The sequence below is a fragment of the Cobetia sp. BL01 genome, assembly GCF_056493605.1.
This window is the reverse complement of record NZ_JBVBEE010000012.1, coordinates 1-56,465: the sequence shown is the minus strand read 5'-3', so window position 1 is coordinate 56,465 and position 56,465 is coordinate 1. Positions and strand designations below refer to the sequence as shown.

General features: G+C 61.7%; 50 protein-coding genes and 1 pseudogene (1 of these 51 running past the window's edge). 30 read left to right on the top strand and 21 right to left on the bottom strand.

Annotation, left to right across the window (positions count from 1 at the left end; all coding sequences use genetic code 11):
* Together ACZYGA_RS16035 and ACZYGA_RS16030 are read right to left on the bottom strand one after the other, a co-directional pair.
* Positions 1-517, bottom strand: the beginning of a protein-coding gene (locus ACZYGA_RS16035; protein WP_479399639.1) for a Y-family DNA polymerase. 821 nt of this gene lie to the left of the window's left edge; 517 of the gene's 1,338 nt are visible here — the first part of the coding sequence; it begins with the start codon at positions 515-517; its stop codon lies beyond the left edge, outside the window.
* 8 nt (positions 518-525) lie between these two features.
* On the bottom strand, positions 526-987 hold the full coding sequence (locus tag ACZYGA_RS16030; protein ID WP_479399599.1) for a LexA family protein: 462 nt from the start codon (positions 985-987) through the stop codon (positions 526-528).
* Positions 988-1,190: 203 nt separating this feature from the next.
* On the opposite strand from ACZYGA_RS16030, the gene ACZYGA_RS16025 reads away from it, so the two are divergent.
* Positions 1,191-2,105 (top strand): LysR family transcriptional regulator, encoded by a 915-nt coding sequence (locus tag ACZYGA_RS16025; protein ID WP_479399597.1) that lies wholly within the window; start codon positions 1,191-1,193, stop codon positions 2,103-2,105.
* Positions 2,106-2,126: 21 nt separating this feature from the next.
* Here the strand turns inward: ACZYGA_RS16025 and ACZYGA_RS16020 are convergent, their stop codons facing one another.
* The 7 genes from ACZYGA_RS16020 to ACZYGA_RS15990 form a co-directional block, all read right to left on the bottom strand.
* Complete coding sequence (locus tag ACZYGA_RS16020) at positions 2,127-2,876, bottom strand: 2OG-Fe(II) oxygenase family protein (protein WP_404982780.1); 750 nt, start codon at positions 2,874-2,876, stop codon at positions 2,127-2,129.
* Between the two features lie 110 nt (positions 2,877-2,986).
* Positions 2,987-3,307 carry a DMT family transporter gene (locus tag ACZYGA_RS16015; protein WP_136939268.1) on the bottom strand — a complete coding sequence of 107 codons (321 nt, stop codon included), beginning with the start codon at positions 3,305-3,307 and terminating at the stop codon, positions 2,987-2,989.
* Between the two features lie 14 nt (positions 3,308-3,321).
* A complete protein-coding gene (locus ACZYGA_RS16010) occupies positions 3,322-3,690 on the bottom strand; it encodes a DMT family transporter (protein WP_479399595.1) in 369 nt (122 codons plus the stop codon).
* Between the two features lie 202 nt (positions 3,691-3,892).
* The gene (locus ACZYGA_RS16005; RefSeq protein ID WP_479399594.1) at positions 3,893-5,308 is read right to left on the bottom strand and encodes an NAD(P)-binding domain-containing protein; all 1,416 of its coding nucleotides are present in this window, start codon (positions 5,306-5,308) and stop codon (positions 3,893-3,895) included.
* 171 nt (positions 5,309-5,479) lie between these two features.
* Positions 5,480-6,340 carry a PAS domain-containing protein gene (locus tag ACZYGA_RS16000; protein WP_479399592.1) on the bottom strand — a complete coding sequence of 287 codons (861 nt, stop codon included), beginning with the start codon at positions 6,338-6,340 and terminating at the stop codon, positions 5,480-5,482.
* On the bottom strand, positions 6,337-7,224 hold the full coding sequence (locus ACZYGA_RS15995; RefSeq protein ID WP_479399591.1) for a response regulator: 888 nt from the start codon (positions 7,222-7,224) through the stop codon (positions 6,337-6,339). The genes ACZYGA_RS16000 and ACZYGA_RS15995 overlap by 4 nt, the downstream gene beginning before the upstream one ends.
* Positions 7,221-8,528, bottom strand: coding sequence for a sensor histidine kinase (locus tag ACZYGA_RS15990; RefSeq protein WP_479399589.1), 1,308 nt, complete (start codon positions 8,526-8,528; stop codon positions 7,221-7,223). Before ACZYGA_RS15990 ends, ACZYGA_RS15995 begins: the two co-directional genes overlap by 4 nt.
* 274 nt (positions 8,529-8,802) lie before the next feature.
* On the opposite strand from ACZYGA_RS15990, the gene ACZYGA_RS15985 reads away from it, so the two are divergent.
* From ACZYGA_RS15985 to ACZYGA_RS15975, 3 genes are all read left to right on the top strand, one after another.
* Positions 8,803-11,214 carry a DUF1989 domain-containing protein gene (locus ACZYGA_RS15985; RefSeq protein ID WP_479399588.1) on the top strand — a complete coding sequence of 804 codons (2,412 nt, stop codon included), beginning with the start codon at positions 8,803-8,805 and terminating at the stop codon, positions 11,212-11,214.
* A 355-nt stretch (positions 11,215-11,569) separates the two neighbouring features.
* Positions 11,570-12,928 (top strand): ammonium transporter, encoded by a 1,359-nt coding sequence (locus ACZYGA_RS15980; protein WP_077371230.1) that lies wholly within the window; start codon positions 11,570-11,572, stop codon positions 12,926-12,928.
* Between the two features lie 138 nt (positions 12,929-13,066).
* Positions 13,067-13,234 (top strand): hypothetical protein, encoded by a 168-nt coding sequence (locus tag ACZYGA_RS15975; RefSeq protein WP_479399586.1) that lies wholly within the window; start codon positions 13,067-13,069, stop codon positions 13,232-13,234.
* Between the two features lie 140 nt (positions 13,235-13,374).
* Here ACZYGA_RS15975 and ACZYGA_RS15970 read toward each other — a convergent pair whose 3' ends face one another.
* A complete protein-coding gene (locus tag ACZYGA_RS15970) occupies positions 13,375-14,784 on the bottom strand; it encodes an NAD(P)-binding domain-containing protein (protein WP_479399584.1) in 1,410 nt (469 codons plus the stop codon).
* Between the two features lie 899 nt (positions 14,785-15,683).
* On the opposite strand from ACZYGA_RS15970, the gene arfA reads away from it, so the two are divergent.
* The gene (gene arfA, locus ACZYGA_RS15965) at positions 15,684-15,863 is read left to right on the top strand and encodes an alternative ribosome rescue factor ArfA (RefSeq protein ID WP_077371234.1); all 180 of its coding nucleotides are present in this window, start codon (positions 15,684-15,686) and stop codon (positions 15,861-15,863) included.
* Positions 15,864-15,973: 110 nt separating this feature from the next.
* Here the strand turns inward: arfA and ACZYGA_RS15960 are convergent, their stop codons facing one another.
* The gene (locus ACZYGA_RS15960; RefSeq protein WP_479399583.1) at positions 15,974-17,185 is read right to left on the bottom strand and encodes an oxidoreductase; all 1,212 of its coding nucleotides are present in this window, start codon (positions 17,183-17,185) and stop codon (positions 15,974-15,976) included.
* A gap of 118 nt (positions 17,186-17,303) precedes the next feature.
* On the opposite strand from ACZYGA_RS15960, the gene ACZYGA_RS15955 reads away from it, so the two are divergent.
* Complete coding sequence (locus ACZYGA_RS15955; protein ID WP_479399581.1) at positions 17,304-18,197, top strand: LysR family transcriptional regulator; 894 nt, start codon at positions 17,304-17,306, stop codon at positions 18,195-18,197.
* A 100-nt stretch (positions 18,198-18,297) separates the two neighbouring features.
* Positions 18,298-19,167, top strand: a complete 870-nt coding sequence (locus tag ACZYGA_RS15950; RefSeq protein WP_479399579.1) for an NYN domain-containing protein — start codon at positions 18,298-18,300, stop codon at positions 19,165-19,167.
* Positions 19,168-19,311: 144 nt separating this feature from the next.
* On the opposite strand, the gene ACZYGA_RS15945 is transcribed toward ACZYGA_RS15950, so the two are convergent.
* Positions 19,312-20,424 (bottom strand): CNNM domain-containing protein, encoded by a 1,113-nt coding sequence (locus ACZYGA_RS15945; RefSeq protein WP_084208453.1) that lies wholly within the window; start codon positions 20,422-20,424, stop codon positions 19,312-19,314.
* Positions 20,425-20,942: 518 nt separating this feature from the next.
* Here ACZYGA_RS15945 and ACZYGA_RS15940 point away from each other — a divergent pair.
* Complete coding sequence (locus tag ACZYGA_RS15940) at positions 20,943-21,959, top strand: helix-turn-helix transcriptional regulator (RefSeq protein ID WP_479399578.1); 1,017 nt, start codon at positions 20,943-20,945, stop codon at positions 21,957-21,959.
* 132 nt (positions 21,960-22,091) lie between these two features.
* Here ACZYGA_RS15940 and ACZYGA_RS15935 read toward each other — a convergent pair whose 3' ends face one another.
* The 3 genes from ACZYGA_RS15935 to ACZYGA_RS15925 form a co-directional block, all read right to left on the bottom strand.
* Positions 22,092-24,071, bottom strand: coding sequence for a tripartite tricarboxylate transporter permease (locus ACZYGA_RS15935; protein WP_479399576.1), 1,980 nt, complete (start codon positions 24,069-24,071; stop codon positions 22,092-22,094).
* A 79-nt stretch (positions 24,072-24,150) separates the two neighbouring features.
* Complete coding sequence (locus ACZYGA_RS15930; RefSeq protein ID WP_479399575.1) at positions 24,151-25,284, bottom strand: Bug family tripartite tricarboxylate transporter substrate binding protein; 1,134 nt, start codon at positions 25,282-25,284, stop codon at positions 24,151-24,153.
* A gap of 206 nt (positions 25,285-25,490) precedes the next feature.
* On the bottom strand, positions 25,491-26,606 hold the full coding sequence (locus ACZYGA_RS15925; RefSeq protein WP_479399574.1) for a 4-oxalomesaconate tautomerase: 1,116 nt from the start codon (positions 26,604-26,606) through the stop codon (positions 25,491-25,493).
* 134 nt (positions 26,607-26,740) lie between these two features.
* On the opposite strand from ACZYGA_RS15925, the gene ACZYGA_RS15920 reads away from it, so the two are divergent.
* Together ACZYGA_RS15920 and ACZYGA_RS15915 are read left to right on the top strand one after the other, a co-directional pair.
* A complete protein-coding gene (locus ACZYGA_RS15920; RefSeq protein ID WP_479399572.1) occupies positions 26,741-27,631 on the top strand; it encodes a LysR family transcriptional regulator in 891 nt (296 codons plus the stop codon).
* A 267-nt stretch (positions 27,632-27,898) separates the two neighbouring features.
* Complete coding sequence (locus ACZYGA_RS15915) at positions 27,899-29,731, top strand: dipeptidase (protein ID WP_479399570.1); 1,833 nt, start codon at positions 27,899-27,901, stop codon at positions 29,729-29,731.
* Between the two features lie 191 nt (positions 29,732-29,922).
* Here ACZYGA_RS15915 and ACZYGA_RS15910 read toward each other — a convergent pair whose 3' ends face one another.
* Positions 29,923-31,371: an amidase gene (locus ACZYGA_RS15910; RefSeq protein ID WP_479399569.1), complete on the bottom strand. Its 1,449-nt coding sequence runs from the start codon at positions 31,369-31,371 to the stop codon at positions 29,923-29,925.
* 275 nt (positions 31,372-31,646) lie between these two features.
* On the opposite strand from ACZYGA_RS15910, the gene ACZYGA_RS15905 reads away from it, so the two are divergent.
* Positions 31,647-31,841, top strand: coding sequence for a DUF3008 family protein (locus ACZYGA_RS15905; protein ID WP_077371330.1), 195 nt, complete (start codon positions 31,647-31,649; stop codon positions 31,839-31,841).
* A 161-nt stretch (positions 31,842-32,002) separates the two neighbouring features.
* On the opposite strand, the gene ACZYGA_RS15900 is transcribed toward ACZYGA_RS15905, so the two are convergent.
* On the bottom strand, positions 32,003-32,794 hold the full coding sequence (locus tag ACZYGA_RS15900; protein ID WP_479399567.1) for an OBAP family protein: 792 nt from the start codon (positions 32,792-32,794) through the stop codon (positions 32,003-32,005).
* A gap of 260 nt (positions 32,795-33,054) precedes the next feature.
* Between ACZYGA_RS15900 and ACZYGA_RS15895 the strand changes: the two genes are divergently transcribed.
* Entirely contained in the window at positions 33,055-33,783 is a 729-nt protein-coding gene (locus ACZYGA_RS15895) for an HAD family hydrolase (protein ID WP_176494099.1), read from the top strand.
* A 230-nt stretch (positions 33,784-34,013) separates the two neighbouring features.
* On the top strand, positions 34,014-35,066 hold the full coding sequence (locus tag ACZYGA_RS15890; RefSeq protein WP_479399565.1) for a capsular polysaccharide synthesis protein: 1,053 nt from the start codon (positions 34,014-34,016) through the stop codon (positions 35,064-35,066).
* 247 nt (positions 35,067-35,313) lie between these two features.
* On the opposite strand, the gene ACZYGA_RS15885 is transcribed toward ACZYGA_RS15890, so the two are convergent.
* Entirely contained in the window at positions 35,314-35,745 is a 432-nt protein-coding gene (locus ACZYGA_RS15885; RefSeq protein ID WP_341541964.1) for a hypothetical protein, read from the bottom strand.
* A gap of 389 nt (positions 35,746-36,134) precedes the next feature.
* On the opposite strand from ACZYGA_RS15885, the gene ACZYGA_RS15880 reads away from it, so the two are divergent.
* Entirely contained in the window at positions 36,135-37,766 is a 1,632-nt protein-coding gene (locus ACZYGA_RS15880) for a BCCT family transporter (protein ID WP_077371258.1), read from the top strand.
* Between the two features lie 102 nt (positions 37,767-37,868).
* Here the strand turns inward: ACZYGA_RS15880 and ACZYGA_RS15875 are convergent, their stop codons facing one another.
* Positions 37,869-38,879, bottom strand: coding sequence for an LLM class flavin-dependent oxidoreductase (locus ACZYGA_RS15875; protein ID WP_479399563.1), 1,011 nt, complete (start codon positions 38,877-38,879; stop codon positions 37,869-37,871).
* A 232-nt stretch (positions 38,880-39,111) separates the two neighbouring features.
* Between ACZYGA_RS15875 and ACZYGA_RS15870 the strand changes: the two genes are divergently transcribed.
* From ACZYGA_RS15870 to ACZYGA_RS15825, 10 genes and pseudogenes are all read left to right on the top strand, one after another.
* Positions 39,112-39,882: an extensin-like domain-containing protein gene (locus ACZYGA_RS15870; protein WP_479399562.1), complete on the top strand. Its 771-nt coding sequence runs from the start codon at positions 39,112-39,114 to the stop codon at positions 39,880-39,882.
* A gap of 270 nt (positions 39,883-40,152) precedes the next feature.
* Positions 40,153-40,533 carry a hypothetical protein gene (locus tag ACZYGA_RS15865; RefSeq protein WP_084208465.1) on the top strand — a complete coding sequence of 127 codons (381 nt, stop codon included), beginning with the start codon at positions 40,153-40,155 and terminating at the stop codon, positions 40,531-40,533.
* An 88-nt stretch (positions 40,534-40,621) separates the two neighbouring features.
* Positions 40,622-41,368, top strand: coding sequence for an SAF domain-containing protein (locus ACZYGA_RS15860; RefSeq protein WP_479399560.1), 747 nt, complete (start codon positions 40,622-40,624; stop codon positions 41,366-41,368).
* A gap of 133 nt (positions 41,369-41,501) precedes the next feature.
* Positions 41,502-42,521: a pilus assembly protein N-terminal domain-containing protein gene (locus tag ACZYGA_RS15855; protein ID WP_479399559.1), complete on the top strand. Its 1,020-nt coding sequence runs from the start codon at positions 41,502-41,504 to the stop codon at positions 42,519-42,521.
* 5 nt (positions 42,522-42,526) lie between these two features.
* Positions 42,527-43,300 (top strand): annotated as a pseudogene (locus ACZYGA_RS15850) (type II and III secretion system protein family protein).
* 33 nt (positions 43,301-43,333) lie between these two features.
* Entirely contained in the window at positions 43,334-44,101 is a 768-nt protein-coding gene (locus ACZYGA_RS15845) for a tetratricopeptide repeat protein (protein ID WP_479399558.1), read from the top strand.
* A 122-nt stretch (positions 44,102-44,223) separates the two neighbouring features.
* Complete coding sequence (locus ACZYGA_RS15840; protein ID WP_479399556.1) at positions 44,224-45,534, top strand: CpaF family protein; 1,311 nt, start codon at positions 44,224-44,226, stop codon at positions 45,532-45,534.
* 1 nt (position 45,535) lies between these two features.
* Positions 45,536-46,399: a type II secretion system F family protein gene (locus ACZYGA_RS15835; protein ID WP_479399554.1), complete on the top strand. Its 864-nt coding sequence runs from the start codon at positions 45,536-45,538 to the stop codon at positions 46,397-46,399.
* Positions 46,396-47,277, top strand: coding sequence for a type II secretion system F family protein (locus ACZYGA_RS15830; protein ID WP_479399552.1), 882 nt, complete (start codon positions 46,396-46,398; stop codon positions 47,275-47,277). The genes ACZYGA_RS15835 and ACZYGA_RS15830 overlap by 4 nt, the downstream gene beginning before the upstream one ends.
* 50 nt (positions 47,278-47,327) lie before the next feature.
* Positions 47,328-48,494, top strand: a complete 1,167-nt coding sequence (locus ACZYGA_RS15825; protein WP_479399551.1) for a hypothetical protein — start codon at positions 47,328-47,330, stop codon at positions 48,492-48,494.
* Between the two features lie 52 nt (positions 48,495-48,546).
* On the opposite strand, the gene ACZYGA_RS15820 is transcribed toward ACZYGA_RS15825, so the two are convergent.
* Entirely contained in the window at positions 48,547-48,969 is a 423-nt protein-coding gene (locus ACZYGA_RS15820) for a VOC family protein (protein WP_077371280.1), read from the bottom strand.
* Between the two features lie 255 nt (positions 48,970-49,224).
* Here ACZYGA_RS15820 and ACZYGA_RS15815 point away from each other — a divergent pair, with 255 nt between their 5' ends.
* The 4 genes from ACZYGA_RS15815 to ACZYGA_RS15800 all read left to right on the top strand — a co-directional run bounded on the left by ACZYGA_RS15815 (position 49,225) and on the right by ACZYGA_RS15800 (position 54,148).
* A complete protein-coding gene (locus tag ACZYGA_RS15815) occupies positions 49,225-49,896 on the top strand; it encodes an SCO family protein (RefSeq protein ID WP_479399549.1) in 672 nt (223 codons plus the stop codon).
* Entirely contained in the window at positions 49,893-50,366 is a 474-nt protein-coding gene (locus ACZYGA_RS15810) for a hypothetical protein (protein WP_479399548.1), read from the top strand. The genes ACZYGA_RS15815 and ACZYGA_RS15810 overlap by 4 nt, the downstream gene beginning before the upstream one ends.
* A gap of 111 nt (positions 50,367-50,477) precedes the next feature.
* Complete coding sequence (locus ACZYGA_RS15805; protein WP_479399547.1) at positions 50,478-51,995, top strand: PepSY-associated TM helix domain-containing protein; 1,518 nt, start codon at positions 50,478-50,480, stop codon at positions 51,993-51,995.
* Between the two features lie 173 nt (positions 51,996-52,168).
* Complete coding sequence (locus ACZYGA_RS15800; RefSeq protein ID WP_479399545.1) at positions 52,169-54,148, top strand: TonB-dependent receptor domain-containing protein; 1,980 nt, start codon at positions 52,169-52,171, stop codon at positions 54,146-54,148.
* Positions 54,149-54,309: 161 nt separating this feature from the next.
* Here the strand turns inward: ACZYGA_RS15800 and ACZYGA_RS15795 are convergent, their stop codons facing one another.
* Positions 54,310-54,894 (bottom strand): NAD(P)H-dependent oxidoreductase, encoded by a 585-nt coding sequence (locus ACZYGA_RS15795; RefSeq protein WP_176503883.1) that lies wholly within the window; start codon positions 54,892-54,894, stop codon positions 54,310-54,312.
* Between the two features lie 700 nt (positions 54,895-55,594).
* On the opposite strand from ACZYGA_RS15795, the gene ACZYGA_RS15790 reads away from it, so the two are divergent.
* Together ACZYGA_RS15790 and ACZYGA_RS15785 are read left to right on the top strand one after the other, a co-directional pair.
* A complete protein-coding gene (locus ACZYGA_RS15790; RefSeq protein WP_479399543.1) occupies positions 55,595-55,903 on the top strand; it encodes a hypothetical protein in 309 nt (102 codons plus the stop codon).
* A gap of 3 nt (positions 55,904-55,906) precedes the next feature.
* The gene (locus ACZYGA_RS15785) at positions 55,907-56,410 is read left to right on the top strand and encodes a hypothetical protein (protein WP_479399542.1); all 504 of its coding nucleotides are present in this window, start codon (positions 55,907-55,909) and stop codon (positions 56,408-56,410) included.
* Positions 56,411-56,465 lie beyond the last annotated feature (55 nt).

Sequence of the window (56,465 nt, the reverse complement as noted above, 5' to 3'; positions counted from 1 at the left end):
GCTGGGTGCCGACTTCGGCAGGTTCCAGCACGCAGACACCGCCGAATTCCGGCCGCTTCTTGGCGGTACGGTTGGCCAGCTTGGCCAGGGTACGAGTGGGGGCCACGCCGACACATACCGGGATGCCGGTGAACTTGCGCACATTGCGGTGCAGGGTACGACTCAGCGCCAGCATCGCGTTGCGGTCAAAGCCATCGAAGCGCACGAACATCTCGTCGATGGAGTAGGGTTCGACCCCCGCGCTGTATTCCTCCAGCACGTCGCGCACGCGCGCCGACATGTCGCCATACAGCTCATAGTTCGAGGAGAGCAGGTGGATGCGCCCCTCGCGTACCAGGGATTGCAGCTGGAAGGCCGGAGTCCCCATCTCGATGCCCAGCGCCTTGAGTTCCTGAGAGCGCGCGATCACGCAGCCGTCATTGTTGGACATCACCCCCACGGGGCGGCCTTCCAGGCGCGGATCAAAGACTCGCTCACAGCTGGCGTAGAAGTTGTTGCAGTCGACCAGCCCGATCATCGGCGCGCTCATACCGAGTATTCGTGGATGACGGAGCGCACCACCCCCCAGACCTGACACTCGAGATCGATGATGGCCACCGGCGGATACAGGGCATTGCCGGAGCACAGATACGGCCGCTGGCCGATCAGTTCGTAGCGCTTGACCACCACCTCGCCCTCGACCAGCGCCACCACGATATGTCCGGGGCGGGCGTCGATGGAGCGATCCACGACCAGGGTGTCATTCTCGTAGATGCCGAAGCCTTCCATGCTGTCACCTGCCACCGTCATGAAGAAGGTCGCTGCCGGACGCTTGATCAGCCGCTCGTTGAGATCCAATGTCCGGCCAGCGTAATCCTCGGCCGGTGACGGAAAGCCGGAAATTCCCGCACGCCCCGTGATGTGGGGGTATGGCAGCTCACATGGCGCAGGAGCGGGATGAGGGCGAGCCAACGTCTCGTGAGTGGCAAGGGGGGCAGATGCGGTCATGGAAAGCTCTCCTGTCATGGCTGTATTTATATACAGTATCCGTGGCAGGCAAGCGTTAGGCAACCGCTAATATGCAAAGCCGCCTCAAGCGAAAGTGGCCGCTGCGAAGCCCGGATGGCGAGGGTGTTATGCTCGGCATCGGCGAATGCCATCGGGCGCAAGGTCCGGTGTCTACGTGAAAGGCGGATTCACTGTGGAGAGCCATGAACGAACTGACCCAACGACTGCGCACCTTCCTCAAGGTGGCGGAGCATCAGAGCTTCAATGCGGCAGCGCGTGAGCTGGAGATCGCCAGTTCCACGGCGACGCGTCACGTCAATCATCTGGAGCGACAGCTGGGCGAGCCGTTGCTGGTGCGCACCACGCGCCATGTGCGGCTTTCGCCTGCCGGTGAGCGAGCCGTGATCCGTTTCCGTGCCATCCTGGGCGAGGTGGCTCAATTGACGGATGAGCTCGAGACGCTGAGTGAGCGAGTCGCGGGGCCGCTGCGCATCTCGGTGCCGTGGCGATATTCGCGCCTCTATCTGGCACCGCTGGTGAGTGAATTCATGCAGTGCTACCCCGAGGTGGCGCTGGATATCGTCAGCAGTGATCAGCGTGTGGATCTGATCGAGGAGCAGTTCGATGTCGCCATCCGCATCGGCCATCTGGAAGACTCGAGTCTGATCGCACGGCACATCAGTGACCAGCGTTTCGTGCTGGCCGCGGCGCCGTCCTATCTCAGTGCCCAGCCGCCCATTCGTCAGCCCGAGGACCTGGAACGGCACCGCCTGCTGACCTTCAGCTATACCACCGCCAATCATCACTGGCGGCTGGTGCAGGGTGAGCGGGAGCACCGCATCTCGGCGCGAGCACGCGCGCTGCGTACCAACAACGCCGACATTCTGACCCAGGCAGCCCTCGAGGGAGCTGGTGTCGTGGTGCAACCGCTCTGGGCCATCCGTGAAGAACTGGCCCAGGGGCGCCTTGTGGCGGTGCTGGAGGACCATCAGGTCACGTCGTCGGATTTCGACACTGGCATCCATGTCGTCTTCGCGCGCGAGAATCAGCACAACCCGCGCGTGCGTGCCTGGGTCGACTTCCTGCTCGCCCGCCGCGAGCAGCTGGCCGGTCGCTAGCAGGTTCTCGGCAGGTGGTGATCAGTAGAGAATATCGCTGCGGATGATGTACTTGGCACCATCGCGGATCGGCTCGCCTGCGTGCACGCAGTGCTGCGGGTGCGAGCCATGCGGGAAGCACAGCACACCACCCTTGGGCGTTGCGACCGAGACTGTCTGGATGTCGTCCCGTGACTGGGCAGGCCTTTCGGGGTCGCGACGGCTGACCAGAAACTCGGTGCGCCCGCCGGTATAGCCATCGCTCAGGAAGATGAGGAAAGTGTACTGGCTCATCAGGCCCGGATAGGCGTCCTGGACGATCTCGCCATTGATGACGCGACTGCCCGGCCAGGCACCATCGGTATGCGGCTTGAAGAAGTCGCCGGCCTCGTAGCGATAGACACGAAAGCGCGCATTGATGCCTTTTGCGCCTTCGCCCTGGATCTGCTCGGTCACCAGTGGCGCCGAGCGCGCCCAGATGACCTGATCGATGGCGTCACTGACGACCCAATTGACGTTGTGGTTGTGGCGTACCGAACGCGGCAGGGAGACGGGCGCATCCTCCTCGAAGCCCATTGCCTCCAGGGCGGCGACGAAGTTGTCGGCCTCGGCAGGCGTCAGCACATTGAGCAGCTGGAAGGCGCCCGGGACACCCTCGACCTCTTGACGGACCACCTCTGGTGTCGCCTCGGTCTCGAAGAGGTCAGACACGTCACCGTTGTCCGTCCAGATGGGCAGGGGCGTGGGAGAGAAACCGCGCTCGTGACTGACGGCGTAGAAGGACAGGCTCATGGCAAGACTCCTGAATGGCATGATCACGAATGTTGCCCGAGAGGCTAGTGCACTGCCAAAGACAGAAAAAGGCACCTGACGGCAATTGGCCATTGCACGAATGGCAATGATCAATGTCCGCCTGTCAGGTTGAGGCCGACGATCGACAGCACGATGAGGCCGATGCAGGCCATGCGGCGAAACGAGAAGTGTTCGCGCCAGAACAGCACGCCGATGATGGCGCTGACCACGGTACCGATGCCGGAGAATACGGCATAGGCGATGCCCAGGCTGATGGTGTCCATGGCCAGATACAGCAGGCTCAAGGAGGCGCTGAAGCCCAGCGCGACCAGCAGCACACCCCGTCGGCGGCGGTGGTTGGCGTATTGATTGAAACCGGTGACGCCGACGACTTCACAACAGCCGGCGGCGATCAGATAGACCCAATCCATGTCATCCCCCCTGCTCAGTCACTGACGGTGGTCTGTGGTGTGGCACTCGCGCGAGTCCGCTTATCGGCAGGCGCGCCGGGGGCCGTCTTGAGCACGATGATGCCGATCAGCATCAGCACCACGAAGCCCAGCGTGGACCACTGGAACTCGAGCTCGAAGAACAGCAGGTCAGTCACCACCGTCCCCAGCGTGCCCAGGCCGACGAAGATGGCGTAGGTGGTGCTGGCGGGCAGTGTCCTGGCGATCTGGGTGACCAGACTCAGGCTGATGATGACCAGCAGCACCGTCAGTGCCCATTCCAGTGGAGTGTCGGCGACCTTCAGGCCCGTGGCCCAGCCGATTTCGCATAGGGTCGAGATCAGGAAATAGAGCGTGATGCGCATGGTGATCGGGCGTCCTTGTGGGGTGTCGGGAAAATGAGGCGTTCAATCGCCAGCGAAAGACATGCGTTGCATGAATGCGAGTCTATATGAGGTTTTGTTGATGTTTCTGGCCATGAAAAGGCGGAGGGAGCCCCTCCGCCTGGTGCCTGGCAAGTCGTCCGCGCAGCTCCTTCTCACAAGAGCGTCAGGTGACCAGAAAGCGTCAGGAGGCCAGCGGCGTGGTCGTCGCCTGAGCAGCTGACTCCTCGTCGGATGGCGCCTCGGCCTCGGCCTCGGCCGGCTGGGCCAGATAGGCTTCCAGCGAGTCATCCATCGCCTCAAGCCACGGCGTGTGATGTCTGGGCGCCTGGGTGCCGGTCATCAAGGAGCGATAGCCGTGATCGCGGAAGGTCATGATGTTCTCGTGCTTGTGATGCTCCCACTCGAGGAAGGTGCGATTCACGCCATCGATATCGAAGCTCGGGTAGTCGGTCTCGCTGATCAGCGATTTCACGTAGTCACCCTGGAAGATGATCATCGCCGCGTCGCTATCCAGCGTTTCCTCACGCTCGCGCCATGCCTGGCTATCGGCTTGCATCGCCGCTTTCGCCGGCAGTGTCTGGGTGCCGAGAATCGCATCGCGCACCCACCAGGCCTGGGCATCGAACATGTTGAAGGTGTACCACTGGTCCTGCATGCCGAGATAGAACAGGCGCGGATTCTCTTCCCACACCACGCCCTTGTAGAGCCCCAGCGGCCACATGCGGTTGGCAGTCTTGAGGCGCAGCGACTCCTCGAGGAACGGGAAGTGATGCAGATAGCCGGTGCACAGGATGATGGCATCGACTCGCTTATGGCTGCCGTCACTGAAATAGGCGGTATCGCGATCGACCTTCACCAGCAGCGGCTTCTCTTCCCAGTTGTCCGGCCATTTGAAGCCCATCGGGGCGGTGCGATAGCTGGTGGTGATGCTGCGCGCACCGTATTTGTAGCACTGCGAGCCGATGTCCTCCGCGGAATAGCTGCTGCCGAGCAAAAGCAGATCCTTGCCCTTGAATTCCAGTGCATCGCGGAAATCATGGGCATGCAGAATGCGGCCATTGAAGGTCGAGAATCCGGGGAATTCCGGCACATTGGGTGTCGAGAAATGTCCGGAGGCCACGATGACGTGATCGAATTCTTCGCTGGTCACCAGATCGAGCGCCTGATCATGCACGCTGACCGTGAATTGCTGGGTAGTCTCATCGAAGGTGACCTGGCGCACCGGGCAGCCGAAGCGGATGTACTTGCGCACGCCAGCCTTCTCGACACGCCCCTTGATGTAGTCGAACAGCACGGCGCGCGGCGGGTAGGAGGCGATAGGGCGCCCGAAATGTTCTTCAAAGGAGTAGTCGGCGAACTCGAGACACTCCTTGGGACCATTCGACCACAGGTAGCGATACATGCTGCCGTGGACCGGCTCGCCGTGGGCATTCAGGCCGGTGCGCCAGCTGTAATTCCACAGACCACCCCAGTCATCCTGCTTCTCGTAACAGACAATCTCGGGGATCTCGATGCCCTTGTCGGCTGCGGATTGAAAGGCGCGCAATTGAGCCAGTCCACTGGGGCCTGCGCCGATGATCGCGATACGTTGGGTCATGGATACCATCCTGTTCTTGTTGTGTCTTGATGCGTTACCTGAGGTTTCGTGACGTGATGACGTCGAGAAACACTGACAACGAAACAGGCTAGCGAGATGTGACCTGGCTGCACATTGCTCGGAAAGGGTAGCCATAAAGGAGTATGCGATGCCGGTGCCATACCCACCGGATCATGCGGAATCCCCTGCCAGGTCCGAGGTGTCGACGGCGAAGATGATGCCTTCCACGGCCAGCGGCGTGCCGTCAGGTGAATAGATGCCATGGCCCTTTTCCTGTACCCGGCGCACGTCGCCATCGTGGTGACGAATGCGGTAGGCAAGGGTGAAGGGCGTGTGTGCCTGAAGGGCGGCCTGTACCTGGTCCCACACGCGGTCGGCATCCTCGGGGTGGATCATGTCGCCGTAGGTGAGGGAGGGATGATCGAGCAGGTCGCGCGGGCTGAGTCCGGTGATGGCCAGGCAGCCGTCACTGATGTACTCCATCGACCAGTGGCGGTTGTTGCGCGCGCGATAGACCATCGCGGGCAGGCCCTTGATCAGGCGCGTCAGGCTGCGCAGGTTGGCGGCGTCGATCTGCTCCTGCTGCACGCGCTCGCTGATGTCATGCAGAGTGAGCGTGGCGGGCCAGGGCGAGGCCAGCGAAAGTGACTGGCTACGGACTTCACACCAGCGATAGTGGTGGTCCGGCCCCAGAATGCGCAATCGCCAGCAGTCAGGCCGCTCACGGCGTGACACGTGCCGGGCCAGCACGTCCCAGCGGGCGTGATCTGCGGGGTGCAGTGCTTCCCGCAGGCGTTGAGGGGGCGCGACCAGCTCCGTGGTCTGCCCCCGGGAGATGGCTTTAGTGATGTCCCGCTGACTTTCCGGCAGTTGTCCGCTCAGGGCCTGCCAGCCACGCGAGGCATAGAGCAGCGTGCTGTCAGCATCCACCACGACCACGGCATCACTCAGGCTGTTGAGAATTCTCTCGGCGCTCAAGGCAGGAGATGACGACGGGGTCTCGGAGGCCCACTGTTCGAGAAAGCGCATCATCTCAGGCTCTCCTTTTCGGCCCGTGTCATGGCCTCTTTGGCGCTTGTCGCGTCCTCGGCGGGCGCTCGGCTGGCATCACTCGCTGGCGTCAGCGGGTGGGCGTATACCCAGGCGGCCAGCTCCAGTCGCGAATGCAGATCCAGCTTGCGCAGCAGATTCTTGACGTAGACCTTCACCGTGCTGTCACTGATGCCCAGCTCGCGCGCGATCAGCTTGTTGCTGAGGCCGCGCCCGATCCATTTGAGGGTATCGCGCTCACGCTCGGTCAGGCCGCGATGCCAGTCCGCCGTATCGGCCTCAGCCATGCCGTCAGTCAGGGCAGCGTCTTTCGCCTCGGTCAGCGGCACGGCTGAACCCGGCGTGGGAACGCCACCTTCCAGCGGTGCATGTTCGCGTGCCGAGCGCTGGCGGTGGTCCTGCTGCAGGCGCCTGGCCAGCAGCAGCAAGGTCTCTTCCTCCAACCCCAGCTTGCCGTCGATGACAGCCTGCAGGCGCTCGAGAATGCGTTCGGGGGCGGTGTCCTTCATCAGGTAGCCATCCGCCCCTTGCTGGATGGCATCCAGCAGATGACGGCTGTCGTCGGAGGCGGTCAACAGTACGACCTTGAGGGCGGCATCACGCTGCTTGAGATGGCGCATCAGGGTCAGGCCATCGAGTTGCGGCATCTGCCAGTCGACGATTACCAGCTCGGGGGCGAGGGCGGGGAGGCGCTCGAGCAGATGCGCACCATCATCGAAGTCGGCCACGACCTCGAACAGGCCACCTTCACTCAAGAGCTCGGCAAGCCCGCGCCGAAACAGCGGATGGTCGTCGACGAGTACCACTCTTGTCGGGAGTGTATGACGTGTCGGGTGCGTCGAGGGTGTCTGTCGTGTCGCGGTCATGTGTCGCGGCGCTCCCAGCTCAGTGCCACGCGGGTACCGCCCTGGCGAGGCTGGGTGATGGCGAACTCGGCCCCGAGGTGGCGCGCACGATCCTGCATGATGCCCAGCCCGAAATGCGCGGCGGGGATCTCGGCGGGATCGAACCCGCAGCCGTTGTCCTCGACGGTCAGCAACACCCGCGCCGCCGGCTGCGGCCCAGAGGACTGATAGAGCAGTTGCAGGCGCAGGTGGGTGGCCCGGGCATGGCGCACGCTGTTGGTCATCGCTTCCCGCACGATGAACATCACCTGCAGGGACAGGGTATCGGGGAGGTGCAGTGACTGGATGCGATTGTCGAGCTCGAACACCATGCTGGAACGGGTCTCGAATTCCTCGATCAAGGCCTCCAGCACACAGGCAAGCGGCGCGTCTCCCCAGGTGGCGTGCGCGCCATTGATCAGTTCACGGGTCTGGCGGAAGGTGCGCCGGGCCTGGGTATGCACCTCCTCAGCCAGTGCCTGCACCTCCTGTGGCGCATGGCGGGCGGCACGTGTCAGGCGTGCGCTCTGCATCTGCAGGTAACTCAATTCTTGGGCGAGGGTATCGTGCAGCTCCGCCGCCAGTTGTCGGCGTTCGTTCTTCAGGGCCTGTGCCACCGCTGCCTGCCTGTCTTCGGCGTGACGCGCCTGTTGCTGCTGCAATGCCAGCCCACGGCTCAGAGCGTCGATGACGGCGTGGGCCAGCGGTGTCTCGCGAGAGGGGGCTGCGGCTGCTGGCTCTCCAAGCCACAACCAGTCATCGCCCGTCGCCCCTCTGCCCGTCTCCCCTCTGTCAGCGGCGTCCGTGAGGGCGATCAGCACGCCACCTGGCGTGCCGGCTATGCCAGACGCCTGCTGTCGGTCGCCGGGATCGCGACCGATATTCCTGACGACTTCCTGCAATCTATGGCGCGCAGCGGCTGACAAAGCGATGCCGGCAGGGGAAATCACCGCATGGGTCGCCTGACCGGGTGCGCGATGCACGACACAGAGTTCGCAAGTCGCGGAGTGCGCCATGCCGCTTTCAGGGCAGCCGTTCAGCATGTCCAGCAGCTCTCTCAGCACGGATGGCAACGCCTCCTCAAGGTCAGCGCAGGTAGCGATGCGCAAGGTGATGGCATCGAGGTGGTGTCTGTCACGCAGATCAGGCGGCGGGATGGCAGCAGGGCGAACGGGAGTCTCGGCATCGGCGCGACAGCCTCGTGCGCGCTGGACATCAAGGCGATGCGCTATCCCTTGCGATGCAGGCGCCTTGCCTGTCTTCGATGCGCCGAGACTGAGTGCCATACGAGTTCCTCTGTCGTTTCGCCGCCCCCGCGGCGCGCCCTGATTCGAGTGTCACACCAGCAAGCTTCATGCCAGCGAATGGATTACTCCTTCATGGGTACCTCTCTTGATGGATTGTCGTCGTATCTACTGAGAGTGAATTTAATTAACCATGAAGAACGTGGTGCGCGACGCAAGGGGTCATGCACCATCCAGGCACATCTGATCCAGGCTTGCCCCTCGAGCGCTTCCTTCGACTGGCTCGCCTGCCATGACAACAAGAGGTATCACCAGGATGGGACTTGCAGTCGAGATACCCGCAGCCACGCCGAGCCAGCCGTATCGTTACCGAATCGCCGGCCTGGAGGTGTTGGCACTTGATCTGTCGCCCGGCGATAGCGTGCAGGTGTCATCCGTGGACGGTGCGCAGTCCTGTGAGTGGCTGGCACTGAAGGCTACGGGGGATGAATCCGCCGATGCGGCACAGCAGAGCGGGGAAAGCTCCCGCGAAGTGGTGAAGGGGGCAGGCACGACAATCGAGGCGTCGCTTGCGCACTTCGCGAGCGTCGTCAGCCAGGGAGATCACGCCTCCGCCAGTCAGCCTCAGGCCAGCGAGGCGCAGGAGACGTCCGGCAACAGGAGTCCGCACACTCAGGCACGCCTGGAAGCGCTGGGAGTCGCGCATTGCCCGCCATCGCACTGGCAGCGCCTGTCAGCGGCCGGATTGCCAGCCGAGATTCGCTGGCCGCTGGAAGCGCCTGCCGCACGCCTGATTCTGCTGGCCCCCGGCAGTGACATGACGATCGAAGGAGAGCGGCTGGCCACCGAGCTTGAGGTGTCCCATTTCTGCACCGGGCTTGTGGGGCTGGAACATCTGCCGGTGCCGCTGGCGCCGATCCGCCAGGAGACGAGAGTCGCGGCGGGGACGGTCGAGGTCTATGAGGTCAAGCAGGGCGAGTGGATCCAGATCATCGATGTGGCGGGGCGTCAGTGCTCCGACTTCGTGGCCTTCGACGCCACTGCCTGGGCACGGGGCGAGGAGCTGGGGCTGGATGCCGGCGCCACGCGCAGCCTGTCCGGGCATTGCATGCCCAATCCGGGACTGTATTCGGTGTTCTTTGATCAGCACCTGCATCCGATGCTCGAGGTGATCCAGGACACGGTCGGACGTCATGACAGCTTCATGCTTGCCTGCTCGCCGCAGTATTACGAACACCACGGCTACTTCGGTCACGACAGCTGCACGGTCAACTTCAACAATGCCCTGTCGGCGTCTCATGGCATCCGACAGCGTGCCAGCTGGCCGGCCATCAACTTCTTCTTCAATACCTGGGTACAGCCCTGCGGCACCCTGGCGGTGGATGAGCCTTGGTCACGTCCCGGCGACTATGTGCTGTTGCGCGCCGACCGTGACCTCATCTGTGCCTCATCCGCCTGTCCGGACGACATCGACGCCGCCAACGGCTGGGTGCCGACCGATATCCATGTGCGTATCTACGCCGCTAAACATGACTTCCCCCGCGGTATCGCCTATCGCAACCGGCCCGAGGAATTGCCGCGCATGACATTGCCCACCGCCTTCCATCCCTGCACCTCCGCCTTGACCAAGCAGTACATCGATTACCACGGCTACTGGCTGGCCACCCATTACGAGGGGTGGGGGGCCAAGGCGGAGTATCTCGCCTGTCGCGAACGGGTCGCGGTGATGGATCTCTCCGCATTGCGCAAGTTCGAGGTCGCCGGACCGGACGCCGAACGCCTGTTGCAATATGCGCTGACCCGCAACGTGCGCCGACTCTCCATCGGAGAAGTGGTGTATTCCGCCATGTGTCAGGAAACCGGCGGCATGCTCGATGACGGCACCCTGTTCCGCATGGGCGAGCAGACCTTCCGCTGGATCTGCGGTGATCCGGCCAGCGGCCAGTGGCTGCGGGATCTCGCAGAGCAGCAGGGCTATCGCGTCACGGTGCGCGACTCCACCCATCAGCTGCACAACATCGCGCTGCAGGGGCCGAAGAGCCGCGAGGTGCTGGCGCCGTTGATCTGGAATGCGCGTACCCAGCCGGAGGTGGATACGCTGGGCTGGTTCCGCTTCATGGTCGGCCGTCTGGCGGGGCCGAATGGCATCCCGCTGATGGTGTCGCGGACCGGCTATACCGGTGAGCTGGGCTATGAGATCTGGTGTCATCCGCATGACGCCCCGGCCGTGTGGGAGGCGATCTGGGCGGCCGGTGAGCCGCATGGCATCGCGCCACTGGGGCTGGATGCCCTCGACATGCTGCGGATAGAGGCGGGATTGATCTTCGCTGGCCATGAATTCTGCCCGCAGACGTCTCCCTACGAGGCGGGCATCGGCTTCACCGTGCCGATGAAGAGCAAGGAGGATGATTTCGTCGGGCGTGCGGCCATGCAGCGCGAGACGCCGGAATCCCGCCATCGGATCATGGGCCTGAAGATGGACAGCAGCGAGCTGGTCAGCCACGGCGACCTCGTCTATCACGGCCGCTATCCGGTCGGGGTGATCACCAGCGCGACCCGCTCTCCCTTGCTCAACCAGTCCATCGCCATGTGTCGTCTCGCCCCGGATTTCTCAAGCCCCGGAACGCAGCTTGAGATCGGTCAGCTGGATGGCCACCAGAAGCGTCTCGTCGCCGAGGTGGTGACATTGCCCTTCCATGATCCTGAGCGTCTCAAGGTGCGTAGCTGAGTGATGCATGGCGCATGACCGAGACCTCGCGCGTGAGGCTGGACGGTGACGATCCGTATATGCAGTACGACTCACGTCATATCACGGTGCAGGACGCCGCCTGCCTGCCTCAATAACGAACACCCTCTTGCCAGGTGGTGATTTCCGGGCTTCATATATGAAGAGGTGTCCACGATTTCGATAAGATATCAATGAAAACAACGTATTGCTGAAGGTGGCCATCAGGGGTCATCTGGCATGTCGCTTGCTTTATCCAGCAGGTCCCCCTTGAAAAACAACAACAACCTTCGGGCAGACAGGGTTTCCATCGGCAGGCATGCGGTGGCAGACCCGGCCCGGAAAAGGAGAAAAGACGATGGATGAAAAGACGTTGCAAAGCATATTGGATATGCACCAGGCGATGAACATCGAAGTGTTCTACTGGTGGTGTACCGCCATCATGTTCCTGATCCACGCAGGCTTTCTGGCTTACGAGATCGGTGCCTCCCGTTCCAAGAATGCCCTGGCGTCCGGCATGAAGAACGTGCTGACGCTGGCCTCGATCATCCCCGCCTTCTACTTCGTGGGCTGGTGGATCTACAATGCCTTCCCCAATGGGCTGATTCCCATCGAGGCTTCCGCCGCTCTGCCGTGGAGCGCGAGCATGCGCCCGGACGCCGATGACATGGGCACCGGTATCTTCTTCGCGGCCTTTGCCCTGTTCGGTGCGACCACGGGCTCGATTCTCTCGGGCGCGGTGATCGAACGCATCCGCCTGGGCGCCTTCCTGTTGCTGGCGGTGATTCTCGGTGCGGGTGTCTGGATCCTGGCGGGTGCCTGGGGCTGGCATCCGGATGGCTGGATGCTGCACAAGCTGGGCTACCACGATGTCGGCGCGGCGGGCGTGGTGCATGCCGTGGCTGGCTTCTTCGCGCTGGGCGTGCTGCTCAATCTGGGCGCGCGTATCGGCAAGTACAGTGACGATGGCAAGCCGCAGGTGATCGCACCGCACAACATGCCGATGACCTTGATCGGGCTGATGCTGATCATTGTCGGTTTCTTCGGCTTCCTCGGCGGCTGCATCATCTTCAACACCGGTGACATCGGCTGGACCACCATCTACGGCAATCGCACCAACCTCTCTGCCTTCGCCTTCAATACCCTGATGGGCTTCGGTGGCGGCGTGATCGGTGCCTATCTGTCCTCGCGTGATCCCTTCTGGACCATGTCCGGTGCGCTGGGCGGTATCATCACCGTCGCGGCGGGGCTGGATCTCTACAACCCGGGCCTGGCCTTCGTGCTGGCCGTCACCGGTGGCGCCCTGATGCCGAAGATTGGCGCGCTGCTCGAGAAGCGTGGCCTGGATGACTCCGTCGGTGCCTTCGCGGTACATGGCTTCTGCGGCTTCTATGGTGTGGTACTGGTGGGTGTCTTCGCCGCGGGCTTCCCGAATGTCGGCGAAGGCGTGCCGGATGTCTCCTTCACCGGGCAGCTGACAGGCGCGGTGGTGATGGCAGTGACGGGCTTCGTGCCGGGTTGGGGCGTTGCCTATCTGCTCAAGAAGTTCAACCTGCTGCGCGTGCCGCCGCATGTCGAAGTGCTCGGGCTGGACCTGTTCGAAGTGCCGGCCAAGGCCTACCCGGAGAGCATGGCAACCGAGTCATCTTCCAGCGTGCCGGCACGTTCCGGCGGGGTAGTGGCAGCACCGATGGACAAGCGTCCCGATATCAGCTGAGTCGGTTCTGATGATTACCCGCATGAGGATTGGCTCGTTTGTTGCAGCGTTCGTTGCCATCTGTCCTGAAGTCTGGCTGCCAGCCAGTGACGGAGCGAACGGGCCGATTCGTTTTCTTTCTTCTCCGGGAGTCTTGTCATGGAAACTGTCGATACTGCGGTACATGCTGCCAACTATGCGTTCTTCTTCAGCAATTCAGGGATGGTGGCGGTCAGTCTGTTGATCGCGGCTGGCGTCTGCATCTCGTTGAGCGTCAATATCCTGCGCCATGAGAAAGCGTCATTCCGCAGCAAGAAGACCTTCTGATCCATCGGGGCCTTCTTGCTCCGCAACCACAGAATGCACAACGCCGCGAAGCCATGCTTCGCGGCGTTGTGCATTCTGTGGGCCCGATGTCACATGTCAGGTGACACAAGGCCGTCAGTCAATCAGATCCTGTCCGTCACTCAGACCTTGTCAGTCGCGAGGGAGCGTTCGGCGGCTGTCTCGCCGCCTGCTTGTCCGGCGCTCTTGTCGGGCTGCGCCAGGAAGGCTTCCAGCGAATCATCCATCGCGTCGAGCCAGGGCGTGTGATGGCGCGGGGCCATGGTGCCGGTCATCAGCGAGCGATAGGAGTAGTCACGGAAGGTCATGATGTTCTCGTGCTTGTGGTGCTCCCACTCGAGGAAGGTGCGATTGACGCCGTCGATATCGAAGCTCGGATAATCCGTCTTGGAAATCAGTGACTTCACGTAATCGCCCTGGAAGCGGATCATCGATTCATCGCTGTCCAGCGTCTCTTCCCGGTCACGCCATGCCTGACTGTCTGCCTGCATGGCCTCGCGGCTGGGCAGCGCGATCTCACCGAGAATCACGTCACGCACCCACCATGCCTGGGCATCGAACATGTTGAAGGTGTACCACTGATCCTGCATGCCGAGATAGAACAGGCGCGGATTGGCTTCCCAGGCAGCGCCCTTGTAGAGACCGAGCGGCCACATGCGGTTGGCTGTCTTGAGGCGCAGCGGTTCATCGAGGAACGGGAAGTGATGGAGGTAGCCGGTGCACAGGATGATGGCATCGATCTTCTTGCGGGTGCCATCGCGGAAGTAGGCGGTGTCGCGGTCCACTTTCTGCAACAGCGGCTTCTCTTCCCAGTTCTCCGGCCAGGCAAAGCCCATCGGGGCGGTGCGATAGCTGGTGGTGATGCTGCGAGCGCCATACTTGTAGCACTGTGAACCGATATCTTCGGCAGAGTAGCTGCTGCCGATCAGCAGCAGATCCTTGCCCTTGAACTCCAGCGCATCGCGGAAGTCATGTGCATGCAGAATACGGCCATTGAACTCCGAGAACCCCGGGAATTCGGGCACGTTGGGAGTCGAGAAGTGACCGGAAGCGACGATGACGTGGTCAAAATGCTCCTGAACGACCGCATCGGCCTGCTGGTCATGGACACTGACGGTGAACTGCTCGCGGGTGTCGTCAAAGCTGACGTGGCGCACCGGGCAATTGAAGCGGATGTACTTGCGCACGCCCGCCTTTTCGACTCGACCCTTGAGGTAATCGAAGATGACCGCGCGAGGCGGATATGAGGCGATCGGGTGGCCGAAGTGCTCCTCGAAGGAATAATCCGCGAACTCCAGACATTCCTTGGGACCGTTGGACCACAGGTAGCGATACATGCTGCCGTGGACGGGTTCACCATTTTGATCAAGACCGGTGCGCCAGCTGTAATTCCACAGGCCGCCCCAGTCGCTCTGCTTTTCAAAACAGACTATCTCGGGAATGTCGATACCCTTGTTAGCGGCAGATTGAAAGGCGCGCAGCTGTGCCAGGCCACTCGGCCCTGCGCCAATGATCGCAATGCGTTTTGTCATGGGTATTTCCTGTTGAGACTGTAATGAGGCGTCGTGTTCCGTGAACCCAGCGTTGCGGGATGTCGTGTTGACCAGGTGCTTTTTCCCCCGTAGTGGAACGCGATAATAATGAGCGTTATCCATTGCTTGGGTGGCCTGGAAAGGTAAGGAATCCAGTTGACTGGCCACCTGTCATTTCGCTGAGCCTGAGCACGGAAGGCGTATTTTTTATTGCCTTGAGAGCCATCTACTGCTCGCGGAGCGTGAGGCATCCTCGCAGAAATGATGCGTCATATCAAATGTGAGGTATTGATTCTGAGTGCATGAAGTGTACACGATAATGAAAGTATTTAGAATTTAGTGGTAAGGTTATTTTGGATTGTGTCTATCTCCCGAATGGCCAGGATTAAGGATGTGATTTATCGGCTCATGGTTGGTATTGTTTTTTAGTAAATTGTTGATTTTCAGCATCTATTTTATGTCGTGGTGGTTTTCTATGGCGTTATCTGTCGTGTTTTTCTGTGTAGAAAAAGAAGATTTCCGTGTTGCAATTCCGCTTGTAAGGTGGATGATTTTCTGTCTCTTCAATGCGTAATTTGTCAAGCGGGTGGTGGGCTGAAATATCCTCTTTGTCAAGCAGGTTGGCGATCGTATTTTGAGGTGTGGAGTAAATAAGGGTGTGAGATGGATGTGAACGTAGTGTCGGAGTAGTGAGTGGCATGAGAATGGAGAAAGAACAGAAATCAGAAAGGAAAAGGGTGCCAGATTATCGAATGATCCTTGCTGGAGGATTTTCTAGAGGATCTGCGGGGCTATTCACTCACCAGACCAGCGACGAGGGGGAAGCGGAGGTTGATCACTCTGCATGGCGAAAGGGCGTATACTGGGCCGGTGACAGAGAGGCCAAAGGAGAAGACACCATGACTCACAAGCGCAAGGTGCAGGACAACGCCCTCAAGGCAGTGCTGCGTACCCCGATGTTTAAGCAGCGTGTCGTGAAAGCGCGCAAGGGCAAGGGCAGCTACCAGCGCAATGGCAAGCAGCAAGGGGGTAGCGGTGGCAGTGAGGCTCCTTCAGTCGGTGTGTATTGCGCCGCTTGAAGAAGCCTCATTGCCGCCTCTGAAGGGAGCCCCTGTCTAAGGCGCTGGTCACACGAACGCCGCAGCATCAGCGCTGCGGCGTTCGCGTATCTGGCACTTCGAGAAGCGGCTCAGTCGCGGAGACAGTCGGCGAAGTGCGCGTTCCAGGTCTTGGCGCGCACGGCGTCGCGCGCTTCATAGTCGGCCAGCACCGTCTCCAGTTCGCCCAGTGACTCCTGCTCACGGTCCTCGCCCAGCTGGGTCAGGCGCAGGGTATACCAGGCGGTCACGCCGCCTTCCGGCGGGGCGCTGAAACGCGGGAACTCTGGCGCGGGGCATTCTCCCGCTCGCCATAGCGTGGGCAGTGACGGGTGCAGCGCCAGTGGGCGGGCCAGGCCGACGAAGTCGACGGCGCCCTGTGCCACGGCGTCTTCGGCCTGCGCCAGAGTCTTGAAGCCGCCGGTTGCCATCAAGGGCAGGGTCGTCACCTCGCGTGCACGCCTGGCGAACTCGATGAAGTAGGGGCCGCTGGCACTGGCGTCCGACGCGGAGTTGGCGCCGGGGAAGTAGGTGCCGCCACTGATGTCGATCAAATCGATGGGCAGCTCATCGAGCGCTGCTATCACCTGTAGCGCTTCGGCTTCCTCGAAACCGTCCTCAAGTTGATCGCTGGAGTTGAGTTTCACCATGACCGGGTAGTCGTGGCCAACGGCCTCGCGCACGGCAATGATCACCTCACGCATCAGCCGCATGCGGTTGTCGAGGCTACCGCCGTAGTCATCCGTGCGCTGATTGAAGAGGGGAGTCAGAAACTGGCTGAGCAGAAAGCCATGCGCGGCATGTACCTGCACCCCGCCAAACCCGGCGTCACGAGCCAGGCGCGCCGTGGTTGCCATGACGGCAGGCAAGGCCTTGATGGCCTCCAGACTCATGGCCTCGCAACGTAGCCCGGGGATATCCAGCGCGCTGGGGCCATGTGGCGTGCTGGTCGGCGGGTAGGCCATTGCGCCGGCATGGCCGAGCTGCAGCCAGAGCTCGGCTCCGTGCTGCTGGCCGCGCTGCGCCAGTTGCGTGAAGGCCGCGAGGTCGGACTGCGCATTGAGGACCAGATTGCCGGGCTTCTCGGCATGGTGGTGCTCCGGTTGTACTTCCCCGACCAGCGACGCCGCCACGCCGCCTTCCGCCCAGCGCTCATAGAGGCGCATCTGGGCGTCACTCGGATGCCCCGTACCATCACCGAGAGAATCCGACATCGCGGCCTTGATGAGGCGATTGGCGAGCACTTGCCCGCAAGGCAGAGTGAAGGGCGTGAACAGGGCGGAAGCGGTCGGCTGATCTATCATGGTGGCGATGTCTCTAGGCACTGAATATGGCATGGAAGGAACAGATGCCATGGTGACATGGGCAGTGTCTGGTGATAATCCAGTGTGTTAGCACAGCATCCGTGAGCCAATGGAACATATGAAAACGTATACGGATCTCGATATCTTTCATGCCGTGGTCGATGCCGGCACCTTTACGGGAGCCGCGCGACAGCTCGGTATTACCCACTCGGCGATCAGCAAGCGCATCGCGCATCTCGAGCAGCGCCTGGGCGCGCAGTTATTGATTCGCTCCACTCGGCGGATGCGCCTGAGTGAAGCGGGTCAGCTCTATGCTGCCGAAACACGGGAGCTGCAGGAACGGCTGCGCAATGTGGAGCAGGAGATCGCCGAGGGCAGTGGTGCACTCAAGGGGCGCATTCGTCTCTCGTGTTCCAACGCATTGGGAAAATTGCAGGTAATGCCGTTGCTGATGCGCTTCATGGAGCGCTATCCCGAGGTCATCCTGGACCTGACCCTGACGGATGCCGTGGTCGACCTGGTGCATGAGGGGATGGATCTGGCCATCCGCAGCACCGCAAAGCCCGAGCCCGGCCTGATCGCCAGGCGGTTGGCCACCAATCAGCGTGTCATCTGCGCATCGCCGGAGTATCTGGCAAGACATGGCACGCCGCGCTCAGTACCGGAGCTGGCGGAGCATGTCAGCCTGATCCTGAATCTCCCCGGCGGCTTCAATGCCTGGGGACTTACGTCACTGCCCAAGATGCGCTGCGGCTTCCTCTCCAACTCCCTGGAAACCCTGCATACCGCCTGTCTGGGAGGGCGTGGCATTGCCTGTCTGCCGCACTACCTGATCGCCGATGACCTGGCCTCTGGGCGCTTGATCCCGCTGCTGGAAGACATTCGCGGTGACGGTGCCGATACCAGCATATTCCTCGTCCGCCCGGAGGCGTCGATTCTGCCGCGCCGGGTGAGAATGCTGATGGATGCCTTGATCGCGGGTTTTGACGCAGAGGAAGCTCAGCGTACGTGAGTAAACGACGATTTACCGAGTGATTGTCTTGCAGGATTCATGACATATTGACCCAAGGAGCGACCTTGAGACTCCTGTGACGTAGATCATGGAGCGAGACATGTCACCAACGGGAAAAGATCGATTTGCGGTACTGATTGATGCAGACAATGCCCAGGCAGCCGTCTGTGAGGAATTGCTGGCGGAGATCGCGAAACTGGGAATCGACAGCATCAAGCGCGCCTATGGGGACTGGACCACCTCCAATCTGATGCCCTGGAAGGAGCCACTTCTGCACCATGGCATTCAGCCTATCCAGCAGTTCCGTTATACTCAGGGCAAGAACGCGACAGATTCCGCCTTGATCATCGATGCCATGGACCTGTTGTATGCGGGCAATGTGGAGGGATTCTGTCTGGTGTCCTCGGACAGTGATTTCACGCGCCTGGCGACACGCCTGAGGGAAAGCGGCATGCGCGTGCATGGCTTCGGAGAAGCCAAGACCCCTCAACCCTTCGTTTCCGCCTGTGACAGTTTCCTGCGTACCGAGTGTCTGCGCAGGGAGCCGGATACGCCCGCCGTGGCGAAGTCCCCGAGCAAGCCGCCTGTCGTGAAGAAGTCCCCGAGCAAGCCGCCTGTCGTGAAGAAGTCCCCGAGCAAGCCGCCTGTCGTGAAGAAGTCCCCGAGCAAGCCGCCGGCCGAGACGGTCACCCTCGTCAAGCCGACCAAGGCACAGCGACAGCTGAGGTCGCATATCCTCAATGCACTGAACGAGCTGCCACAGACGGATGGCTGGACGGCCATGTCAGCGCTGGGAAGTTACCTGAAAAAGAAGATGCCCGGCTTTACGTCGGCGGATCATGGTGCCAGCAAGCTGGGGGGAGTGATTCAGCAATTGGAGTATCTGGACAAATGGCAACGCCCTGTCAAAGGCGGTTCCGTGCATTTGTATGTCCGGAAAAAGGCTAGGGAAACGGCAAAAGCTAGCTGAATCCTCGTCATCTCACGATGCACGATGCCTTTCGACACAGAAGCCCCGTGATGGCCAGTCTCCTGTCCGGCTGTCACGGGGCTTCTGTCGTTCAGCGTGGCGGTGGTTTCACGCCTGACGCGTGCGGGGCTCGCGCAGTCCATGTCACGACTGGCCGGGCTTGGAGTCCTCCGTTGATGCCTTGTGTTCTGTCGGTGATGTGTCGTTCTGTGAAGAGCTCTCTCGGGCGTCGTCCGGTGTCGAGGGGGCGGCACCGATGCGCTTGATCCAGCGCTGGCGGGCGAAGCGACGCAGATTGGCCACGTTGTCCGTCTCGTCGATGATGTCCTCGCCGAGAATCGTCTCCATCACGTCTTCCAGCGTGATGACCCCCAGCCAGTTGCCGAGATTGTCGTAGACGACACACAGATGCTGGCGCTCGCGCTGCATGCGAGCGAAGGCCTGTTCGACGTTGTCTTCGGCGTGCAGTTCGCTGATCGGGCGCATCAGGTCCTTGAGCGGAGTGGTGGGTTCGGCCTGATGCGCATCGGCGCGGTGGATCATGCCCAGTGTCCTTTCATCGGCGGTCATCACCGGGTAGCGGCTGAAGGGCCAGACCGTCAACTGGTCATTGAACTCGGCCACGGTCATCTCGGGGCTGACCGTCTGGCAGACAGGACGTGGCGTGAGCACATCACGCACCTTCATCTCATGCAGGTTGAGGATGTTGGTGATGACGCGTTGCTCATCATTTTCCAGCGCCTTCTTTTCCAGCCCCAGTTGTGCGAGCGCCTTGATCTCGCCACGCAGATCAATGTCATGCGAGTGCTTGCCGATCCGCGAGGTGATCATTTCCGACAGCCAGATCAGAGGCTTGAGCGAGATGACCATGATGTTGAGCACGCCGGGCAGCATCGGGGACAGCTGACGCCAGTAGGTGGCACCGATGGTCTTGGGGATGATTTCCGAGGCCACCAGGATCAGCAGCGTCATGACCGCCGAGGCAACGCCGACCCAGGCCTCGCCGAACACGACGGACACCTGTGCCCCCACGCCTGTCGCACCGACCGTATGCGCGATGGTATTGAGCGTCAGGATGGCGGCCAACGGCTTGTCGATGTTGTCCTTGAGGGTGGCCAGCGCCGCATGGCGCTTGGGGTGTTGCTCACGCAGGCTTGCCACATAGCTTGGGGAAAGCGACAGCAGCGCCGCTTCCAGCACGGAGCAGATGAACGAGATGCCGATGGCGATGGCGGCAAAGAGAATCAGCAGAAACATGCAGCGTGCTCCTTGGGTGGATAGGCCACCATTAGTGACAGATGCCCGGTGACTGTCAAACCTTTGGCGTTGATTGCCTGGCGCTTGTCATCGCGACGCACATGCGGGCGTCGGAGGGACTGTCGGGAGAGGGAGCGTGGAAGAAGGTGAGTGGAGAAGGTTAGGGGAGAGCCGTAGCGCGAAACATGAATGAGATTGTTTTGCTTTTGAGATCTGTTGTATTTTAAAGCAGCTCTTATCAAGGGAATTTGCATAAATAAAGGTGTGAGGCAGTCAATTCCTCGATTTCTTCGATGTCATGGCACGTCGCTCGCACGCCCAGAGGCAACTCCCACCTATCCATGACTCCAGGGAATGGCGCTTTCATGCAGCAGGGCTTGAGACAGCAGGGCTTGAGACAGCAGGATGCTTCCTCCTTGCCTCCGTGCGGTGTGCGGAGGGAGGGCTGGCAGTCCGTCCGCTATGCACACAGCACCGGCTGGGTTCAGGAGATCCCGGTCTGGCCCGGAGGGCGTCTGGTGCTGTGTGATCTGACGATCCGTGACGGCTATCAGGAAGTGCATCCCTTCCATGAAGGACTCTATGTCTGCCTGATACTGGAAGGCACGCTGAGGCTGTCGGGCATGGCAGCGACGCCAACTGCCACGTGCCCGTGTCCTGAGCCCCTCTCGAGTGCAAGCGAGAAGGTCGCGGAAGAGGCGCGAGTCCAGGTCGATGTCACCCGGGGAGAAGGCGGCGTCTTTCGCGCTCCGATGGTGGGTTCCCCGCATGCTCTGAACGTCGGATACTTCCCCGGGCGGCTGCGGTGTGTGGTTCTGCATATCGAGGATGAACGTCAGCAGTCCGACAACATCCTGCAGCGCTTTGCCGAGTGGGATCTGCATTCGCCCCCCTGGCCGGCTCAGCCTCGCCGGTGGCGGCCGGGGTCAGGCCTTCGTCAGCAGCTGGCGGAATGTCTGGCGCAGCGCCTCGACGGCGCAGAGCACACTCGTGAGACATGCTGTCTGCTGGAATGGCAAGGGCTGGGCCTGCAATTGCTGGGAGGTGCCTTGCGCCGCCGGCATGCGCGGCAGTGTCATGCCGGTCAGGTGTCCGAGGGTCGGGTCGCTCGTGACAGGGGCGCTGACGGCCGAGCCCCGAACGCCAATCGACGAGAGAAACGGGCTCACGAGAGGCTGACGCCGGGGTACCCGGAGACATCCAGCAGTACGTGCCGGCATCTCGAGGCGGTGCGTCAGCGGTTGAAGACGGCGCCGGAGCGTCAGCATGCCTTGCCGGAACTGGCGCGGCTTGCCTGCATGAGCGCGTCGAGTCTGCGCCAGAAGTTTCGCGAGACCTATGGTTGCTCGCTGAGCCAGTATCAGCGCGAATGTCGCATGCAGCGCGCACGTCAGGCCTTGTTGCAGGGCATGAGTGTGCAGCAGGTGGCGCATCGTGTCGGCTATGCGCATGCCTGCAACTTCGCGACGGCCTACCGGCGTCATTTCGGGCTCTCGCCCCAGGCTGTGCGGGCTCGGCCGCAGCGGGCTGACTGAGCACTGCTGACCGTCAGCCTCCGTCATGGTCGGGCGTGAAAAGAGAACGGGCACCCTCAGGGTGCCCGTTCTCTTGTCGTTGCCTGGTATCTCTTGCGCTGCGTTGCGTGGCTGTCTGCGGCGCGAGAGGCCTTACAGGAAGGGGATCATCGGCAGTACCACGTCATCCAGCAATCCCGTCGGATAGTGCAGATTCATGGCCGCCTGCATCCCGAGCAGGAAGACCGCGACGCCCAGGGCGAAGAGTCCCGCGAACGCCGCTGACTTGCGTGCGACGATGAGCTGGAAGCCCAGACAGAACAGCACGGCAGTGGAGACGAAGCCCAGCAGTGCGCTGACGCCGATCAGCACGAAGAAGCCGAGTACCACACCCACTGCCTTGAAGGCCGGTTGCTGGACGCGAATCATGCCGCGACGCCAGCCGTTGAAGACCACGGCAATCACCGAGACCAGCGTGATGAAGGCGGCCAGGGTCGGGAAGGCCTTGCCGAGTGGCATCAAATCCTTGACGTCGTAGAGCGCCCAGAGGCCGGCGAGCCCCATCAGGCCCAGCAGCAGGAAGTCGACGCCACCGAAACCGCGTGATTCCAGCACATCCTCTTCCGGGGACGGCGCGCTCTCGACCACTTCATGGGTCTGGCGGCGACGCATGATCGCCTTGCGGATCACCGGCAGGAAGAAGGCCAGCAGGATCAGGCCGAGGATGATCAGCACGCCCGGACGCAGGAAGGCTTCGGCGCCGTGGAACTGCATGCTCTGGTAGAAGTAGTTCTCGGCACCCGGTGCCAGCACGAAGCCGATCAGGAAGGCCGGACGCGACCAGCCTGCCGTCTTGAACAGCACGCCCAGCATGCCGATCATGCCCAGCGCGGCCCAGTCACCCAGCGAGCGACTGGCCTGATAGGCGGCGAACAGGATCAGCACGGTGATGGCCGGCGCCAGAATGGCGAAGGGCACACGTGTCAGCTGCGCGACCGGACGCGCCAGCATCAGACACAGGCCCGCGCCCAGGATATTGGCCAGCGCCAAAGACCAGATGATGGTGTAGGTCATGTCCAGATTGGTGGTGATCATCGACACGCCCGGCTCCAGGCCCAGCAGCAGCAGCCCCCCCAGGAAGACGGCGGCCGTCCCGGAGCCCGGCACCCCGAACAGCAGGGTCGGCACCATGGCACCACAGGCGCAGGCATTGTTGGCGGACTCCGGCGCGATGACGCCGCGGATGTCGCCCTTGCCGAACTGGCTCGGGTCCTTGGCGGTCTTGACCGCGAAACCGTAGGTGATCCAGTCGACCACGGAACCCGCCAGACCCGGAATGGTGCCGATCAGGCTGCCGATCCCGGCGCAGCGCGCGACCAGCCACCTGTTCTTGACCACATCCTTGATGCCGGCAGACCAGCCCTTGCCCAGGTCGGTGTTGCCGTCCTTGGCGATGCTGCCACGTCCCAGCAGCAGCTCGACGATCTCCGGCAGGGCGAAGATGCCCAGGCCCAGCACGATCAGCGGCACCCCGTCGTAGAGATAATCGATATCCAGATTCATGCGGTACTCGCCGGTCGCCGGCGCGGCGCCGATGGCACCGACCAGCAGGCCAAGACCACAGGCCGCCGTGCCCTTGAACAGGTTCTTGCCGGACAGCACCGCCACCATCGTCAGACCCAGCAGCGTCAACACGAACAGCTCTGCTGACGAGAAGGCCAGCACCAGCGGTCGCGCGACGAGGATGAAGCCGGTCAGAATGATGGCGCCGATCACGCCCCCACACAGGGAGGACAGGAAGGCACTGGTCAGCGCGCGCGCCGCCTGGCCTTTCTTGGCCAGCGGGAAGCCATCCAGCACCGTGGCCTGTGACGCGCTGGAGCCGGGAATGCCCATCAGCACCGAGGCGAAGGTATCGCCGGTCGGGATGACCGCGACCATGCCCATCAGCATGCCCAGTGCATAACCGGGGTCGAGCCCGTAGAGGAAGGGCAGCAGTAGCGCCATGCCGGCGATGCCGCCCAGGCCGGGGATGATGCCGACCAGCAGGCCGACGAAGATGCCGATCATCATGAACAGCAGATGCGTCAGCGTGAAGACGTGTCCAATGCTGGACAGGAGGGTGTCGATCATGGCGTTGCTCAACCTCTTGTTCTTCTCTGGTGCTTCTTGCGCTCTCCAGCGTCATGGCGCTGGAGAGCGTCAGCGGGCTTCAACGAGATTGCAGGCGAATACCGTGTCGTTCCATCAGCCAGTGCTTGACCCATTCGTGCTGGGTTTCGCTCAGTTGCATGGCGTCTTGCAACTGCGCCGCTGCGGCCTTGCCGACCATCAGGCCATAAGGACCGACCTTCACCGCCGCTTCCTTGAGGAACTCGGGGTCCTTGGCCATGTCACGTGCCGCCTGACGGTATTGCTCCAGCAGTGCTGGATCGACACCCTTCGGCACCAGCAGCATCTTCTGCATGGCGTAACCGGAGGCGAAGAACTTGTGGAAGATCTGATATGCCTCGTCATCGCGTGAATGGCCTTCCTGCGCCAGATACAGCTCGGAGAAGGTCGGCAGGTCCGGGAAGGACGGGTCGCGCTCGATGTGGCCTTCGTCATCCATCACGCCGAGGCTGAACAGCGGCACGGCCTGGCCGGCGTCGACCAGCGGCGTGACGTTGCTCCTGTAGGCGGAGGTGGTCTGGAAATCGAGGGCGACTTCGCCACGCTCGAAGGCCAGGCGACCTTCACCACGGCTCTTCATGCCGAAGACCGGATCAACCTGGAAGTCGAGCAGATCGAACGCCATCAGCACCGGCATCTCGAGCCCGGTCGGGTTCTGGCCGGCGAACTTCACCTTCTGGGAGGCGAGGGCCTTGAGTGCACTGGCGCTGTCCTTGCCCAGCGAGCTTGAGGCATAGACGACACCGCCTGTCGGGGCGGCGAGGATCGGTTCCCAGTCGGCATAGTCGTAACGCACGCGGCGATCACGCAGCATGGCCGGATACTGGGTAGAGGCCGAGGTGACGACCATCTCGTCGCCGTCATCGCCGGCACGCTTGCTGAACAGATTGACGCCGGTGATGGAACCGCCCCCCGGCACGTTGTCGATGACGACAGCCGGGTTGCCCGGCAGGTCCTTGGTCACCCAGTTGGACATGAAGCGTGCCCAGACATCGGTGCCGCCCCCGACCCCGAAGGGCACGGTCCAGGTCAGGGTGTCAGGGATTTCCGCCTCGGCGTGCACGGCGGAAGACAGCGGCAGAAGGCCCATGACGGGCAGCATGACGGCCAGGGCGGTGGTGCGGGCATGGCGCTTGAGGGCATGGCGTTTGGGCGTAGACACGATGAGGGACATGGTCTGACTCCTGATTATTGTTGGAATGCGTTGTCAATCAGTGATGCGCTAACTGCATGGCGGCGCAGAGAGGTCATTTCATTTCAATCAAATGCATTGTAAATCAATCTTCTGCAGTGCTTTCGTCGCGCTTGTCGAGGCGTTGTCGGTGCTGAGACACATGCGATCGTGAAAGCCTGGCGATCCTGCACGCGCGCGGACTGCGCTCAGGCGAGTTCAGGCATTTCCAGCGAGTCCGGGAGGTTCAAGAACACCTCGCCACTCATGATCTTGCGTGCCGTGCGCAGCAGGGACACACGGCTGGGGGTCATCGGGTCGTCATCGGCGTGTTCGACCTCGACGTCCAGGAACCCGGCCGGGTGTTCGAGCTTCACCTTCTCCGCCAGAGTCCCCGGTGTCAGCGTGCCGGCGGCCAGCGCCACGCGGTTGGCCAGAGTGCCGGGGAGACTGGTCGCGACGGCCAGCGTGATGGCCCCCGTGACGGCTAGTGCGCCATGGCAGCGGTGCGGCACGAAGTAGCGTGCGCACAGGGTGCCACCCTCGGTGCGCGGAGCGGAGAGAATCACCGGCTTGGGCAGCACCGAGTCACTGACGTCGCCCATGCCCATCAATTCCCCCGCCTTGAGGCGAATCTTCTCGAGGCGTGCCATCGCGTCACGGTTGGCGTCCATCTCGGCGGGCGCTTCGTTGCCTGCCCAGCCCAGACTTGCCGCTTCGATCAGTACCACCGGCGTGGCGGAGTCGAGGCAGGTCACCTCCACGCCCTCGATCACGTCGATGACCTGACCGCTGGGCAGCAGCTTGCCGGTCTTGGCACCGACAGCGCCCAGAAAGCCCAGCTTGATGGCACTGCCGGCGCCGGGCACACCACTGATGCGCGTGTCGCCCTGGTAGGCGACGCGACCATCGGGTGTCGGGACCTGGCTGTCGATCAGGGTGCCGGTGTTGAGGTTGTGAATCCGCAGACGGGTCAGGTCACCCTTTGCCGGGATCATGCCGGTCTCGATGGCATAGGGGCCGACCGCGGCCAGCATGTTGCCGCAGTTCGGCGAGAAATCGACCTTGTCGCCTTCCACATCGACCTGGGCGAACAGATAGTCGATATCCGCTTCAGGATGCGTGGAGGGGCCGACAAGGGCGACCTTGCTGGTCAACGAATTGCCGCCGCCCAGCCCATCGATCTGCAATGCGTGGCCGGAGCCCATGACCTGGCGCAGGACTTCGCGACGGCCGTCGTCATCGGCGGGGAGGTGATCCAGACGCAGGAAGGGGCCCCGAGAGGTACCGCCACGTAGGATCATGCAAGGAAGTGAATGCATCATGTTGGAACGCGCTCCTGTCTGTTTGCGCCTTTCTGAAGCATCACAGCTGATGATCTATGCATCAAATGCAAATAAAAACTATACTGTCACCGTTACGCGCATTAATCCGAATAATGAATCAATAGGATATTTGCATGCATAGATTGGAGTTTCTGGATCTGTCGGCATTTGTCGAAGTGGCCGAGAATCATTCCTTCAATGAAGCGGCGGAGCGACTGCACATCTCGCAGCCGGCCCTGTCGCGCCGTATCCAGAAACTGGAGGAAGTGCTCGGTGCAAAAGTGCTGGAGCGTACGACACGGAGAAGCCGACTGACGCCAATTGGACGTGATTTCCTGCCAAAAGCCCGCAAGTTGCTCGAAGATTGCGAATCCTCTCTGGTGGGCGTTCGCGAGCTGGCCACCCATCGCAAGGGGGTGCTGACCATCGCCTGCCTGCCCACGGCAGCCTTCTACTTCCTGCCCAGCGTGGTGCGCGAGTTCAACACCGCCTACCCCGGCATCCGGATTCGCATCCTGGATGTCAGTGCCAATGAAGGGGTCGAAAGGGTGGTCTCGGGGGAGGCAGACTTTGGTATCAACATGGTCAGTGCCCACCATCCGGCAGTGGATTTCACCTCCATCTATCGTGATCCCTTCGTGTTGGCACTGCGTCGCGACCATCCGCTTGCACAGAAAAAGCGCGTCGAGTGGAGCGATCTGGATGATGTGCGCCTGATCACCGTCTCCCGCGACAGCGGCAACCGCATTCTGCTCGACAACACCCTGCTGTCCGCCGGATTGCATCTGGACGGCTTCTACGAGGTCCAGCATCTCTCGACCTCGCTGGGGCTGGTCGAGAGCGGGCTTGGCGTCGCCATCCTGCCGTCGATGGCGATGCCCGGGCCGGAGCACGAGGTGCTGTGTCAGCGTGAGCTGCCCGAGCCACGCATTGACCGCACCATTGGCCTGTTGCGGCGTCGCGGTGAGTCGCTGTCACCGATCGCGGAGCTGTTCATCGAGATTCTGCTCAAGCGCTGGAACTGACCACACGCAAGGGAAGGGCCCATGAGTGTCAGGTGTGCAGGGGCTGGCCAGATCAGGCTCAATATATGAGGTGTTTATGTATAAGTTTTTTGTGTTTCACTAAAGGAACAGGTCACGGCCAGCATGTTCGACGGCGTGGCCGATGACAGCGTCTCGATGTCGCGGGATCAGCCTGATGGCGCAGGTCGGTGAGGGACTTGCTCCCACCTCCTGCCGTCAGGCCATTGATGACGTGGATACCTGCCCAACACAAGGATGCACATGCCCATGAGTACCCGCATAGCCACTCACGCCACCTCCCGTCAGACAGCCCTTGCGCTGGGCCTGGCGCTCGGGCTTGGCAGCGCGCTGCCTGTCAGCGCAGATGAGCCGATGGCAACCGATGACACTGGCAAGCGCGCGCCGCAGGGCGAGCACACGCTCAAGCATGAGCAGCTGGCCAGTCTGGTCGAGCAGGGGCAGGAGACACTGGCGGCAGACTTCAACGGTTTCCTCAAGCAGGTCGCGGAACGCAATCAGGAAGACCGCGCGGTTTCCGGCGCCATTGACCACTATCTGGCCGGCGAGTCGCTGGAGGGGGATGACTTCGTCAACGTCTATCGCCTGCTGGGGGTCTACAACCGACTGCAGTATGGCGATGACGTCCAGGAGCTGCTCAAGGAAATGGTCGCGATCCCGACCTTCAAGGTCGGTGAGAAACCCCAGCATGAAAACCCCGAGATCTCGCGTTTCGGGGAGTTGATCAAGGACAAGGCCGAGGCATTCGGCTTGACGTTCCGCAACGTGGATGACCGTGTCTTCGAGGTGGAGCTCAAGGGGACGGGTGAGGATGTGTTCGGCATTCTCACCCACGGGGATGTGGTGCCGGCGGACCAGGAGGGCTGGACGCTTGAGGATGGCACCCACCTGGATCCGTTCGAGGTCACCGAGATCGATGGCAAGCTGTACGGGCGTGGCACCGAGGATGACAAGGCCTCCATCGCCGCGGCGCTGTATGCCATGAAGTCTCTCAAGGAGAACGCGGTGCCGGTCAAGCGCACCATTCGCCTGATGATCGAGACAACGGAAGAGACCGGTGGTGACGGCTTCGCCTATTACAAGGCGCACAACGCGCTGCCCGAATACAACATCGTGCTGGACAGCGGCTATCCGGCAATCACCGCCGAGAATGGCTTCGGCACCATCGATGCACGCTTCCCGCTGGCACGCGAGACACAGACGGGGCAGGCGGCGGATGGCCTGCCGGCGATCACTTCCTTCAAGGGGGGACTTGCGACCAACCAGATTCCCGAGCGCTCCGTCGCCACCTTGCACGCCAGTGATGCCGCGGGTGCCAAGGCGCTCAACCACAAGCTGGAAGCGCTTGGCAGCCGTTACGTCAACGAGCACGGCAAGGATTTCAGCGTCGCCAGTGAAGTGAAGGGCGAGGACGTCATCGTCACGGTGACGGGCAAGTCGGCCCACTCATCGGCACCGGCCAATGGCGTGAATCCGGTGACACGACTGGCGGGACTGCTGGCCACCTCCGGTATCGATTTCCAGGACAGTGCCTATGAAGATGCCGTGCACTACCTGAATGACAATTACGGACTGGATTATCACGGCAAGCTGCTGGGCATTGCCTACTCCCATGATTTCATGGGGCCACTCAAGGTGACGCCGACCTATCTGGAGAAGGAAGACGACGCGCTGCGTGTCGCGGTCAACGTGCGGGCTCCGGCGGGCGAGAAGTCGCCTGAGGAACTCAGCCAGGTGATCAAGGAAAAGCTCACAGCCTATGCCAGGGAGCAGGGCATGGACGTGGCGCTGAACGTCGAGATTCGCGACTGGATGCTGCGTGACCCCAGCGGTGCCTGGCTTCAGACGCTGCTCAACATCTTCGGCGATACCACGGGACTCGATGCCGAACCGCGTTCCTCGGCGGGGAGCACGACCGCCAAGCTGCTGCCCAATGCGATCAACTTCGGGCCGTCGATGCCGGGCGAGACCTATACCGGACATACCTCTGAAGAGTTCAAGCGAGTCGACAATCTGCTGCTGGACATCCAGATGTTCACCGAGATGATGGCCCGCATCGGCAATCAGGATTCTCTCAAGTAATCGGGTGAGTTCGCGGGGCCGCCGTCATGTGAATCGCCTTTTGCATGGCGTATTGAAATAGCCCTGGAAATTGCCTCTTGCCTGGGTGACAGGCATCACATGCCAACGCCCGCCAACGCCCCTGATGAAGGGGTAGTGGCGGGCGTTGTCGTCTGTGAAGGTCGCCGGTCAGCCAGTGCGGCCGCGCGATCTCACCTCGGGCGGTAGGGCTCGGCGGGGTGCGCGGTCGGGTAGGCGTCCATATAGGCGGTGGCTGCTTTCAGGAGATGGACGTCAGCGTGCCTGGCGCCTGCCAGCTGAAAGCCGACCGGCAGCCCCTGCGAGGTGAATCCGCAGGGGACCGAGGCGGCGGGTTGGCCGCTCAGATTGAAGGGGTACGAGAACGGCGCCCATTCCTCCCAGTCGTGCCATTGGCTGGCGGGCGGCACCTGATGATTCAGGGCGAAGGGGAGGACGGCGACGCTCGGCGTCAGCAGCAGAGGGTAGTCCTGATGGAAGCGCTCAAGCTGCTGGGTGAGCCGGTGCCTGGCCTCGAAGGCCTCGAACAACTCCAGCGAGGTCCAGTCGCGGGCACGCATGGCATTCTCGACCAGGCCGGGGTCGAGCTGTTCGCGCTGGCGGGCATCGCAGCCCTCCCAGACCCCTAGCGACGCGGTGAACCAGATCTTGCGAAACATCTCGAGGCTTGAGTCGATGGGGGGATCGACCTCCACGATCTCGGCGCCAAGCCCTGCCAGACGCTCTGCGGCGCGTGCTACCCGACTGGCGATCTCGGGGTCGACATCGGCCTGCCCGAGGCGCGGGGAGTAGGCGATCCGCAGTCCTGTCAGTGGCGTGCCGATCTCCACGCCCCAATCCTCGGGTTGTCCGCGGGTGGCGTAGGGGTCCTGTGCATCATGACGGCCGATGACATTGAGCATGGCGGCGGCGTCGCGCGGGCTGCGGGTGAGCGGCCCGATACTGGACAGGGACGCGGCCTGGGCGGGAGGCCACTGGGCTGTCCAGCCGAAGGTGGGCTTGAAGCCGAAGACACCACTGAAGGCGGCGGGAATGCGAATTGACCCGCCGGAATCCCCGCCCTGATGCAGGACTCCCAGGTTCAGGGCGGCGGCGGTGGCCGCACCCCCTGAAGAGCCGCCCGGGGTCAGCGCGGTATTCCAGGCATTGCCGGTGGCGCCATGCACGCGGTTGTCGGTGACGGCTTTCCAGCCGAACTCGGGGGTATTGGTCTTGCCCAGCAGAATCGCGCCTGCCTCGCGCAGGCGCCGCACCGGAGGGGCGTCCTGCTGACAGGGCGTGGCTGCCGTGGTGAGCGAGCCCTCGCGCGCCGGCATGCCGGCGACATCGGTGAGATCCTTCAGCGAGGTCGGGATGCCATCGAGCGGGCTCAGGGGCTTGCCCGCCTGCCAGCGCTGTCTGGCGTGATGCGCCTCCTCCAACGCCGTGTCATGCGCGACATGCACGTAGGCGTTGACCGCCGGATTGAGTCGCTCGATACGGGCGAGTACTGCCTGTGTCACTTGCAGCGGGTCGAACTCGCCACGTTGATAGCCGCGCGACAGCTGCTCGGCGTCCAGGGTGGTCAGGTCATCCTGGGCGGAATGTGGCGTCAGGTCGTGGGGGAATTCGGCGTCGGGCATGGCGGCTCTCCTGCGGGTGAACGGGGCCTATCGATGGATGGCATATGGCGCTTGCATGGACGAGCGGTACGCTGTGGCTGGCGCATCGCTGACAAGACGTGGCCTGTTGTTCATGGCCTTGGGTCAGCGGGGAGAAACTCAAGGCTTGTCGAGGCTTGAAAAGCTCGCGGGAGAGCCGCATGGCGGTGAATGAGCATGACAGCGAGTCACCGCGTCAGGCTCGCTGGCGCCGATCATGGCGCATGAAATTCATCCAGAGTGACGGGAGGAGAGTCATGCCAGCCAAGTCCAGAGCACAGCAGATGGCAGCAGGAGCGGCGTTGGCCGCGCGCCGGGGAGAGCAGAAGGCGAGCGAGCTGGAGGGCGCGGCGCGTTCGATGTACGACTCCATGAGCGAGGAGGAACTCGAGAAGATGGCCTCCACCTCACGCGAGGGAAAACCGCGGCACGACAACCAGAGCGACGATTAGCACGACGACCAGAGCGACAACCAGCACGACCGCCATGATCGAGGCGGTGCCGAGAAGAAGCCACCCCGAGTGGTTTGCTCAGATGACAGTGCGCCCGGCAATTGCCGGGCGCACTGTCATGAGTGCTGTCATGAGTCGCGTCATTCGCGGTCGAGAGAGGGTCAGCGCTGGTCGTCCAGGCTCTCGTGAGGCGGCTGATGCGACTCGCTGTCAGGTGGTGTCGGGCCGCCATTGGCCTTCGGACTAACCTTGGGCATCGCGATATCCGCACGCTTGCTGCGCCGCTCCTCGGTGCTGATGCCCAGGCGTTCATCGCGGCGCTTCATCAGCTCCTCGTCGATCTGGCCGTCACGGGTGAAGGCCATCATCAGTTGCGGAATCCCGTAGGGGAAGTCGTCGCGGTCGATCTGCCAGGTGTGGAAGGTCTTGCCGTAGGTCGTGACCAGATCCTCGAAGTAATTGCGCTCGGCCAGTTCCGGGATGCCCGGAGCGACCAGAATGCCGGAATTCACCTCATAGTGATGGCTGTGCCAGAGCGGCTTCTCTTCTTCGGGGAGTCGCTTGTAACGTTCGGCGCTGATGATGTACTCGATCCCGATCAGACGTGCGTCGCTGCGGTTGGAATCGAAGATGACGCACTGGTGGAGATCATGTTCCAAGTGGATACAGAAATGACTGGCTTCCACCTGGCGGCCCATGTCATCGGCGTAATGGTGAAAGCCGTTGAGGTAGGTGTTCATCGCTTCCATCGGGTACTTGCGCTGCATGACCTGCGAGGCCGCGTCCAGCACCTGGTGCTTGAGCGGATGGCCACTGCTGACCTTGCGAGCACTGTTCAGACGGCGTCCCAGAAAGAAGGCGGTCGCCGCGGCCGCGCCAGCGAGCAGGCCAGTGCCGAAGCCGCGCGTGGAGTGTGAGGCGTGATGGCATGGGGTGGACGTACGAGGATGCATACTTCCTCCTGCGTGGTCGTCTCGAGTAAGTGAGAATCCCTGTCACACCTTATCATTGCAGTGCATCTTGCTTGGCGCGGTCAAGGGATGCGCGATGGTGATGTTCGAAACACGGCAATTCGTGCTCAAGGATTGCCTTGTGTCGCTTCCGCCCTCATAAATGTGAGAATGCTGATTGTCATGGCGTCATCGTTGCCCTGACAAGCCACTCGGGTGACAGGCCGATGCCATGCACCTCCCTTTGATTGCCTGGAGATTGAATGAAACAGTTGATATTTGATTGTGACGGAGTCCTGGTCGATAGCGAGATCATTGCCGACGGCGTGCTCAAGGAGAAGCTGCCGCTGTGGCTGCCGGATCTCGGCACGAGCGAGCAGATCGAGCATGAGCTGGATCGCTGCCTGGGGATGATGACGCGTGACATCCTGGTGGACCTGGAAGGCCGCAGTCAGCATCGCCTGCCGGCCGATGCCCTGGAGCAGGTTCGTCTGGAGGTGGATCAGCGTCTCGCCAATGGCCTCGAGGCCATGCCGGGCGTGGTGAAGACGCTCGAGTGGATTCGCGATCAGCGCCTGCCTCTGGCGGTGGTGTCCAACAGCTCCGCCTCACGCATGAAGATCAATCTCGAGAGCTCGGGACTGCGTGGCATTCTGGACGAGATCGCCGCGGCCAATGGCGACCGCGAACTGCCGATCTTCACCTCCGATGATGTCATCAACCCCAAGCCGGCGCCCGACCTCTATCTGCTCGCCCTCAAGACGCTGGGTCGTTCCGCCGAGGAATGCCTGGTGGTGGAGGATAGCCGCACGGGAATGCAGGCAGCCGTGGCTGCGGGTCTCAAGGTCGTGGGGCATCTGGGAGCCAGCCACATTCCGCCGGGCCACGCCGAGGTGCTGCGGGATACCGGCGCCTGGCAGCTCATCAAGCATTGGGAGGAATTCCCCGAACGCTGCCGGGAGGCAGGCCACCAGGTGCAGGAGCCGGCATGACACGATGCCGTCCGAGGTGAACCACCGACATCATGAACCCGCAGGACGGCACTGGCTGGCTGTTGTAACATCGCGGGAGTGCCGTCATCGAAAAAGCGTCACAAGGGTGTCGCCACAGCGCCGCAAGCCGCTGTGCCTGACATCGTCGCGTGTCGAGATGCCGGCAGTCCTGTCCATTCATCGCTCCCTCGTGGCTTCTGGAGCTACCTCTTCGTCTTTCGGAAATCGTGATGATCAACGCCTTCATTGCCAGTGATACCTTTGAAAACAAGGGCTATTGGCTGCGCAAGCGTGTCCCTTGGTTCAGTCGTCGCTACGACGCCCATTACGGCATTGACCAGCTTGAGCCCGGCACCCCTCGGCATCAGCAAGCCTCTGCGGCGCTTGAGCATCTGCGCGCCGCGTGCGAATGCCAGACGAGCGGACACCAGACGAGTGAAGAGCAGCAGGGCGTCGAGAAGATCATCTGGATGTATTGGCACGCCCCGCTACAAGAGGCGCCGGAAGTGGTGCAGTTGAGCGTGGCATCCTGGCAGAGACAGAATCCGGATCACGAAGTGCGCCTGTTGAACGCTGACAATCTCGAGCAGGTGCTGGGCGTGGACCTCATGGCGGCGTTCGAGCTATCCACCGTCAGGCTGTCGATGGCGATGAAGACGGATGTTCTCAGACTCTATCTGTTGAGTCGCTTCGGTGGCATCTGGGCGGATGCCACGACGTTCTGCCTGGCGCCGCTCGAGACATGGTTGCCCGGCGCCACCGCCAGACATGGCGTCTTCACCTTCCGTCAGCACAAGGCGCCCAGCCGGCCCGTGGAAGCCTGGTTTATCGCTGCCCGGCAAGGGTCCCCGGTGGTCACGCGGGTTCTGGCACTGTTCGTGGAGCATCTGTTCCTGCCACGCCAGACGGCCGTGTTCGTGTCCAATCGTGCCAAGAATCACGCGAAGCTGGGGATCGGACGTCAGCATCCCACGCTGCTGTATGCCGATTTCGTTCGGGACGCGGAGCGCCACGGTTTCATGCCGTATTTCTCGGTGGGCTACTTCTTCAACGAGAGCCTGCGTCAGTACTACACCCCCTCTCTGATCGAGGCGTTCATGGCGCTGGACAACCGCTTCGCCAGCAATGGTGCACCGTTCGAGGTGTTCGAGACGGCCGTGGTCTCCAAGCAGACCTACAAGCGAGACTATGAGCACCGTGAGTTGTTCAAGGCACGCAAGGCCCACCTGCTGGCGCTGCTGGAAAGGCATCCCGAGACTGCGCCAGAAGCGGCCGAGGTCTGAGCCTGGCCAGTGTCCATCCTTCGGTGTCTATCCCTGGGTGTCGACAGATGAGGTCAGCGGCGTCGGCGGGAGGGTGATGCGAGCGTGACGCAAGAAAGCAAGACGACAAGACAGGCCCCCGGAGTCTCTCCGGGGGCCTGTCTTGTCGTGGGACGTAGCAGTGGGAGCTGGCAGCAGGAGCTGGTGGCAGAAGGGCGTGCTTGCCGGAGAGCCCCACAAAGCCTGCGAGGGGTTGGGCGTGTCATCGCTAGCGAAAGCAGATCCGCGTTCCCCAGGCCAGCAATTCCTCCTGAGTGAGGGAGCGCGACACCATGCCGATCATCTCATCCCCCCACTGATCCGCCCAGGTCAGCACGCCGTGACTGATGCCCCGCGATCTCATCAGATCCCGTATCTCTCCCGTGCCCTTGAACCACAGGGCCTTGCCATCAAGGCGAGTCAGATCGGAAATGCCGTGGCAGTGGTGAATGCGCACCTTGTAGATGCCATCCAATGACATGACCTCGACGACCGGCACCATGCCCTGTTGCAGGGCGCGCGACAGGGAGTCGAGCGTCATGCTGGCCTCAGCCTGCCGCTCGGCAGGTGAGCTGACATGCAGCGTGTCAGGGGGCGTTATAGGGAGGGTGGCAGTCTCGGTATTCGCCGTGTGGCGCGAGGCGGGGGCTTGAACAGGCATCGGGGATTCTCTCCGTGGCAGGTCATCTTTCTATCACTTGTGTACAAGTAATGTAGAAGTCTTTCGGCGTGCTCGCCAATGCCTGTCAGGAGCCGCCTGCCAAAAACCGGCTGTCCTGAGCTAGCTGTCATGAATCATCTGGCAAGCTTCGCCTGCCATGAATTCTCACACCGCTTTCCGATATCAGGATGATACCCGTCATCTGCCTGCCCCTTGGCGCACCCAGCGCCGGCCAGACGCAAGTTTTCCGTCGCTGGCCCTTGAAGTTCTGGGGAATCAGAGTCATGTCTACAAGGCACTGCGAATATTCGTTGGCGATAGCGCTACTCGTTTCTCGCTGGTGCGCGATCCACCTCACCGCTGTCACAGCTAACAGGGAGTAGCGATATATGACATCTGGAGGAAAGCGCGTATTCAGCGCGTCAGTCATCATCATTCTGGGTCTGGTCGCGTTGGGGGCTGGATTCCCCACCCGTTTCGGTGAATTGGCTGATCAGGCGCTAGGCGCCGTGACCAGCATGTTCGGCTGGTTCTATCTGATTTCCGTCTTTGGTTTCGTGATCTTTCTGGTCAGCCTCGCGCTGAGCAAATACGGCAAGATCCGCCTCGGGCCGCAGGATTGTCGGCCTTCCTACAGCTTCTTTTCCTGGGTCAGCATGCTGTTGGCGGCGGGGTTCGGGGTCGGGCTGGTGTTCTACGGCATGGCAGAGCCCATGCAGCACTATCTGAAGCCTCCCTTCGGTGACATGCCGGGGGAGACGCCTGAGTCCGCGCGCTACGCCATCCAATATGCCTTCTTCAACTGGGGCGTCCATCAGTGGGCCGCCTTCTCGGTCGTCGGGCTGATCATCGCCTATTTCCAGTTCAGGAAAGGGCAGGCGGGGCTGGTCTCCTCGGTGCTGTCGTCCGTGACGGCCAAGCACCCCAAGGTGCGCCGCTACGGGCCAGTTCTGGATGTCTTCGCGGTGGTGGCCACCGTGATGGGGGTCGCGACGTCGCTGGGGCTTGGTGTGTTGCAGATGAATGGTGGTCTGCACTTCGTCTTCGGAGTGGAGGAGAGCTGGCAGTGGCAGTTCATCATCATGGGGGTGATGTTCTGTGCCTACATGGCCTCGACCTGGTCCGGGCTCGACAAGGGCATCAAGCGACTGTCCAACCTCAACATGAGCATCTGCATCGCGCTGATGCTCTATGTGCTGTTCACCGGGCCGACGCTGGACATCCTCAAGACGATCACGCTGGGGATCGGCGATTATCTGCAGAACTTCATCGGCATGAGTCTGCGCATGTCGCCCTATGACGGCAATGACTGGAACAGTTCCTGGACCGTCTTCTACTGGGCATGGGTCATCGCCTGGTCACCCTTTGTCGGTACATTCGTGGCGCGTGTCTCGCGGGGACGTACCATCAAGGAATATGTGGTGGGCGTGCTGATCGTGCCGCCGCTGCTGGCCTGTCTGTGGATCGGTGTCTTCGGTGGCGCGGCGCTCAACATGGAGCTGGGTGGTGATGTCGGACTGGCTGCCGCAACGGATGCCAACATCACGTCCGCGCTGTTCGAGATGTTCGATCTGATGCCCTTCAGCAATGTGCTGTCCGTTGTCGCGATATTGCTGATCTTCGTGTTCCTGGTGACGTCGGCGGATTCGGCTTCCTATATCGTGGCGCAGATGACGGACGCCGGCTCGATCAACCCGCCGCTCTACAAGCGTGTGGTCTGGGGCGTGCTGATCGCGGCCATCTGTCTGACGCTGATCTCGACGGGCGGTCTCAAGGGCCTGCAGTCGGCCTCGGTCCTCTCGGCCTTGCCCTTCACCTTCATTCTTTACGGAATGATCGTGGTGCTGGTGAAGGAGCTGCGTGCAGACCGCCGCCAGATGCTCAGCCAGCTCTATCGCCGTCATGGCGAGACACCGGTCGGTGCGGATGTCTTCGAGGCTGATAGCCTGGCCGAGGAAGACCGCATCCGTCGTGCGCCGGACGTCAAGAATCGCCGAGTGAACCCGCGCGATCATCATTGAGCCGAGCCCGTGCTCTGACAGCAAGACGCCGCTCACATGTCATGTGGGCGGCGTCTTGCGTGGGGCAGGAGGGTGGGGCGTGGTGGGGAAATCCCCTTTCGGTCAACGCCTGGCGACCTCGGCCAGTATCTCGTAGCTCTTCAGACGGTCCGCGTGGTCATAGAAGTCCGAGTTGAACATCAATTCGTCCGCCTGCGTCACTTCCAGCAAGTGCTCGAGTTCGCGGCGAATGCGCTCAGGCCCACCGATGATGGCGGCTGCCAGATTCTGGCCGACCATGGCTTTTTCCCGCGCTGACCAGTCCAGCGTCTCGCGGGGTGGGAGGGCGCGCGTGCTCTCGCCGCGGATCAGGTTGAGGAACTTCTGTTGCTGGGTGCTGGCCAGGAAGTGGGCGCGTTCATCACTCTCGGCGGCGATCAACGGCAGGCCGAGCATCACGTAGGGCGCGTCCAGCACCTCGGAGGGCGTGAAGTTCTCACGATAGAGCCGGATGGCCTCCAGCATGTAGCCGGGCGCGAACTGGCCGGCGAAGGCGAAGGGCAGTCCCTTCTCGGCCGCCAGGCGTGCACTGAAATCACTCGACCCCAACAGCCACAGGGGCACATGAGTGCCCTGACCCGGCATGGCCTTGACGCGCTGGGCGGGGGAAGCCTCGCCCAGGTACTGCTCAAGCTCGGCCAGCCGCTGAGGGAAGTCGTGCACGCCGGCGGAGGGATCGCGGCGCATCGCCTGCATGGTGATGCCATCGGAGCCCGGCGCTCGCCCGAGTCCCAGATCGATGCGGTCAGGATAGAGCGTGGCCAGGGTGCCGAACTGCTCGGCCACCACCAGAGGGGGATGGTTGGGCAGCATGATGCCGCCGGAGCCGACTCTCAGACGTGATGTCTTGCCGGCGACATGGCCGATCAGCACTGATGTCGCGGCACTGGCGATCCCATCGATGTTGTGATGCTCGGCCAGCCACAGGCGATGAAAGCCCAGCGCTTCGACATGCTGGGCGAGGCTGACGCTATTGTGGAAGGTTTCGGCAACACTGCCGGTGTCTCGGATGGGGGCAAGGTCCAGCACCGAGAGCGGTATCCTGCCCAGTCGTGAGGTGGATGCTGTCGTCATGTTCGCTCCTGAAATCGCGTTGCCGTGCAGAGGCAGCCAGAGAATCGCGGCCCATCAGGGTGCGTCTGACCGCTCTGCTGGATTGCGCCCAGCATAGTGGACAGGCGAGTGTCTGGCAGCGCCTCATCCTTCATTTCACTGTTTCTGATATGGCATGCATGGGAGATGTCTCGGGCATGCCGGGAGCCGAGCACGGCGACGAGGGACTCGAGCCACGAAGAGGAGACATGTCATGGACAGACCGCAACGCAAGGCAGGACGCAAGGGCCGGTGGGTCACGCTGATGTGCCTGGCAGTCATCCTGCTGGGCGTCGCGCTTCAGCGGTACATCCTCGTGCTGTCACGCTGGATACCCGCGCATCATCTGCCGTGGACGCCTCTGCAGCTGGGTGACCCGCCCGGCATGCTGACCGGCTGGAAGCTCTCACGACTCGACGATGACCCGGCCGCCTGTCGCGCCTTTCTCGAGCGGGAAGCCCCGCAACGGGTGACCTTTCTGCCAGATCGCCCCAGTGACAGTGGCTGTGGGCTCATCAACAGCGTGCGCATGCATGCCGTGCCCGGGGACACGGACAAGGGGCAGGGCGTTCGCTTCAACCAGTCCTTCATCGCCAGCTGTCCATTGGCCGTGAGCTGGTTGCGTTTCGAGCGCCATGGCCTGCAGACGGCGGCGCAGGAGGTGATGGGGAGTAGGGTGACGCAGGTGACCCATCTGGGGAGCTATGCCTGTCGCAATATCTATGGGCGGGAGAACGCACGTCGCAGTGAGCATGCCACCGCAGATGCGCTGGATGTCTCAGGCTTCACGCTGGCGGATGGGCGTCAGGTCCGCCTGCCACGCGACTGGACGGCACCAGAGGATGAGGATGCCCCGGGGCGTTTCCTGCGCGCCGTGCAGGACGCTGCCTGCGAGAGCTTCGGCACCGTGCTGGGGCCAGATTACAACGCGGCACATCGTGATCATTTCCATCTCGGCACACGGGGCTGGCGATTCTGCCGGTGATTCCTCACGGAGTCTGAGCGGCGCTTTCCAAGCCGACCAACATTGATCGAAAAAGGCACTGATGCGACTCGCACAGTGCCTTTTTCATGCCTGATGTCTACGCCATTTCCGGTGTGACATGGCGCGACACATTGGTTTGCAGTTGAAACTCTCTGAATCCATTAGTCTTCATGGCGTGGGCAGACGATGCAGATGACAGTCTGACGGTGGCCACGAATTGTCGGACAGGAAAGCGACGCTGACGCAGATATCCTCACTGGAGATTCTCAGATGAAAAAGACAACCAAGAAGTCCCAGGCAGGTTTCGTGATGACGACCGAGTTGGTGTTGATTCTCTCGGTGATGGTCATCGGTATGGTGGTAGGACTTGTCACCATGCGAGATTCATTGACGGCGGAAATGGAGGATGTGGCAGAAGCTATCGGCCAGCTTGATCAATCCTATGCATTTGATGGTCTGGTCAACGCGGAAGGTACGGCATTCTTGGAAGGTTCGGGCTTCATTGACAGTACCGATACCAATGCCGGTGACGAAGTCACCTTTGATTTCGTGGCGGTCGACTTCACCGAGTCCGGCGCTGCAAATGGCTCCGGGCCAAGTACGGGTGGCGCTGCGGATGATGCGGCAAGTGCCAGCAGCTTCACTCCGTAATCGACATCGTCACGGGTCGGGTATCAGCGTCAGGATGCCCGGCCCGCCCGCCCGCCCGCCATGCCTTAACTGAATATCGGAGGATGCCATGAACATTCGTCTCAATGGCAGCATGACGATCGCCATGGTCGTTTTCCTGATATCCACCTCGATGGCAAGCCTGTTGGGGTATCGACAGTACGAGCGTGTGGGGGCTGAAGAGGTGCTGGTGGCCAACGATCTCATCGCTCGGGGTCAGATCGTCACCCCTCAGATGCTGGAACTCAAGATGATGAAGGATGTGGCAGGAGGGTTGCAGGACATGAGCATGGCAATCGGCAAGGTCATGACGCGCAATCGTCTGCCGGGGGATGTCATCCAGCCCCAGGATCTCCAGCCGGTGAAACGTCAAAGTCTCTCGCACTACATTCCTGAGGACAGAGTACTTTTCTCGCTCCCCATGGCGAGTCATTCCTTCCCCGTCTCACAGATAAAACCCAGTGATACCTTCGATGTCATCGGTAGCCTGAACGGGCGAGTCCGTGTCATCGCACAGCAGGTTCGCCTGATGGGTACCATGAACAATCCGCAGCCTTCTCCGGTGGAGAGTGGCCCCCTGTCATCGCTGTCACCCCAGGCCATCGGCAAGTCTTCCAGTCAGACCTCCGGCCTGGTCATCGCGGCTCTTCCTGAGGACATCTTCCGGCTTGCAAGTCTGGGCGCCCAGGAAAGAGTGTCATTGGTATTGCATGGCAAGGAGGTCAAGCATCGCTTGCCAATCGCACCTGCCGTTCAGACGCGTCAAATCGAGATCTTCCAGGGATTGCAGCGTCGAAGCGTGGACATAACGCTGTAGGATTTCCGCTGGTGGAGACAGGGCCTTTTCCTCATCTGATGCCCGACGATTCGTGAAAGGAATACCGAAAACGTCTTTCTTGGATCAGCGGTCTCGGCGTGATCCTCGAGATCAGCCTTACCCCGGAGCGCCCATGAACAAGCTTTCCACTCTTCTTCCCGAGACCCCTCGTCTCCTGTTGTGCCTGGCACTTTTCAGTGCCGGCACAAGTCATCTCGTCATTGCGGCCGAGATGGACAATGCTCCCCTTGCCGTGGGAAAGCCGGCCTTGGCCGGCAGTGATCTCCCCGCCGCCGGGCTCATCAATGTGGATACGGCCTACAGCAGCGGCAGTTCCCGTTCGCGCACTCTGGTGCAGTGGACACACGCGCGATTGGCCTTCGGCAAGGACATCGAACGCATTGCCGTCGGCAAGCAGAGCATCATCGAGGTCGAGGTGATCGGCGGCCGTGAAGTCCTGATGCTGGGCAAGGAAGTCGGTCGTACCACGGTGATGGTGTGGTACGCCGATGGCAGCAACGAATCCTTTCTGTTCAGTGTGAGCCCGGATCTGAGTGTCCTGGGCAGTGCGCTGCGCGAGATTCACCCCTCCATCTCCATTCATTCCGCCCCGGACAGGCCTGTACTGGTGATGCGCGGCAAGGTGCCCACGGCAGACTATCGCCAGGCCGCCCAGCAGGCCGCGATGGATTACCTGCTCTCCGGTCAGCGTGGCGCCGCCCAGCCCGCAGCCGCCATGGGGCTGCCGGCAGGAGCTCAGACGATGGGCATGAGCACCAGCATGGCAAGCCCGGTCATCAACCTCATCAAGGTGACCCAGAAGCCCAAGCCGATTGCCGACAAGCTCAAGGAGGCCAGCGCGTCGCTGGGGGGAGAGGAGGTCACGGTCAGGCGGCTGCAATTCGGTGAGATGCCCAATGACCTCTTCGACACCTTCCTGCTGGAAGGGGAGGTGCGTGATCAGGTGGCGTTGACGCGGATTCTGAACGTCGCGGCGCGCGTCGTCGGGGGCAGTCCGCTGGCCGGTGGTGATGCGGGGATCGATGTGCTGGCGGATGAGTCCGGGGCGCTGATGGGGGACAACGCTCGCGCCGGGGGCTACGGAGGCTCGATCACCTCCAGCAGTGGTGTCGGTGGTGGCGTCCGGACCTGAGCATCATGACCAACGGCTACAACGCCAGTGGTCCGCTGGCGCTGGGCGAGACCGGCGCCGCCGGTGCCTCGGGGCTCGAGAATGCCCTGCAGATTCTGGATGGCACCCTGATCAATAACCTGCAGATCGGCGGCAGTGACATCGCCTTTGACCTGCTGTTCAGCCTGATGGAGAACGAAGGCATCTCGCGCACGCTGTCGCGTCCGACCTTGACGGTACTGGCCGGCGAGAGCTCGGTCTTCCAGGTCGGCGGCGAGATTCCGGTTCCCTCCGCCTTCGCGCCTTCCGGCGTGGGCCAGGATGACACCCTGGGCGCCAACACCAACGGGGTGTTCAGCGGGACTGACTTCAAGTCGTTCGGGGTCCAGCTCAGCGTGCGTGCTCTGGTCGACGAGAATGATCGCATCACGCTGGATGTGCTGCCTACCATCTCGACGCCGGACACCCTGCTGACTCAGCAGATTGCCGACAGCACCGGCTCCGAACTCAACAGCACCGCCTTCAACGTGCGCAGCCTGCGCACCACCACGCGCCTGCGCGACGGGCAGCCGCTGATTCTGGGCGGACTCGTCTCGCGTGACATGAGTGCCTAGGAAGACCGCGTGCCCGGCGCCAGTGATGTCCCGCTGCTCGGCTGGATGACACGCTCCTTCAATCGTTCCGATGTCGACAAGGAGCTGGTCATCATCGTGACCCCCACCTTGATACGGAGCCGATCAATGAAGTCGCCCAGTGGAGTTTCCCGGATGGTGCCAGCCGTCTTGCCGACATGCCGCTGAGTCGTCTGCCATCTTCGCGTTGAGGAGTCCGTCATGAACATTCGTGAATCCGTGTGTCGTCTTGGGGTACTGGGCGTGATGGTGGGGTGGTTGGCTGGCTGTGGCTCCATCGACAGCATGCGGGAGTCTCGCCCGGATGCCGGAGATCGCCTCGAGTACCTCAATGAGCGCTATCAGCAGTTGATGGTGCAGGGCGGAACCTGTCTGGAGCTTGAGGATGTGGCGAGCCCGATGGTGGATTGTCAGCGCCTGCTGCGGGAAGCGGAGCGGTTGCATGTCGAGTACCCGCGCAATCCCGCAGTCCTGTACTTCAATGCCTTGCTAAGTCATGCGGCGGGGCGTGGAGACAAGGCCCAGTTCTTCCTCGATCAGATGAGCATCGGGCCCTCGCACTCGCCGGAGACCTTCGTGCTGCGCAGTCAGTTGGCGCTGGAAGAGGGCAACACGACCCTGGCGCGCAACGTGCTTGAACGTGGCATGTTGCTGCACCCGAATTATGCCGGTCTCTATGAAGGGCTGGCGGCGGTGGGCTATGTCGAGGGGCGTTATGACGATGCCGAGCAGCAGTTGACGCTGGCCTCGCGTCTCGGGGCGCCGGCCTGGCGGGTGGAGTATCACCGTGGCTTGATCAATGAGGCGCAGGGGCATCTGGCGAACGCCTGCCGTCAGTTCGATGCCAGTCTGGCCAGCAGGCAGGACCATCAACCGGCACGTGCCCATCTGCTGCGCCTGGCGACGGCAGGGCACTGTCGGGGCGATGCCCTGAAGGCAGCGGCTGGTGGGATGAGAATTTCCTCATGAACGGCGCACTGTCACGCATGCGACGTGGTCGAGCGTCCTCACAGGATGCTGAACGCCTCGCGGTGAGCGTAGAGGAGGAGGTCTCAGTTGCTGAAACACGTGTCTTGATCGCGCCCGAGATCATGGATCGTCTCAAGCGCGTACTGGTCACGCGTCTGGCCGATGAGCAGGGACAGGCCGTGTGTTATCGTCGTCTTGGGACGCGCCAGGGTGAGCTGGAGGGTGATCACCAGACTGCCTTGGAAGGGGTGAAGCAGCGTCTGGCCTCCTCGCTCACCGTGCTCTGCGAGGAGTACCAGATCCAGCTCGATGGGCCCAGTCGCGAGCGACTGCTGGCCAGTCTGACCAATGATCTCTGTGGTTTCGGTCCGCTCACCGAGTTGATGAGTGATGAGAGCGTCAGTGACATCCTCGTCAATGGCGCTGATGAGATCTGGGTGGATCGAGGCGGGCGACTGGAGGCCACCTCACTCAGTTTCGATGACGAGGCGCATCTGCAGCGCTTCGTCGCGCGCCTGATCGCGCCGCTCGGCAAGCACCTGGATGCCTCAAACCCCATCGTGGATGCACGTCTGGCCGATGGCAGTCGTCTGCATGCGGTCTGCGCACCCCTGACCCCCGATGGCATCCTCGTCTCGATTCGCCGGTTCCGCCGGCACCATCTCACCGGGGCGAGGCTCGTGGACAGCGGATTTTTGAGTCCGGGCCTGCTGGCGTTGCTGGAAGCGGCCGTGGTCGCTCGGCTCAACATCGTCATCAGCGGCGGTGCCGGAGCCGGCAAGACCTCCTTGCTCAATCATCTGGCCGGTTACATCAATGCGCGCGAGCGGCTGGTGAGCGTGGAGGAGTGCGCCGAGCTGGATCTGCAGCATCCGCATGTCGTCAGGCTGGAAAGCTATCCCGTCGCCGGAGACACGCCGCGCCCACAGGGGCTGGGGGAGCTTCTGCGCGCGGCATTGAGGATGCGCGCGGACCGTATCATCGTCGACGAGGCACGTGGTGGTGAAGTCTTCGAGATGCTGCAGGCCATGACGGTGGGGCATGACGGCAGCCTGACCACCCTGCATGCCAATGGCGCGCTGGATGTGCCGGTGCGCATGCTGGCACTGGCCTTGATGAGCAGTGCTCACCCGGACCGTCAGGTGATCGAGGAGATGGTGCGTCTGAGCGGGGCGCTGATCGTGCATCTCGAGCGCGATGCCGATGGCCACCGTCAGCTTGCCAGCCTGGCCTGGCTGGGTGAGGCGCGTCCTCGTGAGCTGTTGCAGCGTCGTGCAGGCATGCCGGCCGGTGAGGCATGTGATGAAGACGCCTATCAGGCCGATCCGGAGGTGCTGGATGCCTTCCTCGCGCATCTGGCATCGCGCGGGGCCTCCCTGGCAAGCGGTGTCAGGGATGGCTGGTGCCAGGGCCCGTCACCGCAGGGGAACTGACATGCTGATCCTGCTGCTGGTCTGCATCGCGCTGTCTGCCCTGTGGTTGATCATCAGCATGATCAGGGCGCAGCGTTTCATGGGCGCGGATACCACGCTCGGGCTGATGCACCGCCGAGAGATGCCGCGTCTCGAGCGCCTGCTGGCGTTGCTGGACATCAGCATGCGGCCGGTGCTGTTCGTGGCGGGCGTGTGGGGAAGCAGCGTGATGATCTTCGTGATCTTCCTCGGCTGGTTCCCCGGCAATCTGTTGCTTGCCTCACTGGCATTGATGACGAGCCTGTTGCTGGTCGGCTTCCTGCTGCATGAATTCGCCAGTCGGCGCATCTTCCGCTTCGAGGGGGATCTGATCCAGTCGCTGGACATGCTGGAAGCGAGCCTGAAGTTGGGAGACAACCTGCGCAACGGGCTGCGCCTGGCGGGGGCATCGTCCCTCAAGGCCTCACGCCGCGAACTGATGCAGCTTGTCTATCGGCTGGACATGGGTCTGTCACTGAACGAGGCCTGCGAGCGGATGCTGCGCCTCTACCCCTGCGAGAGCGTCAGACTGTTCACGGCGGCGATGATCAGCGCCGAGCGGCGTGGCATGAGCTTCGCAAGCCTGCTGTCCTCTCTGCTGCCCACGCTGCATGAGCGTTACCAGATGCGCCGTCAGCTGCGTACCGAACTGTCCGGCGCGCGCTACCCCCTGCTGGTGATCGCCTTGCTTCCCTACGCCATCGTGCCCTTCATTCTCTGGAAGGAGCCGGACTGGCTGAGATTGCTGCTGGAGCACCCGCTGGGCAGCGTGCTGTTGCTGGGCGCCGTGTGCTGCCAGATTCTGGGCTTTGCCTGGCTGCGTCACATGATGAGGAAGCAGCCATGAATGTCCTTGCCTCGCTGCCGTCATGGTCGCTCCCCGATGCCTATCTGCCGGACATCATCATCCTGTGTGTGCTGGGAGCGCTGCTGGCGCTGTATCTGGCCCTGCAGAGCACCTTCAAGGTTCGTCTGGAGCAGAGCGGCATCGCGCAGGTGCTGCAGGAGCTGTTGCGCAATCCCGACGACATCCGACAAGGCCGCTCACTCACGCCACGTCGGCGCATGCGTCAGGCCGGGCTGGAGTCGCGTCGCGTGATCTGGTGGTGGGTATTCCAGCTGATGTTGCCCGTTCTGCTGGGCTTGCTGGTCCTGCGCGTGACGGGTGCGGGGCTTGGTGGCCTGGCGGGCCTGCTGATGGGAATCCTCCTGCCGCATCTGTGGCTGGGGCAGCGTCGGCGTGAACGCCAGACACGCATCGCCGCGGCGCTGGGCCATCTGCTGGCCGTCTCGCTGGCGTATCAGCGCCATGGCCTGTCGCTGGCCGCATCGTTGCGGGAGGCTGCTCGTCAGGCACTGCCGCCTGCCCATCCGCTGGCCTTCGAGCTCGAGCTGTTCAGTGCAGAACTGGAAGGCGGGTTGTCGCTCAAGGAAGCCGCCTCGCGAATTTCCAGGCGCACTGGCAGCCGCGAATTGCACCAGTTCGCCATGTTGTTGGTGGCGGGCAACCGGATGGGCAACCCCTTGCACAATGTGCTGGAAGCCTTTGCCGCCCAGCTGGCGCGCCAACAGAGCGAGCGCCAGCGCAAGGCGATGCAGCAGCGCAGCGTCAAGGCGCTGTTTCCGATGTTGCTCGTCGGCGGCCCCTTGTTCTTCGTGCTGGTGATCTTTCCGGCCAGTCTGCGCGTTCAGGAGGTTCTGATCCTGATGAGAGAGCTGTGGTAATGCGGCGAGGCCGACAGCCTCGCAAGCACAATCATCTCGGGGGAAAGCATATGGCGGCAGATAAGAGGTCGGTCACTCACGCATGCCGTTCGCCTGGCAGACAGGGCGGTTTCATCATCACCATCGAGCTGATCCTGATCACCTCGATCCTGATCATCGGCTCGCTGGTCGGGCTGGCGGCGATACGGGATGCCCTCTTCAAGCATTATATGACCCAGCAGTCACGCGAGCTGGTGGTCGAGGATGCCAACGGGCGCGCGCTGGGTGAGGTCTTCGATGTCGATGAACATGACGCCCCCCGCATTCTGTATTTCGATCGCAGCCAGCCTCCCGTGGTCAGTCGCGCCTTGATCGGGATACGGGATGACCGCTTCTCCAGTCGTGAGCTACTCTATTACGCCACTGCCAACTGCAGTGGTGACCCTTGTATCAAGTCCGCCAGTGATGAAGCGACCGACAGCCGTGATATCGCCGGTGACGTGAATGCCGGCAGTGTCAGCTATCTGCATGCGCTGCAGAGCGGACCTGTCTATGCCATCGGACCTGGCGAACCTGCTGCCTTGCCGGGATTTCTCTATCGCGGAACACCCCAGCAATGTCCTTTCAGCGGCAGGGACGTGCAGTCGCGCTGGATATCGCAGAAGGTGATCGCGGGGACGCCTTGCGAGACGTTCACGCTGGAAGAGCAACAGAATCCGCCGGCGGATACCAGCTGTCTTTTGAGCACCGGGGTGCTCGACCTGTGCACGCCACCCCCCGGGACCGTCGCGCAGGATGACATTCTCAACAACTACCTCGGCCCGGTGGATGCGTTGGTGGATGCGACCCTGGGCACGGTGAATGCATTGCCCACCTGTAGTCTGCTGGGAGTCTGTGTTCCAGAAGTGGAGGTGGGGACCTTGTACTGTCCCGTAGGCACGCAGCTTCAGGAAGACGGTGACCTGGTGACCGCACTGGTACGTTCGCTGTTCGATCAATTGCGAGCTACCACTGACCTGGGACTGATCGAGCCCTTGCTGCAGCAGGTGACGAACCTGCTCCCCGGCACGCTTGAATGCTCCGCGGAAGGGGGCTTCCAACTGGCGGAAAGCGTGCCCTCTGCCGAGAATCCCTCCGACAATGCGCTCGAAGGACTGGCAGCGCCCTTCCAGTTGCGATCACCAGGCAGCGCAGGCAATGTCTGGTTCAGAACCTCGCCGGATGGAGAAGGGCGCTAGCGGCATCAGTTATCGGCGTGTCTTTTATTTCGTGTCTTTCACTGCGCGTCTTTCACTGAGCGTTCTTGACACCTCGGCTGATCACCGGCGCGCAGCGCTCGGGGTTGATGCTGACCACGCGCAGGCGATGCCCATCAGGCAACACACAGTCCAGGACCTGCCAAGCACAGCCCGGGGCGCTGCTGCCGTGGCTTTCCATCAAGTGTGCGCCGTGGGCCTGCAGCAGGTACCTGACGTGAGGGAAGTCATCGCGATCCACCTCCAGGGTCAATTTGCGGCTATCCGGTTGCTCTGCGCTCAACTGCAACAACAGGACACTGGTCTGCCCATCGGGTGCGTGATGCAGCTCGAGCGTCGCGCTGGTCGCGTTGCGCAGCAATGTGGGCAGGGCGAGAGTTTCCTGGAAGAAGCGGCAGGCGGCTTCCAGATCGCGCACCTCCAGAATGGCTGGGTGCAGGGACAGGCGTTGAATCATGGGGGACCTCATGACAAGAGGGAGGGAATGAGCCTAGTGTCGTAGCAGTCCGTGGGCGGCGCACTTTGAATCTGATGATGGTCATGATGGCTTGTCGCTATCGCAGCGTGCACCGAGCGTGGCGTGGCAACTTGTCGCATTTGTCGCATCTCACGACTGAACCGTTAGCATCCGTGCAACTGACAGAGTCAGGACCCATCGTCCAGACGCACCGCATCGTGCGGTGACGCTTATTGCCATGCTTCCGGGGCTTTCATGTCGCTGCGCAAACTGGCCCTCATGGGGCTCAGTGCTCTCGCTATCATGTTGATCGTGCTGGTGATGGGGTTCAATGCCTCCCATCAACCGCGCGAGGCCTGGCCGACGACGCTGGAACTGTCTTCAACGCGCGGCACCTTGACTCCCGGCACGCTGGCCGGTGATGAATCCGGGCATCTGAGCCTGTTGATCCCCGGCTTCACCCATTGCCCGGATATCTGCCCGCTGTCTCTGGCGCGTCTGCAGATGGTCTGGCAGCGCCTGGACCTTCAGGATCAACACAGGTTGCACCCGCTGTTCCTGACCCTGGACCCCGCCCGCGACACCCTGCCTGTCCTCACTCGCTATCTTTCCGCCTTCCACCTGCCGGTGACAGGCCTTCGCACGGCCCCGGACGATGAGCAGAGTCTCAAGACCCTGACACAGCGATTGGGCCTCCAGTTTCATGTGCGTGAGCACGGTCCAGCCGTTCATCCTGCTGACGACTACATGATCGACCACAGCGTGGCGATTCTCGTCCTCGATGATCAGGGCCGACTGCGCGATACCTTGCCGCTCAGTCAGACGCCGGCCCAGCTGGCCGATCGCATCGAACAGCTGCTCGACTCGGTGCACGACTCGATAGATCAGGGCACAGGGCATGATGTGCCAGCGGAGTCGGCCTCATGATGTCGGCTCCATGCTCGCGCCAGACTCGAGATGAGTCCGTCTCCTTCCACCGTGCACTGTCACGCCTGACGGCGGCCAATGGCCACGCGGTCTTCGTGATGTTGCTGGCGCTGGCCGCGATGCTGGTGATGCCACTGGCGGCGCCACGTGTGGTGATGGTGAATGATCACGCTGTCTTCGAGAGTCCCGGCGCCGGTCACTGGGTCAGCGGGGACAGCGACTGGATCACTCGCGCGGCACGCGAGAGTGGCTCCCAGGCGCAGATCACCCACAGTTCTGCCGCCTCGGATTGCCCATTGGCCAGCATGGCCGCCTTCACGCTGGCATTGATCGCCGCCGTGCTGGTACTCATGCTGGCAGTCCTCGGGCGAGACGCCACGCCTCGCCCATTGCCGGTTTCCCGACGGGAGATCGATGTCCATCTACGTCCTCCCGGGCGGGCACCTCCTTTCTCATCAGTGTTTGCGTGAACGCTTCCGGGGCCGTCGTGACGGCTCCAGACCATGTTCGGTGACCCCGCGTTGACCGACGGACCCTGGATCCGTCGCACGTGGGGCGCCTGCTGATGGGTAATTTGTGCAATGAAGACCGCAACAGACACTGGAACCGCCAGCCGCGCCGGGCGGGGGTTCAGCGATATCTACCGGGCAGTATGGCGCTGGCATTTCTATGCCGGCCTGTTGGTGCTGCCGTTTCTGGTACTGCTTTCCGTGACGGGAGGCCTGTACCTGTTCCGTGATGGCATCGATCAATTCGTCCATTCCGACCTGATGAAGGTCAACACGCCCGTCACGCAGAGTGCTCAGAATCCGGCAGTGACAAGCCTGCCGTTGAGCGAGCAGGTGGATCAGGCGCTCGCGAGTCTTCCGGGCACGCCGGTGCGCGTCGTGCCATCTCCCGCCCGTGACCTGACCACGGAAGTCGATATCGTGGCGGCCGATGGCAGTGGCAAGCAGGCCGTCTACGTCAATCCTTACAGCGGGGAAGTCCAGGGGCAGATGGCCTACCGAGACAGCATCATGTGGACGGTACGTCGTCTGCATAGCCTCGCGATCACGGGGCCGATCGGTAACTCGGCGCTGGAGATCGCTGCCGGGTGGTCGATCCTGCTCGTGTTCAGCGGGCTATATCTGTGGTGGCCGCGGGGCCAGAAAGGGGGTGTGGTCACGCTGCGGGCCACGCCGGCCCGCCGGCTGTGGTGGCGGGACCTGCACGCCGTGTGTGGCATCATCGCGGCCGGCTTCATCGTGTTTCTCGCCGTGACCGGCATGCCGTGGTCGATGGTCTGGGGGGCCAAGGTCAACGAGTTGGCCAATGGGCATAACTATGGGTACCCCGATGGCGTGCGCGTGAACACGCCGATGTCGGATGCCCGCCTGGTGGATCAGGAATTGACCAGCTGGTCGCTTGAACAAGCCGTTATCCCGTTATCTTCCTTGCCGGGTGACACCGCTGATCCCATTGTCGACGAGGGTGAGCACGCCGGTCACGGCGGCTCTGGCGCAAGTTCCGCGCCGGTGAAAGCGGCTGTGCCACTGAGCGCTGCCGCGATTGCCCACGCCGATATCGGTCTCGACGAGGCAGAACGCATCTTCGCTCGCGAGGGCCTGGCGCCGGGCTATGCCATCAATCTGCCGAGCACCGCTCAGGGCGTCTATACCGGCTCCGTGTATCCGGATGCGCTGGAGCGCCAGCAGGTCGTGCATGTGGATCGCTACTCCGGCGATGTGCTGCTCGACATGCATTACGCCGACTATGGGCCATTGGGACGGGCGCTGGAGTGGGGCATCAATGTGCATCTGGGGCAGCAGTACGGCCTGATCAATCAGCTGATTCTGCTGATGGCGTGTCTCGCGATGGTGATGATGAGCGTCGGGGCAGGCGTGATGTGGTGGAAGCGTCGTCCGGTGGGCGGCATCGGTATCCCGCCGCTGCCCAGGGAGCGCAAGCGTATCGCCGGTGTCTGGGGCTTGATGATGATCATCGGGGTGATCTTCCCGCTGGTCGGCCTCTCGCTGATCGTGATGGGCCTGCTCGATTGGCTGTGGATTCGTGTCAGTGCCTCTCGTCACCACGATGCGGCGGAGGCCAGCGCATGAAGCCGTCATCCGTCTTCCCATCACTTCCGTCAACTGTCTTTTCATCACTTCCGTCTTCTCCGCTCGCGCAGGTAATGAGCGGTCTGCCCAGTCGTAGGCGTCTGCCAGTGACGGTCGCGGCGGTATTGGCGAGCAGTGCCTCATTTGGCGTCCACGCCGAGAAGAGCTCCGTCTTGCAACTGCTTCTGGTGCATGTCGAGGCCGAGGCACCCATGGCCAGCCCCATCGTCGAGTCAAGCCAGGGGCATGCCAAGGGCAATCTGGATATCGGTGAGCAGTTGCGTGAGGTCAACGGCGTCAGTGGCTCTCGTCTGGGCAGTCATGGTGTCTCGGCCATCTTTCGGGCGCAGGGCGGTGAACGCCTGATTCAGGAGGTCGATGGGGCGCCGCTCTATCCGGCCTGCCCCGGCGGCATGGACACCACGCTGGGCTATGCGACCACCGGCAGTCAGTCGGATCTCACCCTCTACAAGGGCGCGCAGAGCGTCAGTCGTGGTCCCAGCTTTGCCGCAGGCACCGTCGAGGTGACGCGTCACACGCCATCACGCACCAACGATGACGGCGTGCATGGCACCTTGGGGGCCGGCTGGCGCAGCAATGACGATGCCACCAGCGAGACGCTGTCGCTGACCGCCAAGCAGGGCGATGTCTGGGCTGCGCTGGACGTCGAGCATTCCGAGCGCAACAACTACGAGGATGGCAATGGCGATACCCAGTCTGGTGCCTATCGTAGCGACAATGGCAGTGTCCGTGTCGGCGCCTTCGCCACCGAGGATGTCGCCATCGAAGCGGGGGTCGCTGTCGTCAGGATCGACGATGCGCTCTATCCCACCATGGATGCGCCACGCAGTGACATGGACCGCCAGTACCTCAAGTTGACCATCGACAACGTCGGGCCTTTCTCGCATACCGAATCGCAGATCAACCATGCTCGCGTCGTGCACGACATGGACAACGTCACCCTGCGTGGCGTTGACGATTCCAGATCGAGCATGGACATGAGCTCGGGCATGGACATGGATATGAGCGACATGGCCATGTTCTCCAGCGCGACCACCGAGACCTGGTATGCCAGCACCCAGGGCGATATCCCGCTGACCGTCGCCGGGCGTGACGCGACACTGACATTGGGCGCTGACGCCGAGCGTCTGGAAAGCAACGCCGACTCCCGGATGGGCATGTCACTGGACAGCCTCTCGGACAGTCAGACCTGGCCGGATGTCGTGCGAACGCGCGGTGGGGTGTTCGCGGAACTGGATACCACGCTGGATCAGGACAATCGTCTGGTGACCGGTGCACGCTACGATGTCTCCCTCAGCGATGCGCGAGATGCCGATGAGGTGGTGGGCAGCAATGCCTCGGCCATCTCCGCCTGGCGGGATCAGTACGGAGAGGATGTCGAGGCCAGTCAGCGGGATGGGGAGCTCAGTGCGCTGGCGCGCCTGGAGCATCGTGTCAATGATGAGGTGAAAGGCTACGCGGCGCTCAGTCGCAGCGTGCGCTTCCCTACCGCCACCGAGCGTTATTACAACCGCCAGTCCGAGACTGACGGTTGGCTGGGCAATCCCGAGCTTGAGCCCGAGATCCATCAGCAGCTCGAACTGGGCGTGGCAGTCAGGCAGGGCGCGTGGCGTTATTCGGCGGACACCTACTACAACCGGGTGCATGACTGGATCGAGTTGCGCGAAGGGGACTCGCTGACCACCTATGACAATGTCGAAGCCGAGATTTATGGTCTCGAGCTCGAGGCCAACTGGCAGCAGCATGGCTGGCGGCATTCGGCAGGCGTCGCCGCCACCCACGGCACCAACCTGAGCGATGGCACGCCGTTGTCCCAGGTGGCACCGTTCAATGGCTATCTGGCGACACGCTATGACGCCGATGCCTGGTGGGCCGGTGCACGTCTCGATACGGCAGCACGCCAATCACGCATCTCCGACAGCGAACAGAAGACGGCAGGTTTCGGCATCGTCGGGCTGGAAGGGGGCTATCGTGTCACTGACGCCATCGAGCTGAGCGCCGGCATCTCTAACCTGTTCGACAAGGCCTACGCCTACCATGTCAATCGCTTCTACGATGATCCGCTGCAAGGCGACGTGCGCGTCAATGAGCCCGGGCGGATCTTCTGGACGCATGCCCGCTGGAGTTTCTGAGGTCCGCGTCACTGCAACAGGGAGCGCTGGACGCTGGTCGTTATCCGCTAGAGCGCGAGAAGCCCGTCATCGGCCGTCAAACATGACCGATGGCGGGCTTCTTGTTCAAGGCAAGTTACAGCTTGATGGCTCTCAGCGCTGGAGGGTTCTCCTCCGAGCCTTCAGGCGCGGCCGATGTGCTCGCGCAGGTGCTCACGATAGGCCCGCGTGTAAGCCTCCAGATCGGGATTCTTGATCACATCAGTGGCCAGATAGGTCGGAAGTGCCGACATACCCAGGAATTCCATCGCCTTGTGCACGGGATAGTAGACGGCATCGATGCCTTTGCCTTCGAAGAAGTTGCCCGCTTCATCAAAGGCTTCGAGGGGCGCATTCCAAGTCAGTGACAGCATATAGCTGCGGCCCTGCATCAAGCCACCCGTGCCGTAGCCCTGGGTCGGGTTGGTGCGGTGACGGCCATCGCTGGCATACAAGGCACCATGGCCTTCTGTCAGGACATCATCGAGATACTGCTTCACGGTCCACGGCAGGCCCATCCACCAACCCGGGGTCTGGTAGATGATCAGATCCGCCCACAGCTGTTTCTCCACCTCCGCCTTGGCGTCAAAGCCTTCCACGATGACGGTTTCGCGCACCTCATGGCCCAGCTCGGCCAGCTCACCGCGTGCCAGCTCATGCAGGGTCGCATTGAGCTCGCCATTGGAATGGGCAAAAGCCTTGCCGCCGTTGATCAATAGAATCTTCATGCAATGAACTCCAGAACTGTTGGCTTTTCAGCAATGGAGCACAGCATGAGCGTTTGCAAGTCATTGATAAAGCGGCGCTGATGTAAAACACCTTTGCTGTAGGTGCAACAATCCGGATGCAGCGTCTCTTCATGCCATGAGAATCGACGACTCGTGGATCGCTCAGTTCTCCTGATCCACAACTGAGGGCTCGCGATCTTGGTATCGACATTACTTGCCTTGCGATGGGGTATTTGACTCAGCCGACTGTCTCGATGAGGTATCGATTGTGGCTAGTCAAGATCAGGCGCTGAAGTATTAGGTTGTGTTGAACAGGATATGCTTATGTGCCAATAGCTTCTCGGCCATGACTCTCTCGCTGGGATCAATATTATCCCTACTAACTATGGAGTCCGTAGGTTGGTGCCAATGGTTAATATGAAGTACGCGGGAATCCTCCTGCGCGAAAAAACATGTCAGGCTTTGATTATTTAATGAGTTTATATATTTATTAATGGTAAGATTTATACGAAACGGGAGCGTTATAGTTGAATGACGGTTGAGGGAAAAATATTGAAGGGATGGTGTGGCGAGGAGATCAAGTGGACTGAGATCGGTTGTCAAGACAGCTAAAGCTCTCAATCGAATTTCAAAGCAAATAGAGAAAGACCGTCAACGACGACAACGAGAGCTGGATCGTCAAGAGCAGGCTGCCAATCGGGTGAGGGAGCGCTATCGCCGACAGATAGAGCAAGAGGAACGTAGAGCTGAACTGGAGCAAGCACGGATAGCTCGTAAAGAAGAGCGCGCACGCCAGCAGCATGAACGCGAACTTGCACGCGCTGAGCGAGATAAATTACGCCAAGCGAAAGAAAGTCAGAAGTTTATCGAAAAAGCAGCCCGTGAAGAGTTACGGAACCAAAAGCAATTCTGGAAAGATGAAGCTATTACGGGTAAAGAGGCGTTAGCCAACCGAGAACAAGAACGTGCATCTGCTAAGCAGGATGCCATCGCGAAATTTTTGAGGTGAATTATGGGCGATAACATCGGGATGATAATTGCTTTTCTTGTTTTCTACGGGGTCCCCATAGGCTCCATTCTTGTATATTCACGTGAAAAGCGTAAAAGGCTTGTGAAAGAGTTGAAGAAAAAAGAACTTGCCATTCGTGTTGAGTATCATGAGAAGGCTATCGACCTGGACGCCAAGCGCGCTGATCTTGACCGCAAAGCCGAAGATTTTGGCACTTTGGAAGATGCGATAGCAGGATTGGATAGGCGGCGTGAATCCTTGGAGCTTGAGTTGACTAGTGCGATCAGTCAGCTCGAGGAGACACAAACAGCATTCCATAAAATAGATCGTGAGACGTTAGATTTGCAGCGACTCAAAAAAGACGCTGACGCTATTGCTGCTCAAAAAGAACGCGATCTCCAAGAGGTTGAGAGCCTTAAACCCACCTTATTCACGAGTGCCCTGATCGGGCGGCTTGAAGTGGCTGGCCGTTGGGTTCTCGCACCAGGGGCGCTATCTACGCCGTAACGGCCCGCTGAATCATGCCCAAATGCTGCTCTTCTGTCGTATCTATATAACGTTA

What these genes read in the sequence shown, in the direction of transcription:
- ACZYGA_RS15905 (WP_077371330.1), top strand. Translation starts at nt 31,647, where the DNA reads ATGCCAGCCAAGTCCAGAGCACAGCAGATGGCAGCAGGAGCGGCGTTG.
- ACZYGA_RS15785 (WP_479399542.1), top strand. Translation starts at nt 55,907, where the DNA reads ATGGGCGATAACATCGGGATGATAATTGCTTTTCTTGTTTTCTACGGG.
- ACZYGA_RS15955 (WP_479399581.1), top strand. Translation starts at nt 17,304, where the DNA reads ATGAAAACGTATACGGATCTCGATATCTTTCATGCCGTGGTCGATGCC.
- ACZYGA_RS15995 (WP_479399591.1), bottom strand. Translation starts at nt 7,224, where the DNA reads ATGACCGCGACACGACAGACACCCTCGACGCACCCGACACGTCATACA.
- ACZYGA_RS15875 (WP_479399563.1), bottom strand. Translation starts at nt 38,879, where the DNA reads ATGACGACAGCATCCACCTCACGACTGGGCAGGATACCGCTCTCGGTG.
- ACZYGA_RS15885 (WP_341541964.1), bottom strand. Translation starts at nt 35,745, where the DNA reads ATGCCTGTTCAAGCCCCCGCCTCGCGCCACACGGCGAATACCGAGACT.
- ACZYGA_RS15845 (WP_479399558.1), top strand. Translation starts at nt 43,334, where the DNA reads ATGAACATTCGTGAATCCGTGTGTCGTCTTGGGGTACTGGGCGTGATG.
- ACZYGA_RS15840 (WP_479399556.1), top strand. Translation starts at nt 44,224, where the DNA reads ATGGATCGTCTCAAGCGCGTACTGGTCACGCGTCTGGCCGATGAGCAG.
- ACZYGA_RS15970 (WP_479399584.1), bottom strand. Translation starts at nt 14,784, where the DNA reads ATGACAAAACGCATTGCGATCATTGGCGCAGGGCCGAGTGGCCTGGCA.
- ACZYGA_RS16025 (WP_479399597.1), top strand. Translation starts at nt 1,191, where the DNA reads ATGAACGAACTGACCCAACGACTGCGCACCTTCCTCAAGGTGGCGGAG.
- ACZYGA_RS15900 (WP_479399567.1), bottom strand. Translation starts at nt 32,794, where the DNA reads ATGCATCCTCGTACGTCCACCCCATGCCATCACGCCTCACACTCCACG.
- ACZYGA_RS15915 (WP_479399570.1), top strand. Translation starts at nt 27,899, where the DNA reads ATGAGTACCCGCATAGCCACTCACGCCACCTCCCGTCAGACAGCCCTT.
- arfA (WP_077371234.1), top strand. Translation starts at nt 15,684, where the DNA reads ATGACTCACAAGCGCAAGGTGCAGGACAACGCCCTCAAGGCAGTGCTG.
- ACZYGA_RS15990 (WP_479399589.1), bottom strand. Translation starts at nt 8,528, where the DNA reads ATGGCACTCAGTCTCGGCGCATCGAAGACAGGCAAGGCGCCTGCATCG.
- ACZYGA_RS15810 (WP_479399548.1), top strand. Translation starts at nt 49,893, where the DNA reads ATGATGTCGGCTCCATGCTCGCGCCAGACTCGAGATGAGTCCGTCTCC.
- ACZYGA_RS15935 (WP_479399576.1), bottom strand. Translation starts at nt 24,071, where the DNA reads ATGATCGACACCCTCCTGTCCAGCATTGGACACGTCTTCACGCTGACG.
- ACZYGA_RS15920 (WP_479399572.1), top strand. Translation starts at nt 26,741, where the DNA reads ATGCATAGATTGGAGTTTCTGGATCTGTCGGCATTTGTCGAAGTGGCC.
- ACZYGA_RS15925 (WP_479399574.1), bottom strand. Translation starts at nt 26,606, where the DNA reads ATGATGCATTCACTTCCTTGCATGATCCTACGTGGCGGTACCTCTCGG.
- ACZYGA_RS15930 (WP_479399575.1), bottom strand. Translation starts at nt 25,284, where the DNA reads ATGTCCCTCATCGTGTCTACGCCCAAACGCCATGCCCTCAAGCGCCAT.
- ACZYGA_RS16020 (WP_404982780.1), bottom strand. Translation starts at nt 2,876, where the DNA reads ATGAGCCTGTCCTTCTACGCCGTCAGTCACGAGCGCGGTTTCTCTCCC.
- ACZYGA_RS15895 (WP_176494099.1), top strand. Translation starts at nt 33,055, where the DNA reads ATGAAACAGTTGATATTTGATTGTGACGGAGTCCTGGTCGATAGCGAG.
- ACZYGA_RS16030 (WP_479399599.1), bottom strand. Translation starts at nt 987, where the DNA reads ATGACCGCATCTGCCCCCCTTGCCACTCACGAGACGTTGGCTCGCCCT.
- ACZYGA_RS15910 (WP_479399569.1), bottom strand. Translation starts at nt 31,371, where the DNA reads ATGCCCGACGCCGAATTCCCCCACGACCTGACGCCACATTCCGCCCAG.
- ACZYGA_RS15945 (WP_084208453.1), bottom strand. Translation starts at nt 20,424, where the DNA reads ATGTTTCTGCTGATTCTCTTTGCCGCCATCGCCATCGGCATCTCGTTC.
- ACZYGA_RS15860 (WP_479399560.1), top strand. Translation starts at nt 40,622, where the DNA reads ATGAACATTCGTCTCAATGGCAGCATGACGATCGCCATGGTCGTTTTC.
- ACZYGA_RS15870 (WP_479399562.1), top strand. Translation starts at nt 39,112, where the DNA reads ATGGACAGACCGCAACGCAAGGCAGGACGCAAGGGCCGGTGGGTCACG.
- ACZYGA_RS16000 (WP_479399592.1), bottom strand. Translation starts at nt 6,340, where the DNA reads ATGATGCGCTTTCTCGAACAGTGGGCCTCCGAGACCCCGTCGTCATCT.
- ACZYGA_RS15865 (WP_084208465.1), top strand. Translation starts at nt 40,153, where the DNA reads ATGAAAAAGACAACCAAGAAGTCCCAGGCAGGTTTCGTGATGACGACC.
- ACZYGA_RS15815 (WP_479399549.1), top strand. Translation starts at nt 49,225, where the DNA reads ATGTCGCTGCGCAAACTGGCCCTCATGGGGCTCAGTGCTCTCGCTATC.
- ACZYGA_RS15950 (WP_479399579.1), top strand. Translation starts at nt 18,298, where the DNA reads ATGTCACCAACGGGAAAAGATCGATTTGCGGTACTGATTGATGCAGAC.
- ACZYGA_RS15880 (WP_077371258.1), top strand. Translation starts at nt 36,135, where the DNA reads ATGACATCTGGAGGAAAGCGCGTATTCAGCGCGTCAGTCATCATCATT.
- ACZYGA_RS15890 (WP_479399565.1), top strand. Translation starts at nt 34,014, where the DNA reads ATGATCAACGCCTTCATTGCCAGTGATACCTTTGAAAACAAGGGCTAT.
- ACZYGA_RS15975 (WP_479399586.1), top strand. Translation starts at nt 13,067, where the DNA reads ATGGAAACTGTCGATACTGCGGTACATGCTGCCAACTATGCGTTCTTC.
- ACZYGA_RS15825 (WP_479399551.1), top strand. Translation starts at nt 47,328, where the DNA reads ATGGCGGCAGATAAGAGGTCGGTCACTCACGCATGCCGTTCGCCTGGC.
- ACZYGA_RS15795 (WP_176503883.1), bottom strand. Translation starts at nt 54,894, where the DNA reads ATGAAGATTCTATTGATCAACGGCGGCAAGGCTTTTGCCCATTCCAAT.
- ACZYGA_RS15960 (WP_479399583.1), bottom strand. Translation starts at nt 17,185, where the DNA reads ATGATAGATCAGCCGACCGCTTCCGCCCTGTTCACGCCCTTCACTCTG.
- ACZYGA_RS16005 (WP_479399594.1), bottom strand. Translation starts at nt 5,308, where the DNA reads ATGACCCAACGTATCGCGATCATCGGCGCAGGCCCCAGTGGACTGGCT.
- ACZYGA_RS16010 (WP_479399595.1), bottom strand. Translation starts at nt 3,690, where the DNA reads ATGCGCATCACGCTCTATTTCCTGATCTCGACCCTATGCGAAATCGGC.
- ACZYGA_RS15980 (WP_077371230.1), top strand. Translation starts at nt 11,570, where the DNA reads ATGGATGAAAAGACGTTGCAAAGCATATTGGATATGCACCAGGCGATG.
- ACZYGA_RS15855 (WP_479399559.1), top strand. Translation starts at nt 41,502, where the DNA reads ATGAACAAGCTTTCCACTCTTCTTCCCGAGACCCCTCGTCTCCTGTTG.
- ACZYGA_RS15805 (WP_479399547.1), top strand. Translation starts at nt 50,478, where the DNA reads ATGAAGACCGCAACAGACACTGGAACCGCCAGCCGCGCCGGGCGGGGG.
- ACZYGA_RS15985 (WP_479399588.1), top strand. Translation starts at nt 8,803, where the DNA reads ATGGGACTTGCAGTCGAGATACCCGCAGCCACGCCGAGCCAGCCGTAT.
- ACZYGA_RS15830 (WP_479399552.1), top strand. Translation starts at nt 46,396, where the DNA reads ATGAATGTCCTTGCCTCGCTGCCGTCATGGTCGCTCCCCGATGCCTAT.
- ACZYGA_RS16015 (WP_136939268.1), bottom strand. Translation starts at nt 3,307, where the DNA reads ATGGATTGGGTCTATCTGATCGCCGCCGGCTGTTGTGAAGTCGTCGGC.
- ACZYGA_RS15835 (WP_479399554.1), top strand. Translation starts at nt 45,536, where the DNA reads ATGCTGATCCTGCTGCTGGTCTGCATCGCGCTGTCTGCCCTGTGGTTG.
- ACZYGA_RS15820 (WP_077371280.1), bottom strand. Translation starts at nt 48,969, where the DNA reads ATGATTCAACGCCTGTCCCTGCACCCAGCCATTCTGGAGGTGCGCGAT.